The sequence below is a fragment of the Prauserella shujinwangii genome (assembly GCF_003001955.1).
Taxonomy (GTDB): Bacteria; Actinomycetota; Actinomycetes; order Mycobacteriales; family Pseudonocardiaceae; genus Qaidamihabitans; species Qaidamihabitans shujinwangii.
The window spans coordinates 166,028-223,331 of record NZ_PVNH01000010.1; the positions used below are offsets into that span (position 1 = coordinate 166,028).

53 protein-coding genes (2 of these 53 cut by a window edge) are annotated in these 57,304 nt (G+C 73.8%); 25 read left to right on the plus strand and 28 right to left on the minus strand.

All coding sequences use genetic code 11. From position 1 onward, the window contains the following. Positions 1–630, minus strand: the 5' portion of a protein-coding gene (locus tag B0I33_RS23430; RefSeq protein ID WP_106181016.1) for a site-2 protease family protein. It extends 534 nt beyond the left edge of the window; only the first 630 of its 1,164 coding nucleotides appear in the window; its start codon is at positions 628–630; its stop codon lies beyond the left edge, outside the window. 159 nt (positions 631–789) lie between these two features. On the opposite strand from B0I33_RS23430, the gene B0I33_RS23435 reads away from it, so the two are divergent. The 3 genes from B0I33_RS23435 (at position 790) to B0I33_RS23445 (ending at position 3,594) form a co-directional block, all read left to right on the plus strand. Next, the gene (locus B0I33_RS23435; protein WP_106181017.1) at positions 790–1,722 is read left to right on the plus strand and encodes a RecB family exonuclease; all 933 of its coding nucleotides are present in this window, start codon (positions 790–792) and stop codon (positions 1,720–1,722) included. A 62-nt stretch (positions 1,723–1,784) separates the two neighbouring features. Continuing rightward, positions 1,785–2,561: a thioesterase family protein gene (locus B0I33_RS23440; RefSeq protein ID WP_106181018.1), complete on the plus strand. Its 777-nt coding sequence runs from the start codon at positions 1,785–1,787 to the stop codon at positions 2,559–2,561. A 106-nt stretch (positions 2,562–2,667) separates the two neighbouring features. Beyond that, entirely contained in the window at positions 2,668–3,594 is a 927-nt protein-coding gene (locus B0I33_RS23445; RefSeq protein ID WP_106181019.1) for a ParA family protein, read from the plus strand. A 6-nt stretch (positions 3,595–3,600) separates the two neighbouring features. Here B0I33_RS23445 and B0I33_RS23450 read toward each other — a convergent pair whose 3' ends face one another. The 3 genes from B0I33_RS23450 to B0I33_RS23460 are packed head-to-tail and all read right to left on the minus strand — an operon-like array spanning position 3,601 to position 5,680. Continuing rightward, positions 3,601–4,545, minus strand: coding sequence for an AEC family transporter (locus B0I33_RS23450; protein WP_106181020.1), 945 nt, complete (start codon positions 4,543–4,545; stop codon positions 3,601–3,603). Then, positions 4,542–5,387 carry an ATP phosphoribosyltransferase gene (gene hisG, locus B0I33_RS23455; RefSeq protein ID WP_106181021.1) on the minus strand — a complete coding sequence of 282 codons (846 nt, stop codon included), beginning with the start codon at positions 5,385–5,387 and terminating at the stop codon, positions 4,542–4,544. The genes B0I33_RS23450 and hisG overlap by 4 nt, the downstream gene beginning before the upstream one ends. A 29-nt stretch (positions 5,388–5,416) precedes the next feature. Further along, positions 5,417–5,680, minus strand: a complete 264-nt coding sequence (locus tag B0I33_RS23460) for a phosphoribosyl-ATP diphosphatase (RefSeq protein WP_106181161.1) — start codon at positions 5,678–5,680, stop codon at positions 5,417–5,419. A gap of 182 nt (positions 5,681–5,862) precedes the next feature. On the opposite strand from B0I33_RS23460, the gene B0I33_RS23465 reads away from it, so the two are divergent. Then, entirely contained in the window at positions 5,863–6,624 is a 762-nt protein-coding gene (locus tag B0I33_RS23465; protein ID WP_106181022.1) for a class I SAM-dependent DNA methyltransferase, read from the plus strand. 55 nt (positions 6,625–6,679) lie between these two features. Here B0I33_RS23465 and B0I33_RS23470 read toward each other — a convergent pair whose 3' ends face one another. Next, positions 6,680–7,354 (minus strand): TetR/AcrR family transcriptional regulator, encoded by a 675-nt coding sequence (locus tag B0I33_RS23470; RefSeq protein ID WP_245900967.1) that lies wholly within the window; start codon positions 7,352–7,354, stop codon positions 6,680–6,682. Positions 7,355–7,451: 97 nt separating this feature from the next. Between B0I33_RS23470 and B0I33_RS23475 the strand changes: the two genes are divergently transcribed. Beyond that, positions 7,452–8,186: an NAD(P)-dependent oxidoreductase gene (locus tag B0I33_RS23475; RefSeq protein WP_245900969.1), complete on the plus strand. Its 735-nt coding sequence runs from the start codon at positions 7,452–7,454 to the stop codon at positions 8,184–8,186. Further along, positions 8,183–8,911 (plus strand): DUF4386 domain-containing protein, encoded by a 729-nt coding sequence (locus B0I33_RS23480; protein ID WP_106181025.1) that lies wholly within the window; start codon positions 8,183–8,185, stop codon positions 8,909–8,911. The genes B0I33_RS23475 and B0I33_RS23480 overlap by 4 nt, the downstream gene beginning before the upstream one ends. Here the strand turns inward: B0I33_RS23480 and B0I33_RS23485 are convergent. Both B0I33_RS23485 and metH read right to left on the minus strand, forming a co-directional pair. Next, positions 8,908–9,576: an HAD family hydrolase gene (locus B0I33_RS23485; RefSeq protein ID WP_106181026.1), complete on the minus strand. Its 669-nt coding sequence runs from the start codon at positions 9,574–9,576 to the stop codon at positions 8,908–8,910. The genes B0I33_RS23480 and B0I33_RS23485 overlap by 4 nt on opposite strands. Before the next feature lie 38 nt (positions 9,577–9,614). Beyond that, positions 9,615–13,181 (minus strand): methionine synthase, encoded by a 3,567-nt coding sequence (gene metH, locus B0I33_RS23490; RefSeq protein WP_106181027.1) that lies wholly within the window; start codon positions 13,179–13,181, stop codon positions 9,615–9,617. Between the two features lie 119 nt (positions 13,182–13,300). On the opposite strand from metH, the gene B0I33_RS23495 reads away from it, so the two are divergent. Further along, positions 13,301–14,128 carry a PAC2 family protein gene (locus B0I33_RS23495; protein WP_245900996.1) on the plus strand — a complete coding sequence of 276 codons (828 nt, stop codon included), beginning with the start codon at positions 13,301–13,303 and terminating at the stop codon, positions 14,126–14,128. Between the two features lie 6 nt (positions 14,129–14,134). Then, positions 14,135–15,265 (plus strand): MFS transporter, encoded by a 1,131-nt coding sequence (locus B0I33_RS23500; protein ID WP_245900971.1) that lies wholly within the window; start codon positions 14,135–14,137, stop codon positions 15,263–15,265. 33 nt (positions 15,266–15,298) lie between these two features. Here the strand turns inward: B0I33_RS23500 and B0I33_RS23505 are convergent, their stop codons facing one another. Then, positions 15,299–16,123, minus strand: coding sequence for a metallophosphoesterase family protein (locus B0I33_RS23505; RefSeq protein WP_106181163.1), 825 nt, complete (start codon positions 16,121–16,123; stop codon positions 15,299–15,301). A gap of 241 nt (positions 16,124–16,364) precedes the next feature. Between B0I33_RS23505 and B0I33_RS23510 the strand changes: the two genes are divergently transcribed. Then, positions 16,365–17,504, plus strand: a complete 1,140-nt coding sequence (locus tag B0I33_RS23510) for an FAD-dependent oxidoreductase (RefSeq protein WP_181193424.1) — start codon at positions 16,365–16,367, stop codon at positions 17,502–17,504. Positions 17,505–17,645: 141 nt separating this feature from the next. Continuing rightward, on the plus strand, positions 17,646–19,256 hold the full coding sequence (locus tag B0I33_RS23515) for an ABC-F family ATP-binding cassette domain-containing protein (protein ID WP_106181030.1): 1,611 nt from the start codon (positions 17,646–17,648) through the stop codon (positions 19,254–19,256). Between the two features lie 34 nt (positions 19,257–19,290). Here the strand turns inward: B0I33_RS23515 and mshC are convergent, their stop codons facing one another. Beyond that, positions 19,291–20,526 carry a cysteine--1-D-myo-inosityl 2-amino-2-deoxy-alpha-D-glucopyranoside ligase gene (mshC, locus tag B0I33_RS23520; RefSeq protein WP_106181031.1) on the minus strand — a complete coding sequence of 412 codons (1,236 nt, stop codon included), beginning with the start codon at positions 20,524–20,526 and terminating at the stop codon, positions 19,291–19,293. Between the two features lie 9 nt (positions 20,527–20,535). Continuing rightward, entirely contained in the window at positions 20,536–21,147 is a 612-nt protein-coding gene (locus B0I33_RS23525; RefSeq protein ID WP_106181032.1) for a TetR/AcrR family transcriptional regulator, read from the minus strand. A gap of 80 nt (positions 21,148–21,227) precedes the next feature. Here B0I33_RS23525 and B0I33_RS23530 point away from each other — a divergent pair, with 80 nt between their 5' ends. The 3 genes from B0I33_RS23530 to B0I33_RS23540 all read left to right on the plus strand — a co-directional run bounded on the left by B0I33_RS23530 (position 21,228) and on the right by B0I33_RS23540 (position 24,097). After that, positions 21,228–22,577 (plus strand): cytochrome P450, encoded by a 1,350-nt coding sequence (locus B0I33_RS23530; protein WP_106181033.1) that lies wholly within the window; start codon positions 21,228–21,230, stop codon positions 22,575–22,577. 92 nt (positions 22,578–22,669) lie between these two features. Next, positions 22,670–23,851, plus strand: a complete 1,182-nt coding sequence (locus B0I33_RS23535) for a S8 family serine peptidase (protein ID WP_106181034.1) — start codon at positions 22,670–22,672, stop codon at positions 23,849–23,851. An 18-nt stretch (positions 23,852–23,869) separates the two neighbouring features. Then, on the plus strand, positions 23,870–24,097 hold the full coding sequence (locus B0I33_RS23540) for a hypothetical protein (protein ID WP_146147551.1): 228 nt from the start codon (positions 23,870–23,872) through the stop codon (positions 24,095–24,097). A gap of 3 nt (positions 24,098–24,100) precedes the next feature. Here the strand turns inward: B0I33_RS23540 and B0I33_RS23545 are convergent, their stop codons facing one another. After that, the gene (locus B0I33_RS23545; RefSeq protein WP_106181036.1) at positions 24,101–26,062 is read right to left on the minus strand and encodes a vWA domain-containing protein; all 1,962 of its coding nucleotides are present in this window, start codon (positions 26,060–26,062) and stop codon (positions 24,101–24,103) included. Then, complete coding sequence (locus B0I33_RS23550; RefSeq protein ID WP_181193425.1) at positions 26,059–27,471, minus strand: ATP-binding protein; 1,413 nt, start codon at positions 27,469–27,471, stop codon at positions 26,059–26,061. The genes B0I33_RS23545 and B0I33_RS23550 overlap by 4 nt, the downstream gene beginning before the upstream one ends. Before the next feature lie 108 nt (positions 27,472–27,579). Between B0I33_RS23550 and B0I33_RS23555 the strand changes: the two genes are divergently transcribed. Beyond that, positions 27,580–28,374 (plus strand): hypothetical protein, encoded by a 795-nt coding sequence (locus B0I33_RS23555; protein WP_106181038.1) that lies wholly within the window; start codon positions 27,580–27,582, stop codon positions 28,372–28,374. A gap of 60 nt (positions 28,375–28,434) precedes the next feature. Here the strand turns inward: B0I33_RS23555 and B0I33_RS23560 are convergent, their stop codons facing one another. From B0I33_RS23560 to fabG, 3 genes are all read right to left on the minus strand, one after another. Beyond that, positions 28,435–29,475, minus strand: a complete 1,041-nt coding sequence (locus tag B0I33_RS23560) for a ferrochelatase (protein ID WP_106181039.1) — start codon at positions 29,473–29,475, stop codon at positions 28,435–28,437. Positions 29,476–29,534: 59 nt separating this feature from the next. After that, the gene (fabI, locus tag B0I33_RS23565) at positions 29,535–30,299 is read right to left on the minus strand and encodes an enoyl-ACP reductase FabI (protein ID WP_106181040.1); all 765 of its coding nucleotides are present in this window, start codon (positions 30,297–30,299) and stop codon (positions 29,535–29,537) included. 72 nt (positions 30,300–30,371) lie between these two features. Beyond that, a complete protein-coding gene (fabG, locus tag B0I33_RS23570; RefSeq protein ID WP_106181041.1) occupies positions 30,372–31,076 on the minus strand; it encodes a beta-ketoacyl-ACP reductase in 705 nt (234 codons plus the stop codon). Positions 31,077–31,224: 148 nt separating this feature from the next. On the opposite strand from fabG, the gene B0I33_RS23575 reads away from it, so the two are divergent. The 5 genes from B0I33_RS23575 to B0I33_RS23595 all read left to right on the plus strand — a co-directional run bounded on the left by B0I33_RS23575 (position 31,225) and on the right by B0I33_RS23595 (position 35,268). Further along, complete coding sequence (locus B0I33_RS23575) at positions 31,225–31,884, plus strand: response regulator transcription factor (protein ID WP_106181042.1); 660 nt, start codon at positions 31,225–31,227, stop codon at positions 31,882–31,884. A gap of 3 nt (positions 31,885–31,887) precedes the next feature. Continuing rightward, positions 31,888–33,279 carry a sensor histidine kinase gene (locus B0I33_RS23580; RefSeq protein WP_106181043.1) on the plus strand — a complete coding sequence of 464 codons (1,392 nt, stop codon included), beginning with the start codon at positions 31,888–31,890 and terminating at the stop codon, positions 33,277–33,279. Positions 33,280–33,370: 91 nt separating this feature from the next. Next, positions 33,371–34,312, plus strand: coding sequence for a TAXI family TRAP transporter solute-binding subunit (locus B0I33_RS23585; protein WP_106181044.1), 942 nt, complete (start codon positions 33,371–33,373; stop codon positions 34,310–34,312). Between the two features lie 39 nt (positions 34,313–34,351). Further along, on the plus strand, positions 34,352–34,753 hold the full coding sequence (locus B0I33_RS23590) for an acyl-CoA thioesterase (RefSeq protein WP_106181164.1): 402 nt from the start codon (positions 34,352–34,354) through the stop codon (positions 34,751–34,753). Between the two features lie 50 nt (positions 34,754–34,803). Then, a complete protein-coding gene (locus tag B0I33_RS23595; RefSeq protein WP_106181045.1) occupies positions 34,804–35,268 on the plus strand; it encodes a tRNA (cytidine(34)-2'-O)-methyltransferase in 465 nt (154 codons plus the stop codon). A 67-nt stretch (positions 35,269–35,335) separates the two neighbouring features. Here the strand turns inward: B0I33_RS23595 and B0I33_RS23600 are convergent, their stop codons facing one another. From B0I33_RS23600 to B0I33_RS23620, 5 genes are all read right to left on the minus strand, one after another. After that, entirely contained in the window at positions 35,336–36,316 is a 981-nt protein-coding gene (locus B0I33_RS23600) for a VWA domain-containing protein (protein WP_106181046.1), read from the minus strand. Beyond that, entirely contained in the window at positions 36,313–37,254 is a 942-nt protein-coding gene (locus B0I33_RS23605) for a DUF58 domain-containing protein (protein ID WP_106181165.1), read from the minus strand. Before B0I33_RS23605 ends, B0I33_RS23600 begins: the two co-directional genes overlap by 4 nt. A 19-nt stretch (positions 37,255–37,273) precedes the next feature. Next, positions 37,274–38,356 carry an AAA family ATPase gene (locus tag B0I33_RS23610; protein ID WP_106181047.1) on the minus strand — a complete coding sequence of 361 codons (1,083 nt, stop codon included), beginning with the start codon at positions 38,354–38,356 and terminating at the stop codon, positions 37,274–37,276. Positions 38,357–38,455: 99 nt separating this feature from the next. Beyond that, positions 38,456–39,028 (minus strand): molybdenum cofactor guanylyltransferase, encoded by a 573-nt coding sequence (mobA, locus tag B0I33_RS23615; protein WP_106181048.1) that lies wholly within the window; start codon positions 39,026–39,028, stop codon positions 38,456–38,458. A 36-nt stretch (positions 39,029–39,064) separates the two neighbouring features. Next, positions 39,065–40,402, minus strand: a complete 1,338-nt coding sequence (locus tag B0I33_RS23620; RefSeq protein ID WP_106181049.1) for an NlpC/P60 family protein — start codon at positions 40,400–40,402, stop codon at positions 39,065–39,067. Between the two features lie 213 nt (positions 40,403–40,615). Here B0I33_RS23620 and B0I33_RS23625 point away from each other — a divergent pair, with 213 nt between their 5' ends. The 4 genes from B0I33_RS23625 to B0I33_RS23640 all read left to right on the plus strand — a co-directional run bounded on the left by B0I33_RS23625 (position 40,616) and on the right by B0I33_RS23640 (position 46,434). Further along, positions 40,616–41,098, plus strand: coding sequence for a hypothetical protein (locus B0I33_RS23625; protein WP_181193426.1), 483 nt, complete (start codon positions 40,616–40,618; stop codon positions 41,096–41,098). Beyond that, positions 41,095–42,624, plus strand: a complete 1,530-nt coding sequence (locus B0I33_RS23630; protein ID WP_245900975.1) for a flagellar basal body protein FliL — start codon at positions 41,095–41,097, stop codon at positions 42,622–42,624. Before B0I33_RS23625 ends, B0I33_RS23630 begins: the two co-directional genes overlap by 4 nt. Positions 42,625–42,841: 217 nt before the next feature. Further along, positions 42,842–45,673, plus strand: a complete 2,832-nt coding sequence (locus tag B0I33_RS23635; protein WP_106181051.1) for an aconitate hydratase — start codon at positions 42,842–42,844, stop codon at positions 45,671–45,673. A 44-nt stretch (positions 45,674–45,717) separates the two neighbouring features. Then, positions 45,718–46,434: a TSUP family transporter gene (locus B0I33_RS23640; RefSeq protein WP_106181052.1), complete on the plus strand. Its 717-nt coding sequence runs from the start codon at positions 45,718–45,720 to the stop codon at positions 46,432–46,434. Here the strand turns inward: B0I33_RS23640 and B0I33_RS23645 are convergent. After that, entirely contained in the window at positions 46,431–47,045 is a 615-nt protein-coding gene (locus tag B0I33_RS23645) for a TetR/AcrR family transcriptional regulator (RefSeq protein ID WP_245900976.1), read from the minus strand. The genes B0I33_RS23640 and B0I33_RS23645 overlap by 4 nt on opposite strands. A gap of 133 nt (positions 47,046–47,178) precedes the next feature. On the opposite strand from B0I33_RS23645, the gene B0I33_RS23650 reads away from it, so the two are divergent. Further along, positions 47,179–49,392 (plus strand): MMPL family transporter, encoded by a 2,214-nt coding sequence (locus B0I33_RS23650; RefSeq protein WP_106181053.1) that lies wholly within the window; start codon positions 47,179–47,181, stop codon positions 49,390–49,392. Between the two features lie 13 nt (positions 49,393–49,405). On the opposite strand, the gene B0I33_RS23655 is transcribed toward B0I33_RS23650, so the two are convergent. The 7 genes from B0I33_RS23655 to B0I33_RS23685 form a co-directional block, all read right to left on the minus strand. Continuing rightward, positions 49,406–50,977: an alpha/beta hydrolase gene (locus tag B0I33_RS23655; protein WP_106181167.1), complete on the minus strand. Its 1,572-nt coding sequence runs from the start codon at positions 50,975–50,977 to the stop codon at positions 49,406–49,408. Positions 50,978–51,099: 122 nt separating this feature from the next. After that, positions 51,100–51,582: a nitroreductase/quinone reductase family protein gene (locus tag B0I33_RS23660; protein ID WP_106181054.1), complete on the minus strand. Its 483-nt coding sequence runs from the start codon at positions 51,580–51,582 to the stop codon at positions 51,100–51,102. 25 nt (positions 51,583–51,607) lie between these two features. Further along, the gene (gene egtD / locus B0I33_RS23665) at positions 51,608–52,582 is read right to left on the minus strand and encodes an L-histidine N(alpha)-methyltransferase (RefSeq protein WP_106181055.1); all 975 of its coding nucleotides are present in this window, start codon (positions 52,580–52,582) and stop codon (positions 51,608–51,610) included. Further along, positions 52,579–53,346, minus strand: a complete 768-nt coding sequence (egtC, locus tag B0I33_RS23670) for an ergothioneine biosynthesis protein EgtC (protein WP_106181056.1) — start codon at positions 53,344–53,346, stop codon at positions 52,579–52,581. The genes egtD and egtC overlap by 4 nt, the downstream gene beginning before the upstream one ends. Before the next feature lie 3 nt (positions 53,347–53,349). Next, positions 53,350–54,717: an ergothioneine biosynthesis protein EgtB gene (egtB, locus tag B0I33_RS23675; protein ID WP_106181057.1), complete on the minus strand. Its 1,368-nt coding sequence runs from the start codon at positions 54,715–54,717 to the stop codon at positions 53,350–53,352. A 1-nt stretch (position 54,718) separates the two neighbouring features. Next, on the minus strand, positions 54,719–55,996 hold the full coding sequence (locus B0I33_RS23680) for a glutamate-cysteine ligase family protein (protein WP_106181058.1): 1,278 nt from the start codon (positions 55,994–55,996) through the stop codon (positions 54,719–54,721). Between the two features lie 113 nt (positions 55,997–56,109). Continuing rightward, positions 56,110–57,036: a LysR family transcriptional regulator gene (locus B0I33_RS23685; protein WP_106181059.1), complete on the minus strand. Its 927-nt coding sequence runs from the start codon at positions 57,034–57,036 to the stop codon at positions 56,110–56,112. A 176-nt stretch (positions 57,037–57,212) separates the two neighbouring features. Between B0I33_RS23685 and B0I33_RS23690 the strand changes: the two genes are divergently transcribed. After that, a protein-coding gene (locus B0I33_RS23690; RefSeq protein WP_106181060.1) for a Glu/Leu/Phe/Val dehydrogenase dimerization domain-containing protein crosses the window boundary here: on the plus strand, positions 57,213–57,304 show its 5' portion. Its footprint extends 1,093 nt past the window's final position; only the first 92 of its 1,185 coding nucleotides appear in the window; the start codon lies at positions 57,213–57,215; the stop codon falls past the right edge of the window.

Below are 57,304 nucleotides of genomic sequence, written 5' to 3' on the forward strand. Positions count from 1 at the left end.
GGAGACGGCGCCGCCACCGAACACCGCCGCCCTGGTGCCCCTGGTCCGCGTGCCGGTCAGCGCCCACACCCCGGCGCGCAGCAGCCTGCCGCCGTCCAGCGGCAGCCCCGGCAGCAGGTTGAACAGGCCGACGGCGAGGTTGGCGACCGCGCACTGCGCCACCAGCAGCCACGCCGGGCCCCCGGGCGGCACCGCCAGCAGCAACAGCCCGCAGAACGCGGCGAGCAGCAGCGACACGACCGGGCCCGCGACCGCCACCAGACCCTCCTGCCCCGGTTTGCGCGGGGTGCGGGCGACCTCGGACAGGCCGCCGAGCAGGAACAGCCGGAGCCTGCGCACCGGGATGCCGAGCCGGAGCGCGACCACGCAGTGCCCCAGCTCGTGCGCCAGCACGGACAGGCCGAGCAGCACCGCGAACGCGGCCGCCAGCGACCACGACAGGGCGGCGCTCGCCCCGGGCAGGAGCCGCCCGACCAGCGGCGCGTACAGCACGACGACGATCAGTGAGCCGATCCACCACGACGGGGCGAGCAGCACCGGCACCCCGTCCACCCGGAACAGCAGCAGGCCGCCGTCCGGTCCGCCGCCGCGGCCGGACCCACGTCGCCCCGTCGCACTGGTCGCGTCCATCAGCAGCAGCGTAGTTCCTCCCGTGTGGGAGGACAGTGACCTGACCGCCGAGTCCTCCAAGTCCGCCGAGTCCGCCGCGCCGGAGGTCTCGGCGGCCGTCCCACGCCACCCGTCCGGGGTTACCGGGAGTTGTCGGACCGTCCCGTTACGCTCCCGGGCATGGCACAGGGCACGACCGGCACGACGAGCGGCACAACGACGACCACAGCGAGCACGGCCACCGTGGACGACCAGCCGCCCGCCGCGGAGCCGCCGCGCAGGCCCGCGCTCTCGCCGTCGCGGGCGAGCGACTTCAAGCAGTGCCCGCTGCTCTACCGGTTCCGCGCGGTCGACCGGCTGCCCGAGGTGCCGACCAGGGAGCAGGTGCGCGGGACGCTGGTGCACTCGGTGCTGGAGCGGCTGTTCTCGCTGCCGCAGGCGGAACGCGTCCCCGGCCGGGCGAAGGAACTGTTGCGTCCGGTGTGGACGGAGTTGTCCTCCGGCCGTCCGGAGTGGACGGATTTGTTTCCCGGCGACGACCCCGGGGAGCTCCACGGCTGGCTGGAGTCCGCCGAGCGGCTCGTCGACGCGTACTTCCAGCTGGAGGACCCTCGGCGGCTCGACCCGGAGGCGTGCGAGCTGCACGTCGAGACCGAGCTCGGCTCCGGGGTGCTGCTGCGCGGTTACATCGACCGGCTCGACGTCGCGCCCACCGGTGAGATCCGCGTCGTGGACTACAAGACCGGCGCCGCACCCCGCCAGATCGGCGAGGCCAAGGCGATGTTCCAGATGAAGTTCTACGCCGTGGTGCTGTGGCGGCTGCGCGGGGTGGTGCCGAAGCAGCTGAAGCTCATGTACCTCACCGACGGGCAGGCGCTGGCGTACACACCGGACGAGGCCGAGCTGGTCCGGTTCGAACGCACGCTGGAGGCCATCTGGCAGGCGATCCTGCGGGCGGGCCGCACCGGGGACTTCCGGCCGAGCCCCAGCAAGCTGTGCGACTGGTGCAGTCACCAGTCGCGGTGCCCGTCGTTCGGTGGCACGCCGCCCGAGTACCCCGGCTGGCCCGAGCCCGACCCCGGGGACGAGTCCATCCTGGACCGGGCCGACTGAGACGGCGTGGTGCTCCGGGGCCCGCCCTGAGTAGGGTGCCCGGGGACAGCGGGAGGAACAGCGTGGCCGATGCCTTCTACCTGCCTCTCGGCGAGGGGCGGTTCCAGCCGACCGGGCACACGGCGGGCCCTTGGACCCCGGAGGCACAGCACTTCGGGCCGCCGTCGGCGCTGCTCGTGCGGGCGCTCGAGCAGGTTCCCGCCGAGCGTGCGGCGCTGCTGGGCAGGGTGACCGTCGAGATCCTCGGCCCCGCGCCGCTCACCGAGCTCACCGTCCGGGCCGGCCTGGAGCGTCCCGGCAGGTCCGTGGAGCTGCTCACCGCCGAGCTGGTGGCCGGCGGCCGGCCGGTGGCCAGGGCCTCGGCGTGGCGGCTCGCCACGTCCGACACCAGCGCGATCGTCACGGGCGCGGCCGAACCGCCGCCGTCGCCGGAGAGCTGTCCGGCCGCGGAGTGGCCCGCCGACTGGACCGGCGGCTACCTGCACGCGATGGACTGGCGGCTCGCCGCCGGCTCGGTGCTGGCGGCGGGCCCGGCGACCGTGTGGGCGCGGCAGCGGGTGGCCCTCGTCGACGGCGAGAAGCCGAGCCCCCTGCAGCGGTTGTGCACCGTCGCCGACTCCGGCAACGGCGTGTCCCACCGGCTCGACCCGCGTTCCTGGTGGTTCATCAACGCCGAGCTCACCGTGCACACCCACCGGGAACCGGTGGGCGAGTGGATCGGGCTGGACGCGGTGACGCTCGTCGGTCCGCAGGGGGTCGGCACGGCGACCAGCACCCTGCACGACACCGGCGGGCAGGTCGGCACCGGGACGCAGGCCCTGCTGGTGCGGCCCCGGTGACCGGCGGCACGGACCGCGGCCGAACACACGCGGCGAGCTACCGGCGCACCCGGCGCTGATCTACTAGCCTGCTTGCCAAACCACGAGACTCGGGAGCTGGCGCAGAGTGCAGATCACCTCGGTGGTCAACCAGAAAGGCGGGGTCGGCAAGACCTCGCTCAGTGTCGGCGCCGCGGCCGCGCTCGCCGAGCGCGGCCGCCGGGTGCTGCTCATCGACCTCGACCCGCAGGGCCACGCCACCACCGAGCTGCTCGGGATGGCGGAGGCGCCGCCGGAGGCGCCGAGCCTGGCCAAGGCGCTGACGAAGACGTGGAAGGGACCGGTCGAGGACCTCATCGTGCCGCACCGGCGCAGCAACGTCGGCGCGGGCGGAGCCTTCGACGTCATCCCGACCTCGCCCGGCATGTTCGACCTGATCCGCAGGCTCGACCAGTTCCGGGTACCCGGCTGGCAGCTGGCCCGGGTGATCCAGTTCGCCAACTACGACCACGTGATCATCGACTGCCCGCCCGCACTCGACGTGCTCACCAACAACGCGCTGATGGCCACCGACGGCATCCTGATCCCGGTGCAGCCGGACCGGACCAGCATCCGCGCGCTGCGGCTCATGCGGGAACAGATCTCCTACCTCGAGGCGGCGGTGAACCGCCCGCCGATCACCTACTACGGGCTGGTTCCCGGGCTCTACCGCAGGCCCATCTCCGCGTACGCGGCCGCGGCGCTGCGGGAGCTGCAGGACTTCGGCATCCCCGTACTGGCGCATCTCCCCCTCGGCGTGGTGATGAACGAGGCGGCCGCGCGGGGGATGCCGGTCACCACGTTCGCGCCGGAGACCGTGCACGCCGTGGCGTTCCGGCAGATCGCCGACGTCCTCGACGCCGCGGGCGGGCAGCGCGCCGATCCCCCGCCGCCGGAGCAGGACTTCGTGTTCGAGGACTTCATCGCCGACGTCTCCGACGCCCGGTCGGCCAACGACAACGGCGCCCGCCGCAAGCTGTACGACCTGATGCCGAAACGTCCCCGGTCCCGCTGACCCGCCTCACGAGCCGAGCACTGCGGCGATCAGCGACAGCATGCCCATCGACACCAGCGTCGAGAGCAGCACGCAGTCGCGGACGAAACGCACGTCGACCCCGTAGCGGCTGGCCGCGATGAACACGTTCTGCGCGGTGGGCAGCGCGGAGCACAGCACCGCGGCCAGCAGCGCGGGCCGGGGCAGGTCCACGAGCGACCCGATCCCGAACGCCACGGCGGGCTGCACCACGGACTTCAGCGTCACCACGAGCGCCCGCTCGGCGCGGCGCGGCTCGCCGGTGTCGCCGGGCAGGCCGAGCTGCCTGCCGCCCGCGGCCAGCGACATCCCGAGCACCAGCAGCGCCACCGCCACGCCCGCGTCACCGAGCGTGTGGATCGGGCGCAACACCACCTCGGGCGGGCGCAGGCCGGTCGTGCCGACGAGCACGCCGAGCACGGACGCCGCGATGATCGGGTTGCGCACCGGCAGCAGGAGCAGGGTCCGCCAGCGTCCGGCACCGTCGCGCGGCCTGCCGGTCTCCAGCAGCGCGAGCATGGCGGGCATCATCACCAGCGTCTGCAGCAGCAGGACGGCGACGATGAACGACGCGTCACCCAGCACGGTCAGCACCACGGGAATGCCGAGGTTGGCCGCGTTGATGTAGCAGGCGGCCATACCGGACACGGTGCGCTCGGCGAGGCCCCGCCGGAACACCGCCCACGACGCCGCGAGCCCGATCAGCCCGGTGACGGCGGTGGCGCAGGCGAACGCGATCAGGCCGGGGTTGAGCAGCGCCGAGAAGGGGGTGTCGATCAGGGTGCTGAACAGCACCGCGGGCATCGCCACGGTGAAGGCGAACCTGGTCAGCACCGTGTCGGCTCGCTCACCGAGCACGGCGAACCGGCTGAGCAGGTAGCCGAGTCCGGTGAGCGACCAGATGGGAGCGAAGGCGACGAGCGCCCCGGTCACAGCCGGCAGGAGCGGATGTCCGAGGCCAGCACGGCGCGGGCACCCGCCGCGGCGAGCTCGTCCATGATGGAGTTCGCCTCCTTGCGCGGCACCATGGCGCGCACCGCCACCCAGTCCGGGTCGGCGAGCGGGGCGACGGTCGGGGACTCCAGGCCCGGGGTGATGGCGATGGCCTTGTCCAGCAGCTCCCGCGGGCAGTCGTAGTCCAGCATGAGGTACTGCTGCGCGAACACGACGCCCTGCAGGCGGGCCGCGAGCTGCGCCCGGCCCCGGTCGTCGCCTGAGCCCGCCCGGTGCACCAGCACGGCCTCGGAGACGCAGATCGGGTCACCGAACGCGACCAGGTCGTGCTGGCGCAGCGTGCGCCCGGAACCGACCACGTCGGCGATGGCGTCCGCGACACCCAGCTGCACCGAGATCTCCACCGCCCCGTCGAGGCGGATCACCTCCGCGTCGACGCCGTGCCGGTCGAGGTCGTCGCGCACCAGCCTCGGGTAGGACGTCGCGAGCCGCCTGCCGCGCAGGTCGGCGACCGTCCACTCCCGCCCGGCGGGCGCGGCATAGCGGAAGGTGGATCCGCCGAAGCCCAGCGACAGCGTCTCCTCGACGGGGGCGCCGGAGTCGATCGCGAGGTCACGGCCGGTGATGCCGAGGTCCAGCTCCCCCGAGCCGACGTAGATGGGGATGTCCTTGGGCCGCAGGAAGAAGAACTCGACCTCGTTGACGGGGTCGAGCACCGTTAGGTCGCGCTGCTCGTGCCGCTGCCGGTAGCCCGCCTCGCTGAGCATCTCCGAAGCCGGGCCCGCCAGCGCGCCCTTGTTCGGCACCGCGACTCGCAGCATCTCCACTCCTCCCTCACGCGGCCCCGTGGTCACAGGTACCGGTACACGTCCTCGATCGACACTCCCCTGCCCAGCATCAGCACCTGGATGCGGTAGAGCAGCTGCGAGATCTCCTCGGCGAGCCGCTCGTCGGACTCGTGCTCGGCCGCGATCCACACCTCGCCCGCCTCCTCGAGCACCTTCTTGCCCTGGGCGTGCACCCCCGCGTCGAGGGCGGCGACCGTGCCGGACTCCGGCGGGCGGGTACGGGCGCGTTCGGCGAGCTCGGCGTACAGCTCATCGAAGGTCTTCACGGCGCTGAATCCTTCCATCCGCCCTCGGCCCCCCGCAGGTCGGCCTCCCCCGCTGCGCCCTGGGTCACGCCCGCCCCCGCCACGGGACGATCTTTCGGCGGTTGACTTGCCCCCGCGATTCCATTTGGCTTCGTTCAGCCACCGGTGTGGCCGTGCCGGTGGGAGAACCGGAAGGTGGTGACATGGCGAGCCGGAAGCTGGAGATCGCCCTGCCGCGGCACAAGGCGGAGTTCGACCAGGACTCCGAGTACTGCTCGGTGCTGCTCGACGGAACGTGGCAGACGATTCGCTTCCACGACTACGACCGGATCTTCGCGGTACCCGGCCTCTACGAGCAGCTGTTCCACGACATCCTCGACTGCCGGTCACCCGACGTGATCGGCAAGCTGTTGAAGGAGGAGACCCAGCGGGCCGGCGTGGCCACGTCCGCCCTGCGCGTGCTCGACCTCGGCGCGGGCAACGGTCTCGTCGGCGAACAGCTCCGCGCGGTGGGCGTGGGTCACCTGGTGGGCGCCGACATCCTGCCGCGGGCGCGGGAGGCGGCGCTGCGGGACCGGCCCGAGGTGTACGACGCCTACCACGTGCTCGACCTGACCGGCCTCACCCCGGAACAGGAGCGCACGCTCACCGCGAGCAGCTTCAACGCGCTGGCCTGCGTGGCCGCGCTCGGCTACGGCGACATCCCGCCCGCGGCGTTCCGCGCGGCGTTCAACGTCGTCGCCGACGGCGGGTGGATCGCGTTCACGATCAAGGACCGCTTCCTGTCCGCCGAGGACACCTCGGGTTTCGCCGAGCTCGTGCGGCGCTGCCGCGAGACGGGCGTGCTGGAGGTCCGGGCGTCCGAGCGCTACCGGCACCGGCTGGCCGTGACCGGCGACCCGCTGCACTACGTCGCGCTGGTCGGCACCAAACGAGCCGACATCCCGCCGGACCTACTGCCCTAGCCGCACGCTCGCGCGGCACCGGCCGGGCCGGGCGGCCCGGTTCCGGCCCGGCCGCTCAGCGCCAGTGCTCGCGCTGCCGCCGCAGTCCGTCGAGGATCAGGCCGAGTCCGATGTCGAACTCCTCCGGATAGGCGTAACCGGGGTCCAGCGCGAGACCGCTGATCATCTCGGTCAGGTGCGGGAACTCGTCGCGGGGCAGCTGCTCCAGGATGGAACCCGCCACGTCCCCGAGTCCGGCGGAGGAGCCGAAGGGCAGGCTGAGTTCCTGGAGGGTGAACCCGTAGACGTAGCTGTCCAGCACCGCGATCGCGTGTGCCGCACCCGCGATCGAGAACCCCGCCGACCGCAGGCAGCCGAGGACCGCGTCGTGGTGGCGGAGGGTGGCATGCCCGGGGTTCTTCCGTGAGTCCAGCAGGCTGATCGCCCAGGGATGGCGGGTCAGCGCGCCACGCATCGAGACGGCCCGCCGCCGCATCGCGGCCTGCCAGTCGAGGCCACCCGCCGGAAGCTCGATCTCGCCGAACACGAGGTCGACCATGCCGTCGAGGATCACGTCCTTGTTCCGGAAGTGGTGGTACAGCGACATGGCCTCGACGCCGAGCCGCGTGGCGAGCCTGCGCATGCTCAGCGCTCCGGTGCCGGCCTCGTCCGCCAGCGCGACCGCCGCGCGCAGGACCTTCTCCCTGCTGAGCGGCTCACGACGGGGCGGTCCGGTCGGTTCCGGGGGCACGGAAATCCTCCTGTCCGGGGTGGGCGGGACTTGACAACCTTACATCGCAAGGCTGTACCTTACAGCATAAGAGAGCGGTGCGTCCGGAGGAGTGGGTGTGGAACCAAGCGGCGTGGACGGAACGGGGCTGCCCGGTGCGGGCAAGCGGGTGTGTGTCGTCGGTGCGTCCGGGAAGCTCGGGCAGTACCTGGTGCGGCACGCCCTGGACCGCGGGTACGAGGTCGTGGGCGTCTGCCGGGAGCGGAGCGTGCCCAAGCTCGCCGGGTTCGAGGGGCGGATCACGGTGATTCCCGGAGCGACCGACGACCCTGCGGTGATCGCGCGGGCGGTGCGCGGCTGCGACGCCGTGCTCACGGTGCTGGTGCCGTGGGGACGGAACCACTACTCCTCCGGAACGGCGCAGGCCGTGCTCGACCACGCCCGCCCGGGCGCCCGGCTGGTGTTCTCCTGCGGCTGGCACATCACCCGCGACGGGAAGGACGAGTACACCCGCCGGTTCCGGCTGTACGCGGCCGTGTTCGGGCGGCTGGCGAAGCTCGCCCGGGTGGTGGACGTCGACGACCAGGTGGAGGCGTGCCGGAGGGTCTTCGCCAGCGACACCCGGTGGACGGTCGTGCGGGGCAGCGACCTGGAGGAGGGCGACAGCGAGGGCCTGCCGGTGTGGAGCCGGCACGTGGGCGATCCCGTCCTCGCGAGCAACCGGACCCGGCGGGTGGACTACGCCCTGTTCATGGTCGAGGCGGTGGAGAACGACGCCCTCGTGCACGAGGCCCCGGCCATCGTCGGCAGGCTCACCCCCTCGGCCCGCGCGCACGCGGGCGGCGCGGCGTGACCGCGCCCGCCGGTGTCCCCGGCGGCCGGACCGGCCCCGCACCGAGGACCCTGGCGAGGATCGCGGGCGTCCTGTACCTGGCCGTCGCCGTGCTCACCGTGTTCGCCGGGCTGGTGAACCGGCACCTCGCCGAGGCGGGCGGCGCCGGCGCGCCGCTCACCCTGTTCCGTCTCGGTTTCGTCAGCGAACTGGGGGGAGCCATCGCTTTCCTCGCGACGGGGATGGCCCTCTACCTGCTGTTCGAGCACGTCGACCGAAGGGTGGCCGCCGTCATGGTCACCTTCGTCGCGGTCAGCGTCGCGATGCAGAGCCTGAACCTGCTCAACCACTACGCGGTGCTGACGGTCGCCGGCGGGCAGGGCCCCGCCGGGGCCTTCGGCCCGGCAGCTGCCGACCGGCTGACGGCGCTGTTCGCGGACCTGTACCACCACGGGTACCTCATCGCCCAGACGTACTTCGGCCTGTGGCTGCTGCCGCTGGCCTACCTCGTCGTCCGGTCGGGCTACCTTCCCCGGGTGCTGGGTGTCCTGCTGGTGATCGGCTGCACCGGCCACCTGACGGACGTGTGCACACGCTTCCTCGCCCCCGCCCTCGGCGCGACGATCTCGCCGTTCGCCATGACCCCCGCCGCGATCGCGGAGCTGGCCTTCATCGGGTGGCTGCTGATCAAGGCCGTGCGAGTCGCCGAACCCGGCATCCCGACGAGGTACGGCGCCCCGGCCTAGCCGGTGCCCAGCAGCTCGGCCAGCGTGCGCCCGTCCACGCCGACCAGCGACGAGCGGAACGCGCGCCGCTCGCCGGGTTCGACCGGCACCTCGCCCGGCACGACGAGCACGGTGCAGCCCGCCGCGACGGCGGACTCGGCACCGGGCGGGGAGTCCTCGACGGCGACACAGCGCTCGGGGTCGGCACCGAGCAGCCGGGCCGCCCGCAGGTACGGCTCGGGGTGCGGTTTGTTCAGCCCGTCCACCTCGTCGCCGCACACGGTGATGTCGAAGAACTCGCGGCCGATCGTGTCGAGCGCCAGTTCGGTCAGCGACCGCTCGGTGGAGGTGACGAGTGCCGACGTGATGCCCGCCGAGCGCACGGCGGTGAGGGCCTCGCGGGCACCGGGCCGCCAGGGCAGCTCGTCGGTGAACAGCGCGGCCGTGCGGTCCCTGATCCACTGCCCCACCTCGCGCACGGCGGCCGCCGTGACGGCCCGGTCCGTGACGGCGAGCAGGTACCGGGCGGTGCTGTCCATGTTGGACCCCACCAGGGTGCCCCGCTGCTCCTCGGTCAGCTCGCCGCCCAGCCACGTCGCGGCCTCGTAGAGGGCGATGTCCCAGAGCTTCTCGCTGTCGACGAGCGTGCCGTCCATGTCCCACAGAACGGCGGCCAGTCCGTCCACACCGGACGCTCGTGTCACGTGTCTCTCCTCGCGGGTGCTCAGGTGTTGAAGTACTTGGCCTCGGGGTGGTGGGCGACGATCGCGTCGGTGGACTGCTCCGGGTGGAGCTGGAACTCCTCGGACAGCTTGACCCCGATCCGGTCCGGGCGGAGCAGGTCGACGATCTTCGCCCTGTCCTCCAGGTTCGGGCAGGCACCGTAGCCGAGCGAGAAGCGGGCCCCCCGGTATCCGAGCCGGAAGAACTCCGCCACGTCGTCCGGGTCCTCCGCCGCCACCGGCGTGCCACCGGCGAACCGCAGCTCCTGACGGACCCGGCGGTGCCAGTACTCGGCGAGCGCCTCGGTGAGCTGGACGCCGAGCCCGTGCACCTCGAGGTAGTCCCGGTAGGCGTTCGCCGCGAACAGCCCGCCCGCGTAGTCGGCGATCGGCTGGCCCATGGTCACCAGGGTCAGCGGCAGCACGTCCACCTCGCCGTTCGCCACCGCGCGGTCGCGGGGCCGGTAGAAGTCGGCGAGGCAGAGGTGCCGGTCGCGCTTCTGCCGGGGGAAGCGGAACCGGGTCACCTCGGCGTCGTCGGCCCGGGGCCCGGCCAGCACCACGACGTCGTCGCCCTCGGCGACGCACGGGAAGTAGCCGTAGACCACGGCCGCGTGCGCGAGGACGCCGTCCGTGGCCAGCCGGTCCAGCCAGTACCGCAGGCGGGGCCTGCCCTCGGTCTCCACCAGCTCCTCGTAGCTGGGGCCGGTGCCGCCGCGGGCGCCCTTGAGTCCCCACTGCCCGAGAAACGTCGCCCGCTCATCGAGCAGCGCCGCGTACTCGGCCACCGGGATGCCCTTGACCACGCGGGTGCCCCAGAACGGCGGTGTCGGCAGCGGCACGTCGGTGGCCACGTCCGACCGGGCGGGCGGCTCGCCGGCCCCCTCCGCGCCGCCCTCGGCACGGGCCCGGCGGGCCTCGGCGATCCGCAGCGACCGCTCCCGCCGGGCCCTGCGCTCGGCCCGCCGGGCCTCCTGCTCCGGGTCGGCCGCGGGCGCCGCACCGCGCTTGACCGCCATGATCGTGTCCATCAGGCGCAGGCCCTCGAACGCGTCCCGCGCGTAGTGCACCTCGCCCTCGTACAGCCCGGCCAGGTCGTTCTCGACGTAGGACCGGGTCAGGGCCGCCCCGCCCAGCAGCACCGGCCATCGCGCCGCGACTCCCCTGGAGTTCATCTCCTCCAGGTTCTCCTTCATGATCACGGTCGACTTCACCAGCAGGCCGGACATGCCGATGGCGTCGGCCCGCCGCTCGCTGGCCGCGTCCAGGATCGTGGTGATCGGCTGCTTGATGCCGAGGTTCACCACCTCGTAGCCGTTGTTGGACAGGATGATGTCGACCAGGTTCTTGCCGATGTCGTGCACGTCGCCCTTCACCGTGGCCAGCACGATCCTGCCCTTGCCACCGTCGTCCGACTTCTCCATGTGCGGCTCGAGGTGCGCCACGGCCGCCTTCATCACCTCGGCCGACTGCAACACGAACGGCAGCTGCATCTGCCCGGACCCGAACAGCTCCCCCACCGTCTTCATGCCGGCCAGCAGGGTGTCGTTGATGATCTCCAGCGGAGGCGTCTCCGCCATCGCCGCGTCGAGGTCGGCCTCCAGGCCCTTGCGCTCGCCGTCGACGATGCGCCGCTCCAGCCGCTCGAACAGCGGCAGCCGCGCCAGTTCCGCCGCCCTGGACTCGCGGCTCGACGCCGCGGTCTTGCCCTCGAACAGGGCCATCAGCTTCTGCAGCGGGTCGTAGCCCTCGGCGCGGCGGTCGTGGATCAGGTCGAGCGCCACCTGGCGCTGTTCCTCCGGGATGCGCGCCATCGGCAGGATCTTCGAGGCGTGCACGATCGCGGTGTCCAGGCCCGCCTCGACGCACTCGTGCAGGAACACCGAGTTGAGCACCTGCCGCGCCGCCGGGTTCAGGCCGAACGACACGTTCGACACCCCGAGCGTGGTGCGCACGCCCGGGTACCGGCGCTTGAGCTCGCGGATGGCCTCGATGGTCTCGATGGCGTCGCGCCGCACCTCCTCCTGGCCGGTGGAGACGGGGAAGGTCAGGCAGTCGACGATGATGTCGCCGACCGCCATCCCCCAGTTGCCGGTGAGGTCCTCGATCAGCCGCGACGCCACCCGTACCTTCCACTCCGCGGTGCGGGCCTGCCCCTCCTCGTCGATGCACAGCGCCACCACGGCGGCGCCGTGCTCGCGGACGAGCTCCATCACCCTGCGGTAGCGGGAGCCGGGACCGTCGCCGTCCTCGTAGTTGACCGAGTTCACCGCGCACCGGCCACCGAGGTGCTCCAGGCCCGCCCTGAGCACCTCGGGTTCGGTGGAGTCGAGCATGATCGGCAGCGTCGAGGCGGTCGCCAGCCGCCCGGCGAGCTCGGTCATGTCCGCGACGCCGTCGCGCCCCACGTAGTCGACGCACAGGTCGAGCACGTGCGCGCCGTCGCGGGTCTGCGCCCGCGCGATCTCCACGCACTCGTCGTAGCGGCCCTCCACCATGGCCTCGCGGAACGCCTTCGACCCGTTGGCGTTGGTGCGCTCGCCGATCACGAGCACGCTGGCGTCCTGCTCGAACGGCACGGCCTGGTACAGCGACGAAAGGCCCGGCTCGGGCCGCGGGTCACGGGGCGCCGCCGCCACGTCCGCGACCGCCTCGGCGAGCTGCCGGATGTGCTCGGGCGTGGTGCCGCAGCAGCCGCCCACGAGGCCGACGCCGAACTCCCGCACGAACCCGCTCAGCGCCGCCGCCAGGCCCTCCGGCCCGAGCGGGTACACGGCCCCGTCCGGGCCGAGCTCGGGCAGTCCCGCGTTCGGCATCACCGACAGCGGCAGCCGGGCCTGCCGGGACAGCATGCGCAGGTGCTCGCTCATCTCGTCGGGGCCGGTGGCGCAGTTCAGCCCGATCACGTCGATGCCGAGCGGCTCCAGCGCGGTGAGCGCGGCGGCCACCTCGGTGCCGAGCAACATCGTTCCGGTGGTCTCCACCGTGATCGACGCGATGACCGGCACCCGGCGCCCCTCGAGGCCCATGGCGCGGTGGGCCGCGACGATCGACGCCTTGGTCTGCAGGATGTCCTGCGTGGTCTCGACGATCACCGCGTCGACGCCGCCGGCCAGCAGACCGCGCACCTCCTCGACGTAGGCGTCCCGGAGCACGCCGAACGGCGCGTGCCCCAGCGTCGGCAGCTTCGTCCCCGGCCCCACCGAGCCGAGGACGAACCGGGGCCGTTCGCGCGTGGCGAACTCGTCGGCGACCTCCCGCGCCAGCCGCGCCCCCGCCTCGGCCAGCTCCCGGATCCGGTCGGCGATGCCGTACTCCGCGAGGTTGGCGTGGTTGGCCCCGAACGTGTTGGTCTCGACCGCGTCCGCACCCGCCTCCAGGTAGCCGCGATGCACGCCGCGCACCACGTCCGGGCGCGTGACGTTGAGGATCTCGTTGCAGCCCTCGAGACCGGCGAAGTCGTCCAGCGACAGATCGTGCGCCTGCAAGGCGGTCCCCATCGCCCCGTCGGCGACCACGACCCGGGCCGCGAGCGCGTCGAGCAGCGGCGAGGAGAGACGGTCAGGCATGCCTTACAGACTACGGGTCTCCACGCGCCGGGTACGGGCCGTAGGCTGGCGGGGTGAGCAAGTCCCACGACGAAGCACGAGAAGAGCAGCCCCAGCCGGCCGACGGCACCAAGCCGGTCATGGTCGTCGCGTTCGAGGGCTGGAACGACGCGGGTGACGCCGCCAGCACGGCGCTGGAGCACCTGCAGCTCAACTGGGACGCCAAACCGCTCGCCGAACTGGATCCGGACGACTACTACGACTTCCAGGTGAGCAGGCCCACCGTCCGTCTCGTGGACGGGGTGACCCGGCGGGTCGAGTGGCCGACCACCCGGCTGGTGATCTGCCATCCCGAGCAGTCCGACCGTGACATCGTGCTGGTCCAGGGCCCGGAACCGAACATGCGGTGGCGCGCCTTCTGCGCCGAGCTGCTGGAGCACGTCGAGCAGCTGGAGGTCTCGACGGTCGTCACGCTGGGCGCGCTGCTCGCCGACACCGCGCACACCCGCCCGGTGCCGGTCACCGGCACCGCCTACGACGCCGAGGCCGCGGCCAGGTTCGGCCTGGAGCGCAGCCGCTACCAGGGGCCCACCGGCATCGTCGGGGTGCTGCAGGACGCGTGCGTGCAGGCGGGCATCCCCGCCGTCTCGGTGTGGGCGGCGGTGCCGCACTACGTGTCGCACCCGCCGTCGCCGAAGGCCACGCTCGCGCTGCTGCACAAGCTGGAGGACGTGCTCGACGTCGAGATCCCCCTCGGTGCCCTGCCCGAGCAGGCCGAGGAGTGGCAGCGGACCGTGTCGGAGATGGCGGACGAGGACGAGGAGATCAGCGAGTACGTCCGCTCGCTGGAGGAACGCGGCGACGCGGAGATCACCCTCGACGAGGCGAGCGGGGACAAGATCGCGGCGGAGTTCGAGCGGTACCTGCGGCGGCGCAGGCCGGACGGGCCCGGCTCCGCGGGCCGCTGACCGCGGTTGACCGGCGGGTCCGGGCGCACGCGGGCCGCGCTCTACGTCGGCGCGCTGCTCGGCCCGTTCGGCGGCGGGGTCGTCGCGGCGCTCCTGCCCGAGCTGGGCACGAGCTTCGCCGTGTCACCATCGGCGGCGGCGACGTCGCTCACGACGTACCTGCTGCCGTTCGCGGTGCTCATGCTGGTGTCGGGCACGTTCGGGGAGCGCTGGGGGCTGGCCCGGACGATCCGGCTGGCGTACGTGGTCTACGCGGTGGCGGCCGTCGCCTCCGCCGTCGCCCCGTGGTTCTGGCTGTTCCAGCTCGGTCGCGGCGTGCAGGGCTCGGCGAACGCGTTCACCATGCCGCTGCTGCTGGCCAAGCTCGCCGCGGGCACCCCGGTCGGCCGGATGGGCAGGGCGCTCGGCGTGTTCGGTGCGATGCAGGCGCTCGGCCAGACGTCGGCGCCGCTGGTCGGCGGGCTGGCGGCCGAGGCGTCGTGGCGGTGGGCGTTCGCCGGGATCGCCGCGGTCGCCGTCCTGCTCGCCGCCTGCCCGCTGCCGCCCGACCGGCCCCGGGACCACGCGGAGCCACCGCCCCGGCGGCCCGCGTGGCGGCGGGACGTGCTGCTCCCGGGCCTGGTCGCCCTGGTCGGCTGGGGCTGCCTCGCGGGCGCGTCGTTCCTGGTGGCGTTCCGGCTGCAGGACGCGTTCGGGCTCACCTCGTCGATCCGCGGGCTCGTGCTCACCGGCTACGGGGTGACCGGGTTCCTCACCGCGCGGCTCGTCGGGAGCGCCGCCGACCGGTTCGGCGCGCGCCCGGCCGCGGTCGCCGGGCTCGGCGCGGGCGGCGTGCTGCTCGCGGCGATCGGGAGCTTCGACGTGCTGCCGGTGGTGGCGGCGAGCTGGGCGCTGGCCGGGGTGTGCAGCCAGCTGGTGATGGTGGCGGTGAACGCGACCGTGCTCGCCGGGGGCGGTCCCGGCAGCGGCGGCGCGATCTCGGTGGTGCAGTCGCTGCGGTTCCTCGGGATGGCCGCCGCGCCCGCCGTGTTCACCGCGCCCTACCACCTCTCGGCCACCCTGGGCTTCCTGCTGCCCGCCGCGCTGCTCCTGCTCACCGTCCCCTTGGCCGTGGCACTGCGCCCGGCCAGGACGTGACCACCGGCAGAGCCGGCAGAGCCGGCAGGGGCGTCAGAGGATGCGGCGGAACGGCACCGCTCCCCTCGCCCGACCGCGCCACTCGCGGGGGTAGCCGAGCGAGACCTCCTCGAACCGCACGCCGTCCCGGTAGGTCGTGCGGGGGATGTGCAGATGACCGTAGACGGCGATCTCGGCGCGGAACCGGACGTGCCAGTCAGCGGTCGCCTCCGTGCCGCACCACAGGGCGAACTCCGGGTAGCGCAGCGGCTCGGTCGGGTGCCGGTGCAGCGGCCAGTGCGACACCAGGATCGTGCCGTGCCCTTCGGGGACCGCCGACAGCCGCTCCTCGCTCACCTTCAGCCGCTCCGCGCACCAGTCGGCCCGGCTGCCGTGCGGCTCGGGGTGCAGGAAGAACTCGTCGGTGCACACGACGCCCGCGTCGCGGGCCTGCTCGAGCGCCTCACCGAGGCTCCGGCCGCTGGCCGACGGCGTGCGCCAGCTGTAGTCGTAGAGCAGGAACAGCGGCGCGATCGTGAGCGGCCGCCCCGCGTGCTCCCACACCGGGAACTCGTCCTCCGGCGTCCGGACACCGATCGCGTGGCAGCGGCGCACGAGCTCGGCGTAGCGCTCCTGGCCGCGCGCCTGCACCGGGTCCTTCGGCGTGGTCCACAGCTCGTGGTTGCCGGGCACCCAGATCACCTCGGCGAACCGCTCCCGCAGCCGCGCCAGCGTGTCGATCACGGCGTCCACCCGCTCGCCGACGTCACCGGCGACGATCAGCCAATCCCGGTCCGTCCCGGGGCGGATGTCGTCGACGAGCGGAGCGTTGCCCCGGTGGGTCACATGGAGATCGCTCGTGGCGAACAGGCTCGGCACGCCGCCCACGGTAACCGCACGGCGAGGCGGCCCCGTGTCATGAGTGGCTCGTTACTGACGAATCCGGTCCGGAACGGGCCACTCATCACACTCCGCCGTTCGTCGCCGGAGAGCCAGCACGGCGACCAGGCCGCCTGCCCCGGCGGGACTCTTTGCCGGAATGCCGGAACTGCGGCAACCCCTCGCACCGCCTACGGTCGGCGGGAGACACCGAACGCCGACCGATCGCCGGAGAACCCCGATGCGGGTCCTGATCGTCGGGGCCGGGCTCGCCGGCCTCACCCTGTTCCGCCTCCTGCGCGACACCGGCCATGACGTCGCGCTGGTCGAGCGTGCGGAGCGGTTCGGGCGTTCCGGGTACGGCATCGGGCTCTGGCCCAACGCCTGGCGGCTGCTGGAACACGCCGGGGCGGCGGGCCGGGCCGAGCAGGCGGGGGTGCCGGTGCACCGCTGGGAGGTGCGCGACGCCCGCGGCCGCGTGCTGCGGGAGCTGCACCCTGGACGGCTGCCCGGCGGTGACCGGCCGTTCGCGGTCATCCACCGCGCGGACCTGCACGCCGCGCTGCGCCACGGCGTCCCCGACGACGCGATCCGGATGAGCACGGCGCCACGCGCCCTCGACCAGGACGCCTCCGGTGTCACCGTGACACTCTCCGACGGCAGCCGGGAGCGGGCCGACCTCCTCGTCGGAGCCGATGGCGTCGGCTCGGCCGTCCGGGAGCTGACCGGTGCAGACCTCGCCCGTGACCTGGGCACCGCGGCGTGGGCGTTCTGGGTCCCGCCTGCCGTCGAGCTGCCCGACGGGTTCGTGGAAGTGTGGGGCGAGGCCGGGAAGGCGGCGTTGATCGGCGGGGTCGCGGGCAGGCGGATGGCGACGGTGAGCATGCCGCTGCCCCCGGGACGCGTCCCGGCCGACCCGCTGGCGGATCTGCGCGAGGTCACGACCGAGTGGGTACTGCCCGACGTGCTGCGCGCGGTGGCGGACGCCGGCGAGCACGTCTTCTTCGACCGCAACCGCGCGGTCCGCCCGCCGGTGTTCGGGTCCGGCCGGGTGGCGCTCACCGGGGACGCCGCGCACGCCGTCCATCCCATCGTCGGCATGGGCGCGTCCCTGGCGATGGAGGACGCGTGGGTCCTCGCCGACGAGCTGCGCAACACCGGCCCGGACGCGGTGGAGACCGCGCTCACCGGCTACGCCCAGCGCAGGCGCGCCGCGGTCCGCGCCGTCCAGCGCGAAGCATGGCTCGCCCGGTCGCTGGTGTTCGGCCGCGGGCGGCTCGCGTCCCTGGCCCGCTCGGCGCTCGTGCGCACGCCCCTGCTCGAGCGGTTCTTCGCGCGGCAGAGCGCCGCCCTCGCCCGCGATCTCGACCGGCGGCTGTGACCCGCCAGGAAAACGAGTTGGCCCCAGCCGTGGCGAGCGCCTAGCCTGGGCTCATCATGAAGAGCTGACTCCGTGTCCGCACCCGCGCCCGAGGCCGCCCGCCCGGCGGGTGCTCCGCTCGTCCCGGACCGGAGTCTCCTCATGCCAGCAACCCCTCCCCTGCGCGCCCGCGACGTCACGTTCGGCTACGGCGACCGCGTCGTGTTCACCGGCCTCGACCTCACCGCCAGTCCCGGCCAGCGGCTGGGGCTCGTCGGCGAGAACGGCGCGGGCAAGTCCACCCTGCTGCGCCTGCTCGCCGGGCTGGAGTCACCCCGGAGCGGCACCGTCGACGGCGGCGGCGACATCGGCTTCCTCCGGCAGGAGCTGCCGTTTCCCGCCACGGCCCGGTTCGCCGACGTGCTCGAGGACGCCCTGGCCGCGTTCCGGGCGGCGGCCGCGCGGCTCGACGCGCTCGCCGATCACCTCGCCACCCGGCCGGAGGACACGGCGGCGCTGGACGAGTACGGCAGGCTGCTCGACTGGGCGCAGGCCCACGACCTGTGGGACGCCGACCGGCGGGCCAAGCTCGTCTGCGCGGGACTCGGGCTCGCCGGCATCGCGGACGACCGGCCCCTCGGCACGCTCTCCGGCGGGCAGCGTTCCCGGCTGGCGCTGGCGGCGTTGCTCGTCCGCCGCCCGGAGACGCTGCTGCTGGACGAGCCGACGAACCATCTCGACGACGACGCGATGGACTTCCTGGAACGGCACCTGACCGCGCTGCCCGGTGTGGTGGTGCTGTCCTCGCACGACCGGGTCTTCCTCGACGCCGTGTGCACCGACGTCGTGGACCTGGATCCCGCGCTCGGCGGGCCGCGCCGCTACGGCGGCCGGTACCGCGACTACCTCGCCGAGAAGCGTGCCGAGCGAACCCGGTGGGAGCAGCGGTTCGCCGAGGAACAGGCCGAGCTGCGGCGGCTGCGGCACGCGGTCGACGTCACGGCCCGCGAGGTCGGGCAGCACCGGGCACCGCCGGACAACGCGAAGATGGCCTTCGACTACCGGGGCGGGCGCGTGCAGCGGCAGGTGTCCCGGCGGGTGCGCGACGCCCGGCAGCGGCTGGCCGAGCTGGAGCGCCGCCAGGTGCGCAGGCCGCCCGAACCGGTGCGGTTCGCGGCACCGCCCACCGCGGGCCCGCCGGGCGACGGCCCGGTGCTCACCCTGCGCGACGTCGAGGTGCCGGGTCGGTTCCGCCTGGACCGGCTGGACCTCGACGGCACCGGGCGGTTGCTGGTCACCGGCGGCAATGGCGCGGGCAAGTCGACGCTGCTCGCGGTCCTGGCGGGACGGCTCACCCCGGTCAGCGGGAACGTCGGGCGGGCACCGGGGCTGCGGGTGGGCCTGCTGGAGCAGGACACCGCGTTCGCCGAACCGGAACGCACCGCGCGGGCGACCTACGCCGCCGCGGTGCCGGAGGCTGCTCCGGCGCTGACCGAGCTCGGCCTGCTGCCACCGCGCGACGTGGACCGTCCCGTCGGCAGCCTCTCCGCGGGGCAGCGGCGCAGGCTCGCGCTGGCGATCCTGCTCGCCGCCCCGCCGCACGTGCTGCTGCTCGACGAGCCGACCAACCACATCTCGCTCACGCTGGCCGAGGAGCTGTCGGAGGCGCTGGAGTCCGCACCGGGTGCCGTGGTCGTGGCCTCCCACGACCGCTGGCTGCGGCGGCGCTGGCCCGGAGCCCACCTACCGCTCGTGAGTGAGAACCGTGGTTAGAACCACGGAAAACACTCACGAGTGGTGACCAGGTTCAGAGGTCGACGCCGAGCAGGGAGTCCACCGCGTCGCGGACCACGGCGGGCGCGGCGGCGTCGGTGCCACGCCGGTCCAGTGCCTCGTCCGCCCACGCGTCCACGGCCGCCAGCGCCTTCGGCGTGTCCAGGTCGTCGGCCAGGTGGTCGCGCAGTCGCGCGATCGTGGCATCCGCGCCGGGACCCGCGGGCAGGGCGGTGGCCTCCCGCCAGCGCGCGAGCCGGGCCCGTGCGCGGTCGAGCAGGTCCTGCGTCCACCCGCGGTCGCTGCGGTAGTGGCCCGCGAACAGCGCGAGCCGGATCGCCGCCGGTTCCACCCCGTCGGCGCGCAACCGCGAGACGAACACGAGGTTGCCCTTCGACTTGGACATCTTCGCGCCGTCGAGGCCGATCATCCCGGCGTGCACGTAGTGCCGCGCGAACGGGTGCTCCCCCACGAGCGCCTCGGCGTGCGCGGCGCTGAACTCGTGGTGCGGGAACGCCAGGTCGGAACCGCCGCCCTGGACGTCGAACCCGATGCCCAGCCGGTTCACGGCGATGGCGCTGCACTCGATGTGCCAGCCGGGCCTTCCGGTGCCCAGCTCCGACTCCCACGACGGCTCCCCCGGCCGTGCCGCGCGCCACAGCAGGGCGTCCAGCGGGTGCCGTTTGCCCGGCCGGTCGGGGTCGCCCCCGCGCTCGGGGAACAGCGCCGCCATCGTGTCGGCGTCGTAGTTGGACTCGTAGCCGAACCGCCCGGTGGCGTTGTGGTCGAAGTAGATGTCGGGGTACTCGTCGTCGACGCGGTAGGCGGCACCGCCCGCGAGCAGTTTCGCGATCACCTCGACGATCTCCGGGATGGTCTCCACCGCGCCCACGAACTCGCGGGGAGGCAGCACCCGCAGCGCCTCCATGTCCTCCCGGAACAGCGCGGTCTCGCGCATGCCGAGGACGATCCAGTCGTCCTGGTCGCGTTCGGCCCGTTCCAGCAGCGGGTCGTCGATGTCGGTGACGTTCTGCACGTAGTGCACCTCGTGGCCCGCGTCCAGCCACTGCCGGTAGACCAGGTCGAACGCCAGGTAGGTGGCCGCGTGGCCGAGGTGCGTGGCGTCGTACGGGGTGATGCCGCAGACGTACATCCTGGCGAGCCTGCCGGGGGCGGTCGGTCGCAGCTGTCCCGTCGCGGTGTCGTGCAACCGCAGGGGGCGCGGTGTTCCGGGGACTCTGGGCACGGCGACCGGGGACCACGTCTGCATACCCCCAGCCTAAGTGGACGGCTCGCCCGCCTTCCCGGCCGGTGGGATCGACGCCGACCACAACGCGGCGAGCCCGGCGGTCAGCTCCTCGGCGGTGGGCGCGCCGTGCGGGTCGAGCAGCCACTGCACCGACAGCCCGTCGCAGATGGCGATGACGAAGCTGGCCACGGCGAGGCATCGCGGATCGTCGGGGCGGGTGCCGTCGCCGAGGGACTCGGCCACGAGCCCGGCCACCCGCGTGCGGCAGCGGCGGTACTGCTCCGCGAACTGCTCGCGGAGCGTGGGCATCCGCTCCGCCTGCGCCAGGGCCTCGACGTAGGACAGCAGCAGCGCCCGCTTGCCCGCCAGGCTGTTGAGCATGGCCGCCCACGTCACGGCGCCGCGCTCCAGCGGGGACGCGGTCGGGTCGGCCATGGCGATCTCGGCCAGCTGCTCGGTCCACTCCTCGAAGACCTCGCCGATCGCCTCGTTGAGCAGCCCGGCCTTCGACCCGAAGTGGTAACCGATCGACGCGAGGTTGGTACCCGACGCCGCGACCAGGTCGCGCGCGGTGATGTGCGCGTAGCCCCTGTCCTCCAGCAGCCGCCGCGCGGCCGCGAGCAGGTCTTCCCGATGGCCCACGCACCCAGCGTAACCCCCTGGACAGGCGATCTATACGGGCGTATAAAACGGACGTGTAGCCCCCGCGCCGAGGAGCCACGATGACGACCGACACGAGCCAGCCCGCCGCCGTCCGGACCGAGGACCTGGTCGCCACGGAACCACCGCCGGGCCCGCGCCTGCCGCTGGCGCTGCAGACCGTGCTGTTCGGATCCTTCCGGCACCGCTGGCTGCCCCGGCTGCGCCGTCGCTACGGCGACGTCGTCCGGTTGCGGATCTACCCGGAGCGCTCGGTCGTCTCGCTGTCCGACGTGGAGCACATCCGCGCGGTGTTCGCCGGTCCCGCCTCGGTGTTCCACGCGGGCGAGGGCAACATCATCCTCAAGCCGGCGATGGGCGAACATTCCGTGCTGCTCACCGACGAGGACGTGCATCTGCGTGCCCGCAAGCTGCTGATGCCCGCGTTCAACGGCGCGGCCCTGCGCGGCTACCGCGACCTCGTCACCGGGCTCGCCACGGCGGAGGTCGAGCGCTGGCCCGAGGGCAGGGCGTTCTCCTCGCACGCGCGCATGCAGTCGCTCACGCTCGAGGTGATCCTGCGCGTCGTGTTCGGCGTCGGCGAGGGTCCCCGGCTGGACGAGCTGCGCACCCTGCTGTCCCGGATCGTCGACGTCGGCCCGGTCGACCTCATCGGCTGGCACAACCCCGGACTGCAGCGCTACGGGCCGTGGCGGCGCTACGCGCTCGCGCAGCGCCGCGTCGACGAGCTGCTGTACGCCGAGATCGCCGACCGCCGCCGCGCGACCGACCTGGACTCCCGGCAGGACGTGCTGTCCCGCCTGCTCACGGTGCCCGGCGAGGACGACCGGCTCTCCGACGCCGAGCTGCGCGACCAGCTGGTCACGCTGCTGCTGGCCGGGCACGAGACCACCGCGACGGCACTGGCGTGGGCGTTCCACGAGCTGGCCCGCGATCCCGCGGTGCTCACCGCCGCCACCCGGGCCGCCGACGAGGGCGACGAAAAGTACCTGGAGGCGGTGGCGAAGGAGGCCATGCGGCTGCACCCGGTGATCTCCGAGGTGGCCCGCAAGCTCACCCGCGACGTCGAGATCGGCGGATACCGGATTCCCGCCGGGCACACCGTCATGCCCTCGATCGCCCTCGTGCACGCCGATCCCGGCCACCACGGGGACCCGGCGCGGTTCCGGCCGGAACGGTTCCTCGACGGCGGGCCGCCGGCCGGAACCTGGCTGCCCTTCGGCGGCGGCGTGCGCCGCTGTCTCGGCGCGGGCTTCTCGCTGCTGGAGTCGACGATCGTGCTGCGGGCCGTGCTGTCCCGCTTCCACCTCGCGCCGGACCGGCCCCGGCCCGAACCGGTCCGCGCGCGCAACATCACGATGGTGCCCGGCCGCGGAGCCCGCCTCGTCGTCACCGCGCGCCACCAACCGTAATCCGATAGCAATGTGATCTGGGTTACATCCGACCGCCGTCGCGCGATCGTGGACGTGGGTCCCACTCCGCTCGACGAAGGAAGGTGGCGGTCATGACCACGCCGACGGACGGCACGACCGGACGGTATCTGGTACTGCTCGACGAGGACTCGGCGGCAGCCGGGGTCCGCACGATGCAGCGCGTCGCCGGGCTGCACACGGCGAGCACCGCGGACCTCATCGGGCCGGGCGCGGCAGGCCTGCTCGGCCATTCGGCGGGCATCGTGCTGCACGAGCTCGGCGTCGCCGTGGTGACGGCGGCCCCCGACCAGGCGGACGCGCTGGGCCGCGCCTGCGCCGAACCCGGCCCGGTCACGATGGTCGAGCCGGAGCGCACCGTGCACGCCTACGCCGCACCCACCGTGCAGCCCGGCGAGACCGCGGACGAGACGGCGTTCACCTGGGGGCTGCGCGCCGTCGGCGCGGACACGAGCACCGCGACCGGAATCGGCGTCCGGGTCGCCGTGCTCGACACCGGGATGACCCTCGACCATCCCGACTTCGCCGACCGCACACTCGTCACCGCCTCGTTTGTCGACGGCGAGGAGGTCGACGACGGCCACGGGCACGGCACGCACTGCATCGGCACCGCGTGCGGGCCGCGCGCGCCCGAGTCCGGTCCGGGGTACGGCGTGGCGCCCGAGGCCGAGATCTTCGCGGGCAAGGTGCTCAGCGACGCGGGATCGGGCACCGACGGCGGCATCCTCTCCGGGATCTCGTGGGCGGTGAGCAACCACTGCGCCGTGGTCTCGATGTCGCTGGGCGCGGCCACCCGGGCCGGCGATCCGCACTCGCGGATCTTCGAGGAGATCGCACGCCGGGCCCTGCGCCGCGGCACGCTCGTCATCGCGGCGGCGGGCAACGAGAGCAGGCGCTCGGCCGGGCACGTCGCGCCGGTCGGGCACCCCGCGAACTGCCCGTCGATCATGGCCGTCGGCGCGATCGACGAGCACCGCGCGATCGCGGACTTCTCCTGCGGCTCCGTCGACCCGGACGGTGCGGTGGACATCGCGGGCCCCGGGGTCGGGGTGTACTCCAGCTGGCCGCTGCCCGAGCGTTACCACACCATCAGCGGCACCAGCATGGCCACGCCCCACGTCGCCGGGGTGGCCGCGCTGCTCGCCCAGCACCACGGGGCACGGGCGTGGGAGCTGTGGGCCCGGCTCGGCCAGTCCGCGCTGCGCCTGCCTTTGCCGTCGGCCGATGTGGGGGCAGGATTGGTGCGAGCGCCCTGACCCGGACGGGAGGCTGCCGTGGATCGCGCTGCGGATCGCAAGGTGGTGGTGCTGATCTCCGAGCCCGCCCTGCACGATGTCGAGGACGTCGTGTCCCGCCTCAAGCAGGCCGGGATGGCGGTGGACGCGGTCCAGGCGGTCCTCGGCACGGTCACCGGTTCCGCGCCCGCCGACGTGGTCGCCGGCCTGCGCGCGGTGCCGGGCGTGCTCGACGTCGAGCTGCAGCGCGACCTCGGCACCCGCTGAGCGTCACGCCCGGCGGGTCCGCAGGTAGTCGCCCACCACGGCGGCACCGAGCCCGTCGGGATCCGGTGCCAGCACCCGGCCGCCCGACCGCCGCGCCAGCAGGTCGACGAACGCGGTGAGCCGCGGGTCGTCACCGAGCCGGAACACGGTCGTCGCCGCGCCGAGCCGCGCCAGACGGTCCACTTCGGACAGCGTCTTGAGCAGCGTGCGGGGGCTGGGCGGATAGTCGAACTCGGCGGTGCCGTCCGGCTCCAGGTGTGCGGTCGGTTCGCCGTCGGTGACCAGCAGGACCACCGGCTGCGCGTCGGGATGCCTGCGCAGGTGCCTGCCGGCGAGCAGCAGCGCGTGGTGGGCGTTGGTGCCCTGCTCCCAGGTCCCCTCCATGCCCACCAGCTCGCCCAGCTCGAGGGGGGCCGCGTAGCGGCCGAACGTGATGAGCTGCAGCGCGTCGTTGCGGAACCGGGTGGAGATCAGCTGGTGCAGCGCCAGCGCGGTGCGCTTCATCGGCAGCCACCTGCCCTCGGCCACCATGGACCACGACGTGTCGACGCACAGCGCCACCGCCGCGCGCGACCGGTGCTCGGTCTCGGCCACCTCGACGTCGGACACGTCGAGCCGGACGGCCCCGCCACCGCGGGACGCCGTCCGCAGCACCGCGTTGCGCACCGTCCGGGACACCGCCCACGGCTGGGTGTCGCCGAACCGCCACGGCCGGGTCGACCCGCTCGGCTCCCCCGCCGCGCCCGCGGCGGCCGTGTCCCGCTCCCCCGCCCTGCCGCGCAGCGTCCGCACGACGTCGGCGAGCGCGGTCTCGCCCAGCCTGCGCAGCGCCTTGGGCGACAGCCGCAGCGAACCGTCGGGCGCGCGTTCGAACACGCCCTGCGCCCGCAGCTCCCGCTCCAGCTCCGCGAGCCTGCGCGCGTCGACCCCCGCGTCGGGGCCCAGCTGCCGCTCCAGCGCCTCCAGGTCGATGTCCTCCAACCGCGCCCCGGGGTAGGCCTGCGACAGCTGCTCGGCGAGCGCGTCCAGCTCGGCGAGGTCCGTCATCGCCTGGACGCCCTCGCCGAGGCCGAGCGGGTCGTCCCCGCGGAACCGGCCCGAGGACGTCCAGTCCTCCCCCGGGCGCAGCGAGCGCAACTGTGCGTCCAGTGTGGACAGTTGCTGGGCGAGCCGGGGATCGCCGAACGCCTGCTGGGACAGCTCGGCGAGTTCCGCGCGCTGCTCGGCGGTCATCGAGTTGAGCATGCGCTGCGCGGCAGCCGAACGGGCGGCGAGCGCGTCGATCAGCTCGTCGACGTTCCGCGGGTTCTCCGGGAAGAACTCGCCGTGCCCGCGCATGAACGCGGCGAAGCGCTCGTCGACGTCGTCGGCGCCGCGCGCGTGGGCCGCCAGCAGCTCGTTGAGGTCGGCGAGCATCCGGTTGACCCGCTCGACGTCCTCGGGTGTGGTGGAGCGCAGCGCGTCCTTCATCCCCTCGAACCGGGACTCCAGCAGCTCCTGCCCGAGCAGCTCGCGGATCCGTTCGTAGTTCTCCCTGCCCTGCTCGGAGACCCACGGGTACTCGGCCAGCTCCCGCACTGCGGCCGCGGTCCCCGGCGGGAGCGCGTCGAGCCTCGCCTCGGCGAACCGGGCGTCGTCGGACGGGTCGGGGAACAGCGCCGAGCGTTCCGCGGCGAGCGCCTCGTCGAGCAGCCGCCGCACCTCCCCGAGCGTGCCGTCGAGCCGGTGCCGCCGCTGGATCTCCGAGCGGCGCTGCCACAGCCGCCGGGTCAGCTCGTCCAGGCCCGCGGTGCGCGGGGTGCCGCGGCGCAGCAGCTCCTCCAGTGCCGAGCGCGGCGACGAGCCGGACATGACGTCCCGGCCGATCTCGTCCAGCGCGTCCCGCAGGTCCGCCGGCGGCGCGAGCGGGTCGGGACCCTCGTGCCACGGGCCGTAGGAGTACCGGTCCGCCGGTCCGCCGGTCATGGTCCGTACACCGTGGTGTTGTCGTCGGCGTCCTTGGCGAGCTGCCGCGACAGGTACAGCGACTCGAGGGCGAGCTCGACCGCCGAGGCGATGCGGGCGGGCGGGTCGTCGGCGGACGCGCCCGCCCGCTGCGCCACCTCGTGCAGGACGGGCAGCTCCGGCAGCGCGGCCAGTACCTCCGTGCCGGGCACCCGCTCGCCGGTGGCGACGAGGTGCCCGTCGGCGACGGCGGTCGACAGCGGTCTGAGGTCGAGCCCGGCGAACCGCTCGCGGGCGGTCTCCGCGACGGCCCGGCGCAGCAGGTGCACCAGGTGCTCGGTCTCGCGGCCCTCCTCGCCCGGCTCGAACTCGACCTTGCCGCGCAGCACGGCGGGCACCGCGTCCAGGTCCACCGGCCGCGCCACCGCCGGTTTCTCACCGGTCAGGGCGGCCCGGCGCAGCGCCGCGGCCGCCACGGTCTCCGCGGCGGCGACGGCGAACCGGGCCGAGATGCCCGAGCGCTGGTCGACGACGGCCGACTCGCGCAGGTTGCGGACGAACCGCGCGAGGATCTCCAGCAGCGGCTCGCCGACCTCGGCCACCAGGTCCGCCTCCTGCCGGACGACGTCCACCTCGGCGGCGACGTCCAGCGGATAGTGGGTGCGGATCTCGGCGCCGAACCGGTCCTTCAGCGGGGTGATGATCCGGCCGCGGTTGGTGTAGTCCTCCGGGTTCGCCGTGGCGACGAGCAGGACGTCCAGCGGCAGCCGCAGGGTGTAACCGCGGACCTGGATGTCGCGCTCCTCCATGACGTTGAGCAGCGCCACCTGGATGCGCTCAGCGAGGTCCGGCAGCTCGTTGATGGCGACGATGCCGCGGTGCGCGCGGGGCACCAGGCCGAAGTGGATCGTCTCCGGGTCGCCGAGGCTGCGGCCCTCCGCGACCTTCACCGGGTCGACGTCCCCGATCAGGTCGCCCACCGAGGTGTCCGGGGTGGCGAGCTTCTCGGTGTACCGCTGGTCGCGGTGCAGCCACGCGACCGGGAGGTCGTCGCCGAGCTCGGCGGCGCGGCGCCGGGACACCGGCGTGACCGGCGCGAGCGGGTGCTCCGCCAGCTCGGAGCCCTCGATCACGGGGGTCCACTCGTCGAGCAGCCCGCCGAGCGTGCGCAGCAGGCGGGTCTTGCCCTGGCCGCGCTCACCGAGCAGGACGACGTCGTGCCCGGCGAGCAGGGCGCGTTCGAGCTGGGGCAGCACGGTGCGGGAGAAGCCCACGATGCCGGGCCACGGCTCGCGCCCCGCACGCAGGGCGGCGAGCAGGTTGTCGTGGATCTCGGCCTTCACGCCGCGCGGCCGGTGTCCCGCGGCGCGCAGCGCGCCCGCGGTGCGGGGAAGATCGGCGGGCGGGGCCGGGGGTACGGACACTGTCACCGTTCCGACGCTACTTGCGGTTCCGGCCGCCGTCGACGTGGAGCGACTCCAGCCGCCGGGGATCGAGGGTGGCCGGGGCGGGGAGGGCGCACGGTACGCTGGAGCGCCGTGTGCTGTCCGAGTGCGACCCTGGCCGTCTGGTGCTCGGCGTGGCTGCACGGTGCCGCCGCGTCGGACGACGCCCTCGACGCGCTGCGCGCGTGGGGCGAGGCCCATGAGGTGGTGGCCGCCGACACCGGCACCGCCGAGGCGTTCGACATCCCGGTGACCGGTGCCGTCCCGGCGACGCCGGGCCAGCTGCTGCCCGCCCTGCGCAGGCTCGGTGTGTCCACCGCACGGCTGCTGCTCCCGGTGCCCGGGGACGTGCGCGGGCTCGGCGGGGCCGGCCCGTTCGGCAAGGCCGCGCTGCGGTCCGGGGAGGCGGTCCTGCTGCCCGAGACCGGCTACGGCCTCGTGCCGCAGGCGATCGCCGAGGGGCTGGTGCGGTGGACGGTGTTCGGCGTGCCCGGAGGGCCCGAGCCGGAGTACGTCGGCCTGGCCGAGGCCGAGCACGGGCTCACCGACGCGATCCGGGACAGCGCGGGCGCGCTGCAGGCACTCGACGTGGCCAGCGACCGGCCGGGCGTGCGGGCCGAACTGTCCGCCACGCTGCGGGCGCGACCCCGCCCGGATTGGCCCTCCGGGATGCCCGGGCGTGCCCTGCGCGTACTGCAGCGGGCGGAGGAGGTCGGCGCGATCCTGGCGCTCGCCAGCGCCGACGAGCCCGGCGGCGCGCTGTCGGCGTCGGCGGCCACCCGCAGGGCCGACGCGCTGCGGCCGCTGGCCGACGCCGTGCGGACGGCCCGCCGCGCCGCCGTCGACGAGGCGGTCCGGGCCTTCGCGGACCAGGCCGCCCCGTCCTGAGCCTCGTTTCCCCGGCACCGGCCGGGAGCGCGGACCGTGGGCCCCACCACGGTCCGGCGCTCACGAGCGGCGCCGCACCGGTTCGCAACAGCCGGGCGCGCACGGGGCGCCGTTGGCGGTCCCGCCCGCCGCGGGGAAGTCCGACAGCTTGCGCGCGGGCGCACCCTGCGTGTGCTCGCGGACCAGCTCCACGACGAGCTGCGCGAACCGGGGATCGGCGTTCGGCGTCGCGGCCCTGGCGAAGCCCATCCCCAGCTCCGCGGCGCGCTCGGCGGCCTCGTTGTCGAGGTCCCAGATCACCTCGAGGTGGTCGGAGACGAACCCGACCGGGCACACCGCGACCGCGCGCACCCCCTCGGCGTGCAGCGTGCCGAGGTGGTCGACGATGTCCGGTTCCAGCCACGGCACCTGCGGCGGGCCGGATCGCGACTGCCAGACCACGTCGTGGCCGCCGAGTCCCACCTCGGCGGCCACGAGCCGGGCGGCCTCCGCGATCTGCCGGGAGTACCGGTGCCCGCCCGACCCCGGCGGGCCGGCCGCGGCGTCCGCGCCGACGGGCACCGAGTGCGCGACGAACACGGTGCGCGTCCCCTCGTCCGCGCCGAGCTCGGCGCGGGCGGCCCGCAGCGCGTCGGCGAACGCGCCGACGAACAGCGGGTGGTCGAAGAACTGCCGCAGCTTCACCAGGTGCGGAGCGCCCTCGCCGACGGCGGCCCTGGCCCGCTCGATGTCCTCGTCGTACTGCCTGCAGGCCGAGTAGCCGCCGTAGGCGCTGGTCGGGAAGACGAGCGCGCGGCGCACCCCGTCGGCGGCCATCGTGGCGACGGTGTCCTCCACCATGGGCCGCCAGTTCCGGTTCCCGAAGTAGACGGGCAGGTCGATGCCCTGCGCGGCCAGTTCCTTCTCCACCGCGGCGATGGCCTCACGGTTGAGCCGGTTGATGGGCGACACCCCACCGAAGTGGTGGTAGTGCTCGGCGACCTCCTCGAGCCGTTCCCTCGGCACCCCCCTGCCCCGGGTCACGTTCTCCAGGAACGGCATCACCTCGTCCGGTCCCTCGGGCCCACCGAAGGACAGCCACAGCAGCGCGTCGTAGTTCACGGGGACATCCTCGCGCTGTGACCACGCGCACGCAGCACCGGGCCGGTGCGCCGCGCAGGTCAGCCCATCGCGTGCACGCCGCCGTCGACCCAGATCATCGAGCCGGTCGTGGCGGGCAGCCAGTCGGACAGCACCGCGCAGATCGTCCTGGCCACCGGCGTCGGGTCCTCGGTGTCCCAGCCGAGCGGGGCACGGTCGCCCCAGGAGTTCTCCAGCTCCTCGAACCCGGGGATCGACTTGGCCGCCATGGTCTTCACCGGGCCGGCGGCGACCAGGTTCACCCGGATCCCGCGCGGGCCGAGGTCGCGGGCGAGGTAGCGGTTGACCGACTCCAGCGCGGCCTTCGCCACGCCCATCCAGTTGTAGGCGGGCCACGCCACGCGGGCGTCGAAGTCCATCCCGACGATCGAGGAGCCCTGCCCCAGCAGCGGCAGCGTCGCGACCGCGAGCGACTTGAAGGAGTACGCCGACACCTCCAGCGCCTTCGCGACGTCCTCGGCGGGCGCGTCGAGGAACGGCGCGCCCAGGCAGCTCTGCGGCGCGAAGCCGATCGAGTGCAGCACCCCGTCCAGCCCGTCGACGTGCTCGCGCACCCGGTCGGCGAGCGTGTCGAGGTGCTCGGGGTTCTGGACGTCGAGCTCCAGCACGGGCGCGGGTTCGGGCAGCCGCTTGGCGATGCGCTCGACGAGCGAGAGCCGGCCGAAGCCGGTCAGCACCACCTGCGCGCCCTGCTCCTGCGCGACCCGGGCCGCGTGGAACGCGATCGACGCGTCGGTGATCACGCCCGTGATCAGCAGCCGCTTGCCTGCGAGCAGTCCGGACACCAGTCCTCCAAGTCGGGAGAGAGTCGGCAGAGATATCGAGGATGTTGAAGGGCAGGGAGATCGGCGACGGGCTCAGTGGCCCATGCCGAGGCCGCCGTCGACGGGCAGCACGGCGCCGTTGACGTAGGCGGCCTCGTCGGACGCGAGGAACCGCACCGCCGCGGCCACGTCGTCCGCCTCGCCGTAGCGGCCGGCCGGGATCTGCGCGAGCGCGGCCGCCCGCTGGTCCTCGGTGAGCGCGTCGGTCATGTCGGTGACGACGAAGCCGGGAGCGACCACGTTGGCGGTGATGTTGCGGGAGCCGAGCTCGCGGGTGAGCGAACGCGCCAGGCCGACCAGGCCCGCCTTGCTCGCCGCGTAGTTGACCTGCCCGGCGCCGCCGGAGAGGCCCACGACCGACGAGATGAACACGAACCGGCCCCATTTGGCGCGCAGCATGCCGCGCGAGGCGCGCTTGGCGACGCGGTAGGCGCCGGTGAGGTTGGCGTCGAGCACCCGGGTGAACTGCTCCTCGCCCATCCGCATCAGCAGCGTGTCGTCGGTGATCCCGGCGTTGGACACGAGCACCTCCACCGCGCCCTGGTGCTCCTCGACCTGCTTGAACGCCGCGTCGATCTGCTCGGAGTCGGTCACGTCGGCCTGGACGCCGAACAGGCCCTCCGGCGCTCCGGAGCCGCGGTGGGTCACCGCGACGTCGTGCCCGGCCGCCGCGAGGCCGCGCGCGATGGCGAGCCCGATGCCGCGGTTGCCGCCGGTGACCAGTACGGACCGTCCCACGTGATACTCCTCGAAGCGTGTCGTCGCTGCTGACGCGGTGAGGTTATCGGCTCGGGGCGGGCGAGTCTCGGGGGCGGCGCCGCTACGCTCCAGTAACCCCGCATGGCGTTGGACACAGCGGGACGGTGACCGGAAAGGGTGCGACACGGTGCGGGTACTGCTCGTCGAGGACGACGACGGTGTGGCCGGTGCGCTCACCGAGAGCCTGCGCGCTCGCGGGCACGCCGTGCACCACGTGGCCCGCGGCGCCGACGCGCTCACCCGGCACCGCGACGCCGAGCTGGTGCTGCTGGACCTCGGCCTGCCCGACATCGACGGCCTGGACGTGCTGCGCAAGATCCGGCAGGTGTCGCCGGTGCCGGTGGTCGTGCTCACCGCGCGGGGCGACGAGCGTTCCGTGGTCCGCGGGCTGCGGCTGGGCGCCGACGACTACCTCGCCAAGCCGGTCCGGCTCGCCGAGCTGCTGGCCCGGATGGACGCGGTGCTGCGCCGCGCCGCGGGTGGCGGGACGCGCGGCGGCGACGTCGTGCTGGTGGGCGACGTCGAGATCGACCTCGCCGCGCGACGGGTCCACGTCGGCGGCCGCGAGGTGCCGCTGACCACCAAGGAGTTCGACGTGCTCGCGGTGCTGGCGGCGCGCCCGGGCACGGCGGTGAGCCGCCAGCAGGTGCTGGACGAGGTGTGGGGGGACGCCTACCTCGCGGTGTCCCGTTCGCTGGACGTGCACGTGACCCAGCTGCGCGCCAAGCTCGACCGGCCGGGCCTGCTGTCCACCATCCGCGGTTTCGGCTACCGGCTGGGTGCGTGAGCGGTGCGCACCCGGCTGCTGCTCGTCCTCGTGGTGTTCGCGCTCGCCGCGGTCGCCGGGTTCGCCGCCCCGCTGCTGCGCACCACCGCCGAGCAGCGGACACAGCAGCTGGTGATCGGCCGGGACGCGGACATCGACCGGTTCGTCGTGCTCGCCCAGCAGGCCGTCGACTCCGGCGACACGGGCACGCTCGCCGCGGAGGCCCGCCGCTACGCCGAGCTGTACGGCGAGGGGGTGGTGGTCGTGGACGCCCGCCGCGAACCGCTGGCGCAGGCGGGCCTCTCGCTGGCCGACCCCGGTGTGCGCGCGGTGGTCGAGGGGGCGCTGCGGAACGAGCCGGGACCGCAGCCGCCGACGCTCGGCCCCTGGTCGGCGGAGCCCGTGCTGTTCGCGCGGCCGGTGGGCACCGGCACCCGTGTGGCGGGCGCGGTGGTGCTGCGGGCCTCGGTGGACGCGGCCGCGGCGGACGTCGCCGCCCGGTGGACGGCCGTCGGGCTGGGCGCGCTGCTCGCCGCCGCCGTGTTCGTGCTGGTGGCCGTGTGGCTCGCGCGGTGGGTGGTCCGCCCGCTGCACGCGCTGGACAGCGGGGTGCGCGCGGTGACCGCGGGCCGCCGCGCCCAGGTGCCCGCCGGGGACGGGCCGAAGGAGCTGCGCGCGCTGGCGGCGTCGTTCAACCGGATGTCGGACGCGGTGGTCTCGTCGGCCGAGCAGCAGCGCAGGCTCGTCGCCGACGCCTCGCACCAGCTGCGCAACCCGCTCGCCGCGCTGCGCCTGCGCGTCGACTCGCTGGCCCCGGCGATCGGCTCGGAGGGCCGCCGCACCTACGAGGCGACCGTGGCCGAGGTCGACCGGCTGGAGTCCCTCGCCGAGGGCCTGCTCGCGCTCGCGCTGGCGGAGAGCACCGCGACCCGGCTGGCGGCCGGACCGGAACGCGGCGAGCCGTGCGACGTCGCCGCCGTGGCGGCCGACCGCGTGGACGCCTGGCGGGCGGCCGCCGGGCGGGCCCGCGTCGAGCTGGTCCTCGCCGGGGCGGGCCGGGTACTGGCCGCCTGCCCCGAGTCGGAGCTGGCGCAGGTGCTCGACGTGCTGCTGGACAACGCGATCCACTACGCGGGCAGCGGCGCCCGGGTGGAGGTGAGCTGGCGGTTCGAGCCCGCCGGGGGGCTCGCCCGCGTGGTCATCGCCGATGACGGACCCGGGCTCGGCGCCGAGGGTCTGGCCAGGGCCACCGAGCGGTTCTGGCGCGGCGGCGGCGCGGGCGCCCCGCGGGGCAGCGGGCTCGGCCTGGCGATCGCGGACCGGCAGATCACGGCCCGCGGCGGGCGGCTGGAGCTGCACCGGGCCGAACCGCACGGCCTCGCCGTGCACGTCACGCTGCCGGTGGGCACGGCATGACATCCAACCAGGCGACCATCCCGGCTCCCGCCGGGGTCCCTGCACCGAGCCCCATCGTGATGCCAAGGCCCGCAGGGAGGATGGTGCTCTCGTGACCGTGTCCCGCCGCGCCGTCCTGCTGGGCACGCTCGCCGCCGCGGCCGGCTGCGCGGCTCCCGGCTACCGGGGGCCGGAACGATTGCTGACCATCGCCGCGGGCGAGTCCGGCGGGTTCTACCTCGCGTTCGCCCGGCTGCTGGCCGCCGAGCTGCACCGGGCCGAGCCGCGGTTGCGCTGCGTGGCCATGCCGACCCAGGCGAGCGTGGTGAACGTGAGCCTGGTGCGGTCGGGCCGGGCGGACCTCGGGCTCGCCCTGGCCGACACCGCGGAGGCCGCGGTCGCGGGCACCGGGCCGTTCGCGGATCCGGTGCCGCTGCGCGCGATCGGCCGGGTCTACGAGAACTACGTGCAGCTGGTCGCGCGCGCCACCGGTCCGGTGCGGTCCGTCGAGGACCTCGCGGGCCGCCGGGTGTCGCTCGGCGCGGCGGGCTCGGGTGCCGCGCTGACCGGGCAGCGGCTGCTCGCCTCCGCCGGGCTGACGGCCCGCGTGCGGCACCTGCGGCTCGCCGACGCGGTGTCCGCGCTGCGGTCCGGGCAGATCGACGCGCTGCTGTGGTCGGGCGGGGTGCCCACCCCCGCGCTCGGCGAGCTGAGCAGGGCCACGGGTATCCGCCTCGTCCCGCTGGACGGGCTGCTGCCCGCGCTGCGCGCGGCGCACGGTCCGGTGTACCGGGAGGTCCGGGTCCCGGCGGGCGCCTACACCGGGGTGCCCTCGGTGCCGACCGTCGGGGTGGCCAACCTGCTCGTGTGCGCCCCGGGGCTGCCGGACGACGTCGCGGCCGCCGTCACCCGGGTACTGGTGACGCGGGCCGGCCACCTGGTGCCCGAGCAGGCGGTGGGTACCCAGTACCTCGACGTGCGGACGCTCATCGGCACCCGCACGGTGCCGCTGCATCCCGGCGCCGCGGCCGCGTACCGTGCACTCCACGGCTGAGCGAGGGAAGGAGCGGACGCGGTGGGCGACTGGGAGCCGATGGTGCGGATGCCGTTGCGGGTGCGCTACCACGAGTGCGATCCGCAGGGCATCGTCTTCCACGCGAACTACCTGGCCTATGTGGACATGGCCTCGTTCGAGCTGTGCGCGGCGCTGTTCGGTTCGCACGCGGCGATGCTGGAACGCGGTGTCGACCTGGTGGTCGCCGAGGCCGGCCTGCGGTACCTGGCGCCGTGCCGGTTCGACGACGAGCTGGTGGTCAGCCTGGGGGTCGAGCGGGTCGGCACCACGTCGATGGTGATCGGGATCCGGATCCACCGGGGTGAGCAGCTGGTGGCGGAGGGCGCCAACCGGTACGTGTGGGTGCGCACCGTCGACTACCGGCCCGCGCCGCCGCCCGAGGACGCCCGGGAGCTCCTGCTGCGCGCCCAGCCTTCGTGAGCGGGCACCGCGGTGCCCGCTCACGAAGGCTGACCTGCGAGAATGCGCGCGTGTTCCGGATCGTGTTCTACCAGCCCGAGATCCCGCCCAACACCGGCAACGCGATCCGGCTGGCCGCCAACACCGGCTGCGAGCTGCACCTGGTCGAGCCGCTCGGGTTCTCGCTGGAGTCGAAGTACGTCCGCAGGGCGGGACTCGACTACCACGACCTGGCGCACCTGCGCGTGCACCCGGACCTGGAGACCGCGCTGCGCGCGCTCGCGCCGGAGCGCGTCTACGCGTTCACCACGTCGGCCACCCGCCGCTACACCGACGTCGCCTACGAGAAGGGTGACGTGCTGCTCTTCGGCCCCGAGTCGGTGGGCCTGCCCGAGCACGTGCAGCGCCACCCGGCCGTCACCGACCGGCTCCGCCTGCCCATGCTGCCCGCGTCACGGTCGATCAACCTCACCAACACGGCGTCGATCGCGGTGTACGAGGCCTGGCGGCAGCACGGCTTCGCGGGCGCCCGCTGACCGGCGCCGACGAGCTCGTGCGGGAGAACCGTGGTGCTCACCACGGAAACACTGCCGCGGCGTCCGGCTACGGGAGTCGCTGACCCACCAGCAGGGACGTCCCGGCCGCCGAGATGAGCACGAGGGTGGCCAGCACGACCCACGGCTTGCTGGCGTCGACATCCTTGGTCTCGTAACCGATCTGCTCGCCGAGGCTCGCGTACACCTGCTTGAGCTCCTCGGCGGTGGCCGCCTTGTAGAAGTCGCCGCCGGAGAGCCGGGCAATCTCCTTCATGGAGGCGTCGTCGACCTCGACGGGAACCTCCTTGCCCTCGATCTCCACCGTGCCGTGCGAGGTGCCGAACGAGATCGCCGTGACCGGGATGTCCTTCTGCTTGGCCACGCCGGCGGCGGTGAACGCTCCCCTCGGCGCGTACTCGTCCTGCGGCACGGTCTGCTTGCCGTCGGTCATCAGGACGATCCGCGCGGGTGGCGGGCCCTCCGCGCCGCCGACCACCGCGGAGAAGCTCTCGATCGACTGCAGCGCCGCGAAGATCCCCTCGCCGGTCGCCGTCGACTGGGCGAGCTTGAGATTGTCGATCGCCCGGACCACGCCCTCCCGCTCGGTGGTGGGCGCGACCAGCACGGTGGCGGTGCCCGCGAACGAGATCAGCCCGAGGTTGACGCCCGGTGTGAGTCCCTTCGCGAACTGCCGGGCGGCGTCCTGCGCCGCCTTGAGCCGCGACGGCTGCACGTCGGTGGCCTCCATCGACAGGGACACGTCGATCACGAGCATCACCGTCGCGCGGTTGCGTGGCACCTTCTGCTCGGCGGTCGGCCCGGCCAGGGCGAACGTGAGCAGCAGCAGCGACACCACCAGCAGCGCGGCGGGCACGTGCCGCGTCCAGCCCTCGGCGCGCGGGGCGACCCGCTCCAGCAACGCCAGGTTGGAGAACCGCATGGTGCGCTTGCGGCGCGCCCGGACGGCGAGCACGTAGCCCGCCACCACGGCGGCCACGACCACCAGCAGCAGGAACCACCACGGCGAGCGGAATCCGGTGAGACTCACGAGGCGGCTCCCGACCAGCCGCGCTTGCGCGCCACGACGAACCGGACGGTGTCGGCGATCCAGTCGGAGTCGGTGCGCAGGACGAGGTGTCCCGCGCCCGCCTGCCGCAGCGCCCTGGCCACCTCGGCGCGATGCGCCCGCGCCGCGGCCGCGAACTCCTTGCGCAGCAGGGCCGAGGCGTTGACCTCACGCTGCCGTCCGGTCTCCGGGTCGGCCAGCACCACGGAGCCGATGTCGGGCAGGTCGACGTCTCTCGGGTCGAGCACCTCCACGCCGATCAGCTCGTGCCGCGCCGACAGCGCGCGCAACGGCCGCTCCCACGACGTGTCCCCGAGGAAGTCGGAGACCACGACGGCGAGCCCGCGCCGGCGCGGCGGCCTGCGCAGCTGCTCGACGGCGGCGGTCAGGTCGCCGCGCGTGCCCTCCTCGGCGCGGGGCATCCGCGCCACCTGGCGCACGAGGTTGCGGGAGTGCGCCAGCCCGCCGCGCGCGGGCAGCCGCACGGTCCGCGCGCCGTTGGAGATGAGCGCGCCGATCCGGTTGCCACCGCCCGCCGTCAGGTAGGCGATGGCGGCGACCGCGCACACCACGAGGTCGCGCTTCTCGCAGAACGCGGTGCCGAAGTCGAGGCTGGCGGAGAGGTCGGCCACGACCCACGTCTCCAGCTCACGGTCGGCGACGGTCTCGCGGATGTGCGGCTCGGTGGTCCGCGCGGTGACCGCCCAGTCCATCCGGCGCACGTCGTCGCCGGGCTGGTAGGGCCGGGCCTCCCCCGGCTCGGACCCCGGGCCCGGCACCAGCCCGAGGTGGTTGCCCTGCAGGAGCCCGTCCAGCCTGCGGCGCACGTCCAGCTCCAGGGTGCGCAGCCCGGCCTCGAGCCGCTCCCCGCGGAGTACGGGCGGCGCCCAGTCCGGCCTGGTTCCGGTCTCGTCCCTCATGGCGTACTCGCCCCGTTCGTCACCGGCCGGGCACGCCCGCCCCGACCGGCTGGCCGGAGCCACCCTGCGGGCGCGCGGACACCTGCGGCAGCGGCACCGTCTGCAGCACCCGGGTGATGATGTGGTCGAGCGGGACGCCGTCGGCCAGCGCGTCGTAGGACAGCACCAGCCGGTGCCGCAGCACGTCCGGCACCACGTCCACCACGTCCTGCGGCAGCACGTAGTCGCGGCCGCGGATGAGCGCCAGCGCGCGGGCGGCGGCGATGATGCCGAGGCTCGCCCTCGGCGACGCGCCGTAGGACACCCACCCCGCCACGTCGGACAGGCCGTGCTCACCGGGCGTGCGGGTGGCGAGCACGAGCCGCACCACGTAGTCGACGAGGGCGTGGTGCACGAAGACCCGCGCGGCCACGTCCTGCAGGCGCACCAGTTCCGCGGGACTGAGCACCTCGTGCGGCTCCGGCGGGGTCACGCCCATCCGGTACACGATCTCCCGCTCCTCCTCCGCGGTCGGGTACTCGACGATGATCTTGAACAGGAAGCGGTCGCGCTGCGCCTCGGGCAGCGGGTACACGCCCTCGTTCTCGATCGGGTTCTGGGTGGCCAGCACGAGGAACGGGTCGGGCATCGGGAAGGTCTCGCCGCCGATCGACACGTGCCGCTCGGCCATGATCTCCAGCATCGCCGACTGCACCTTGGCCGGCGCGCGGTTGATCTCGTCGGCGAGCACGAAGTTGGCCACCACCGGCCCGAGCTCGACGTCGAACTTCTCGCTGCCCTGCCGGTAGATACGGGTGCCCACGATGTCGGCCGGCACGAGGTCGGGGGTGAACTGCACGCGGGAGAACGAGCCGCCGACCACGCGGGCGAACGTCTCCACCGCGAGGGTCTTCGCCACGCCGGGCACGCCCTCGATCAGCAGGTGGCCCTTGGCCAGCAGGCCGACCAGCATGCGCTCCACGAGCCGGTCCTGCCCGACGATGATGCGCTTGACCTCGAACACGGTGCGCTCGAGCAGCTGCGCGTCCCGGGCCGGGGTACCGGGTTGCGCGCCGCCCCCGTGCGCCGCGTTCGCGCCGTCGGGATAGCCGGGCTCGGTCACGCCTTACCTCCTCGCTGGGTCGGTGCGCCTACGTTCCGTGACCGTACCCGCTGGGCCGGACACGGTTGCTCGCGACCGTAGGGACCTCCAGCAAACCGGTCACCCGGTATGACCGCTGTGAAGGCCCCCGCCGAGGTCCTCGGGGGTGTCCACGTCGGCGGCCTCGCCCGCGCGGGCAGGTACGTCCACGATGGACAGTCCGCCGAGGGTGGCGCGGAGGGCTGCGCCCTCGGGCCGTCCGGGCAGCGCGGCCCGCAGCGCGGTCGCTCGCCACACGCCGATCAGCCACTGCCGGTGCCCGTCCGCGTCGACGAGCACGGCACCGTCGGCCGAGCCGAGGGCGTCGCGCAGCCTGCGGACCGTGTGCTCGGTGATGGCGGGCAGGTCGGCGGCGAGCACGGCGACCGGCGCGGGGCTCTCGGCGGGCAGCAGGCGCAGCCCGGCGGCCAGCGCGGCCACCGGGCCGGAGCCGGGCGGGTCCTCCCGCGTCCACCGGACACCGGGGAGGCCGGGCCGCTCGGGGCCGACCACGACCACCGGCTCGGCGCCGCGCAGCGCGCCGACCGCGCGGTGCAGCAGCGGCATGCCACCGACCTCGAGCATCGGCTTGTCCACGCCGGAGAGCCTGCGGGCGGCCCCGCCGGCGAGCACGATCCCGGCGAGCCCGCTCATCGGGCGAACACTCGCGGGGCAGGCGGGGGCACGGGGTCAGCCGATCAGGCGGGTGGCGTAGGGCATGATGCCGTCGTAGCGTACCGGCGCGATCCGCACGCGGCCGCCCGAGTACGGCGCCTCGATCATCTGCCCGTTGCCCAGGTAGAGCGCGACGTGGTGGATCCGGCCGGGGCCCCAGAAGAGCATGTCGCCCCGGCGGGCCTGCGACAGCGGGACGTGCCGCCCCTCGTAGTACTGGTAGCCGCTGTAGTGCGGCAGCGACTTGACCCCGGCGAAGGCGTAGATCATCAGGCCCGAGCAGTCGAAGCCGATCTTGTTGTAGTCGCCGTAGGAGTCGGCGACGCCGCCGTCCCGGATGCCGCGGGTGGGTCCGCTCGCGTTGCCGCCGCCCCACGCGTAGGTGACGCCGAGCTGCGACATCGCCCTCGCGATCACGGACTCCACGGACGCGCTCGACGGGCCCGCGGGGGCCGGGCCACCGCTCGGTGCGGAGCTGCCCGCCGACGACGACGCGGCCTGCTGGGCCTGCGCCGCCTCCTCCCGCCGCTTCTGCGCCAGCCACTCCTGGTACCGCTGGCGCTGGTCCTCCAGCCCGTCGACGCGGGACTGGGCGGCGTAGAGCTGCCGCTCGACGCTGTTCTTCTCCGCCTCCAGCTGGTCGGCCCTGGCGGCCTGGGCGCGCCGGGCCTGGATCGCGGCGGCCTGCGCGGCGTCGGCGGCCGCCTTGGCGTCCTCGGCCTCCTCCCTGCGCTGCTCGGCGAGCTCGAGCGCCTTGCGCGCGGCGGCGTCCTTGTTGGCCTTCTCGACCCGGGCCTGCCGCATCGACGCGAGCGCGTCGAGCTGGCTGCCGCTGACGGCGTCGAGCAGCTGCGCCCTGGCGAGCAGGTCCCTCGGGCTGTCCGAGCCGAGGTAGGCGCCGACCGAGCCGATCGTGCTGCCCTGCTGGTAGCTGCCGGCCACGAACCGGTCGAGGGCGGCGCGTTTGCGCTCGATCGCGGCGGCGGCCGCGTCGGCCTGGGCCCGCGCGGCGACGGCCTCGCGCTCGGCGGTGCGGGCGGCGTCCTGGGCGGCCCGCAGGTCGACGAGGGCCTTGTTGGCCTCCTCCATCTTGAGGGCGACCTCGTCGCGCAGCTCCGCCAGCCGCGATTCCGCCCGGGCGAGCCGGTTGGCGAGCTGGCCGACCTCGCTGGCGCGCGCGTTGGCGGCGCGCCTGCTCTGGGCCAGTTCCGAGTCACTCGGGTTGGGCGGCGGCGGTGGCACGGCGACCGCGGTCCCGCCCGCGCCGAGCAGCGCGACCAGGGCGAGTGCGCCGGCCGCGGCGGCGCTGCGGAGTCCAGCCGATAAGCCTGGTCCGTGCGGCACAGTCTCCACCTCCCCGAATGGACTACGGAAGGGACTGTGCCACCGGCGTCACATTCGCACCAGTTGTCACACTGAAAACTCCGGCCCCTCCGGGCACATTTCCCCAATCCGGGGGATGGGCGGCGTCACCGAATCGAGATCGGCGAACTTCGCGGCGGGCCGAACCCGCGCGCCGCCCGCCGCGTCGCACTACCGGACCGTCCGTGAACAGGAAGGACCGTGATGCCGGACACCGTCACGAGCCAGCCGCGGATATTCGCGTACCCGGCCGCGGCCGGAATGGTGATCGCCGTCACCGGAACATTCCTGCCGTGGTTCCGCTCCGGGGAGGTACTGCGCGACAGCTATGCGGCCGCCGCGCTGGCGCACCGTTTCGGAATCGCGGGCGAGCCGATTTCCGGCGCGCTGGCACGCGCCTGGATCGGGGTGCCGATGCTCGGCGCGCTGTGCGCCGGGCTCCTCGTGCTGGGCGTGTTCCGCACCGCCGCGGCGGCGACCGCGACGCTCGCGGTGATCGTCGGAACCGTGGCGGTGGCCGCGCTCGTCGAAGCGGGCGGCGGGGTCACCGGGACGACCGTGTCCGGTCCCCTCGTCACCACGACAGGCATGACCCTCGCACTGCTCGGCGCCCTCGGCGTGCTCGGCACGATCCGGCGGGGCGGCCGTGCGGTGCGGCGAACCGGAAGAGCAGGTGTGCGACCGTGACCCATCCAGGCCCCGGCGGCCACTGGCAGCCCCCGCAGGGCACCCCTCGGCACCACGGCGGCTTCCCGCCTCCGGGGCCCGCGGACGGCTCGCCCCCGCCCAGCTCCCAGTACCCGCAGTCCCCTCAATACCCGCAGCACCCTCAGCAACCTCAGCACCCGCCGAACGCCCAGTACCCGGCGGGCGGACCGCAGCAGGCGTACCCGGCACAGCAGTACCCGCCGCCGTTCCCGCCCCCGCAGCAGCCCGGCGTGGCCTACGCCGGGCCCGCCGCGCCCGAGCCACCGAGGCGGGGTCGGCGCGGCCTGGTGATCGCGCTGGTGGCCGTCCTGGTGGCCGTGCTCGGCGGCGGGGCCACGTGGTTCGCGCTGTCCCGCGGTGACTCGGTCGCCGCCGGGGCGGACACGCCGGACGAGGCGGCGGCCCGGCTGGCCACGGCGCTCGGCGACGGCGACGTCGTCGGCCTGCTGAGCGCGCTGGCCCCGGCCGAGGCGGCCGTGCTCGTCGACCCGGTCTCCGACACCACCGCCGAGCTCAAGCGGCTCGGCGTGCTCGACGAGAGCGCCGACCCCGAGTCGCTGTCCGGGCTGCGGATCAGCACGGAGGGGCTGCGGTTCGACGAGGCGCAGGCCGAGCAGGTCAACGACCACCTCACGATCACCAAGCTGACCGGCGGCACGCTGACGATCGATGTCGACCTCGCGCGGCTGCCGCTCGCCGGGGACTTCCTGGACGCGGTCCTCTCGGCGGACGAGCGGCGCGCCCTCGAGGGAGCACGGCGGAGCAGGACCGTCGACGTGGCCGACCTGGTGCGCGAGGCGGGCGAGCCGATCCGCATCGCGACCGTGCGCGTGGACGGCGAGTGGTACCCGAGCCTGTTCTACACGGTGGCCGACTACGCGCTGCGCGACGCGGGCGAGCCGTGGCCGCAGCAGTCCATCCCGGCGGTGGGGGCGGACTCGCCCAACGACGCCGTGCGCGCACTCGTGCAGGCGGCCCTGGACGCCGACCCGCGCCGGGTGATCGAGCTGCTGCCGCCGGACGAGATGGCCGTGCTGCACGACGCCGGACCCGCGCTGGTCGCCGCGGCGGGCCAGGACCTGGAGCCCGCGGGGGCCGAGATCGTCCGGCTGGAGACCGAGACGAGCGAGGTGACCGGCGGCACCAGGGCCACGCTGACGGAGCTGGAGCTGCGCCAGGCCGGTGGTCCGGGCACGTTCTCCCTGGTGCGGGACGGTGACTGCTACCGCGTGACGGTGGACGGCGACAGCCAGCAGGTGTGCGCGGACCAGTTCGGCGTCCTGGTCGCCAGGGAGTCCGACACGCCGTTCCCGCCCGAGGCGCGGCAGGCGCTGCAGAGCTTCGGGACGGGGCTGGTGCGGCAGGGTCTCGGCGTCGTCACCACCGAGGTGGACGGCAAGCACTACGTCAGCCCGCTGCGCACGCTCAACGAGGTGGGCCTCACCGTGCTGCGCAGCTTCGACCGCGAGGACCTGCTGACGCTGCTGCGCGCGGCCGCCGGCTGACGCGTCGCGCACCGCGCGGGGCCCGGTACCACACGATGGCGCCGGGCCCCGCGCACACCTCCCCTTGAAGTCAAAAAAGGACACGCGTACTGTTTAGGTCAGCAGGGCGGCGTCGACCAGCCCACCTCTGCGGACACGTCGGGGGTGCGCAAGACTCGGCCTTGCCCCCGGACGACCAGAGCCGCAAGACACCACCGAACTGACCCGGAGTTGAGACGTGACTGCACCCGCCAGCAAGGACAGCTTCGGCGCTCGCGACACGCTGAAGGTCGGCGACGCCTCCTACGAGGTGTTCCGGCTGAACAAGGTCGAGGGCGCCGAGCGCCTTCCCTACAGCCTGAAGATCCTGCTCGAGAACCTGCTGCGGACCGAGGACGGCGCCAACATCACCGCCGACCACATCCGCGCGCTCGGCGGCTGGGACCCCTCGGCCGAGCCGTCGACCGAGATCCAGTTCACCCCCGCCCGGGTGATCATGCAGGACTTCACCGGCGTGCCGTGCGTCGTCGACCTCGCCACCATGCGGGAGGCGGTGACCGAACTCGGTGGTGACCCCGACCGGGTCAACCCGCTCGCCCCCGCCGAACTGGTCATCGACCACTCGGTCATCATCGACGTCTTCGGCCGCGCCGACGCCTTCGAGCGCAACGTCGAGATCGAGTACGAGCGCAACCGCGAGCGCTACCAGTTCCTGCGCTGGGGGCAGAACGCGTTCGAGGAGTTCAAGGTGGTGCCCCCGGGCACGGGCATCGTGCACCAGGTCAACATCGAGTACCTGGCCCGCACCGTGATGGCCCGCAACGGGCAGGCCTACCCGGACACCTGCGTGGGCACCGACTCGCACACCACCATGGTCAACGGCCTCGGCGTGCTGGGCTGGGGCGTCGGCGGCATCGAGGCCGAGGCCGCGATGCTCGGCCAGCCGGTCTCGATGCTCATTCCCCGGGTGGTGGGCTTCAAGCTCACCGGGGAGATCCCGCCGGGCGCCACCGCCACCGACGTGGTGCTGACGATCACGGAAATGCTGCGGGAGCACGGCGTCGTCGGCAAGTTCGTCGAGTTCTACGGCGACGGTGTCGGTGCCGTGCCGCTGGCCAACCGCGCCACGATCGGCAACATGAGCCCGGAGTTCGGCTCCACCGCGGCGATCTTCCCGATCGACGACGAGACGATCCGCTACCTCAAGCTCACCGGCCGCGACCCCGAGCACATCGCGCTGGTCGAGACCTACGCCAAGGAGCAGGGTCTCTGGCACGATCCCGGCCACGAGCCCGCCTACTCCGAGTACCTCGAACTCGACCTGTCCACTGTGGTCCCGTCCATCGCGGGCCCCAAGCGGCCGCAGGACCGCATCGCGCTCTCCGACGCGAAGCCCGCCTTCCGCAACGCGCTGGGCGACTACGCCACCACGGAGGTGACGAGCGAGGGCGGCGTGGAGTCGCTGGTGGACGAGGCCTCCGCCGAGTCGTTCCCGGCCAGCGACTCGCCCGGCTACACCGGTGAGCACGCGGGTGGCAACGGATCCGGGCGCCCGGTGCACTACTCGGCCGCGGCCGGTGGCCAGGGCCGCCCGTCGAACCCGGTGCACGTCAGCTCCGCCGAGCGGGGCGAGTTCGAGCTCGACCACGGCGCCGTGGTGATCGCCTCGATCACGTCCTGCACGAACACCTCCAACCCGTCGGTGATGCTGGGTGCGGCGCTGCTCGCCCGCAACGCGGTGGAGAAGGGCCTGTCGGTCAAGCCGTGGGTGAAGACGTCGATGGCGCCCGGTTCGCAGGTCGTCACCGACTACTACGAGAAGGCCGGGCTGTGGCCGTACCTGGAGAAGCTCGGCTACCACCTCGTGGGCTACGGCTGCACCACCTGCATCGGCAACTCCGGCCCGCTGCCCGAGGAGGTCTCGGCCGCGGTGCAGGACAACGACCTCGCCGTGGTGTCGGTGCTGTCCGGCAACCGGAACTTCGAGGGCCGGATCAACCCCGACGTCAAGATGAACTACCTGGCGTCGCCGCCGCTGGTCATCGCCTACGCGCTGGCCGGCACGATGGACTTCGACTTCGAGTCCCAGCCGCTGGGCCGGGACGCCGACGGCAACGACGTGTACCTGCGGGACATCTGGCCCTCGCCGCAGGAGATCCAGAGCACGATCGAGTCGGCGATCAACCAGGAGATGTTCACCAAGGACTACGCCGACGTGTTCGACGGCGGCGAGCGGTGGAAGTCGCTGCCCACGCCCGAGGGCAAGACGTTCGCGTGGGACCCGCAGTCGACCTACGTGCGCAAGCCCCCGTACTTCGACGGCATGGGCGCCGAGCCGGAACCGGTCGAGGACATCACCGGCGCGCGGGTGCTGGCCAAGCTGGGCGACTCGGTTACCACCGACCACATCTCCCCCGCCGGCGCCATCAAGGCCGACTCCCCCGCGGGCCGGTACCTGCAGGAGCACGGCATCGAGCGCAAGGACTTCAACTCCTACGGTTCCCGGCGGGGCAACCACGAGGTCATGATCCGGGGCACGTTCGCCAACATCCGGCTGCGCAACCTGCTGCTGGACGGTGTGCAGGGTGGCTACACCCGCGACTTCACGCAGGAAGGCGGCCCGCAGGCGTTCATCTACGACGCGGCGCAGAACTACGCCGCCCGGAACATCCCGCTCGTGGTGCTCGGCGGCAAGGAGTACGGCTCCGGCTCGTCGCGGGACTGGGCGGCGAAGGGCACCCGACTGCTCGGCGTGCGCGCCGTGATCGCCGAGTCGTTCGAGCGGATCCACCGTTCCAACCTCATCGGCATGGGTGTCGTCCCGCTGCAGTTCCCGGAGGGCTCCTCGGCCGACTCGCTGGGGCTGGACGGCACGGAGACCTACGACATCTCCGGCATCACCAAACTCAACGAGGGTGAGACGCCGCGCACGGTCCACGTGACGGCGACCAAGGAGGACGGCGGCACGGTCGAGTTCGACGCGGTCGTCCGCATCGACACCCCGGGCGAGGCCGACTACTACCGCAACGGCGGCATCCTGCAGTACGTGCTGCGCAAGATGACCGCCTGACGATCCGGCGGCTCGCGCAGGGCCCCGGCGGGACGGGAGGACGAGTGACGGCGACACTGCTGATCGCCGGGCTCGCCGTACTCGCCGGGGCCCTCGTGCAGGGGACGGTCGGTTACGGCATGAACCTCGTGGCCGCCCCGCTGCTCGCGCTGCTCGAGCCCGCGCTGGTCCCGGTGCCGCTGCTTCTCGTCGGCAGCGGCCACGCGCTGCTGGCCGTCGGCAGGGAACTGCGGGACACCGACTGGCGTGGCGTGGGCTGGATCATGGCGGGCCGGGCGCCGGGTACGGCGCTCGGCGTGCTCGCGGTCGCCGTGCTCGCGCAGCGGCCGTTCGCCGCCGTGGTGGGCATCGCGGTGCTGGTCTGCGTGGTGCTGTCGGTGACGTCGTGGCGGCCGGTACCCGCCCCGGTCCCGCTGCTGGTCGCGGGAATCGCGAGCGGCACGTTCGGCACGGCCGCGTCGATCGGCGGGCCGCCGCTGGCCTTGCTGTACCAGCATTCCGCGGGACCGCGCATCCGGTCGACGATGGCGGCCTGCTTCGTGCTCGGCTCCGCGCTGTCCCTCGGCGGCCTGGGGCTCGCCGGGCAGATCGAGACCCGGCACCTGCTGCTCGCCGCGTGGCTGCTGCCGTTCCTCGTGGCGGGTTTCGTGCTGTCGGGACCGGCCCGGCGGTTGCTCGACGGCACGCATCTGCGGACCGCCGTGCTGGCCGTGGCCGCCGCCAGCGCCGTCGCCCTGCTCGTCCGCAGCGCGATCGGTTAGCTCCGCAGCGCGGGTTCCAGGTAGCCCAGCAGCGCCCGTTTCAGCTCGGTGAGCCAGGCCTCACGTTCCGCGGGCGGCGCCGACACCACGGTTCCCAGCAGCGCCCCGAAGATCTGCGTGGACACCACTGCGATCGTCCGCACTCGCGCGGCGGGCAGGTCCGGCACGCGCGCCGTCAGCACCTCCGCGATCTTGCCGACCACAGCCTGGTGCAACTGCCTCGTCGGCGCCGCGAGCCGTTCCGGCATGTCGGTCGCCGCGAAGAGCGCCTTGAAGCCGGGATTGGCGAGGTTGACCTCGATCATCGGCTGGACCATCCGGTCGACGAGCTCGGGAAGCGGCAGGGACGCGAAGCCGGGGTCGAACGCCTTGTCGTGAGCGTCCCGCAACGCCGCGCGGTATCGCTGCGCCAGCGCCTCGGCCAGCGCCTCCTTGTTCCGGAAGAACTGGTACAGGGTGCCCGGCGACACCCCCGCCCTCGCCGCGATGGCATTGGTGGTCGCCCTCGCGTAGCCCAGCTCCGCGAACACCTCCGCGGCGGCGTCCTCGAGCTGTCGCATGCGCCGCTCCCCGCGCGCCTGTCGCTTGCGCTCGGCGGGCTGCCGCGCCATCTCACCCTCCTCGGTTGACAAACACGAGCAATCGCTCTTAATTTGAAATACGAGCGATGACTCGTCTTCGACTCAGCGTAGCGCACCAGCCGGTCGCCGCGCGGTCCGTCCACCCGCACCGAGGAGCGCCCCCGTGCCCACGCCCGCCCCTGCCCGCCCACCCCTGCTCGAACGGCTCGGCCGGTTCACCGTCCGGCGCAGGTTCCTCCTGCTCGCCGTCGGTGCCCTGGCGACCGTGCTCACCGGCGTACTGGGAGCCGGAGCCCTGGACGCGCTGTCCCTGTCCCGGATCGACGCGCCGGGCTCGGAGTCCGACCGCGCGCGCACCCTCCTCGCCGAGCGGTTCCACACCGGGCCGCCGAACCTCGCCCTGCTCGTCACGGCGCACCACGGCACCGTCGACGACCCCGCCGTCCGGACGGCGGGCGAGCGGCTCGGCCGGGCGCTCGCGGCCGAGCCCGGGGTGTCCGAGGTCGTCTCCTACTGGCCCGACCGGAGCAACCCAGCCCTGCGGAGCACGGACGCCACCCGGGCACTGGTGCTCGCGCGGGTGCCCGGAGACGTCAACGAGTCCCGCGCGCGGGTCGGTGAGATCGCCCGCGAGTACACCGGCGACCGCGCGTCGGTGCGGGTGCAGGCGGGTGGGCAGGATGAGGTCTTCCGGGAGATCGGGGCACAGTCCCGGCGGGACTTCCTCCGCGCGGAGGCCGTCATCATCCCGCTCGTGCTCCTCCTGCTCGTGCTGTACTACCGTGGCATCGTCCTGGCGCTGGTCACGCTCGGTGTCGGGGTGTTCGCCATCGCCGGGAGCCTCACGGCACTGCGCGGTATCGCCGGGGTCACGAACGTCTCGACGTTCGCCGCCAACATCGCGCTCGTCATGGGCCTCGCGCTCGGCGTCGACTACTGCCTCTTCCTCGTCGGCCGGTTCCGGGAGGAACTGGCGGCGGGCCGCGACGTGGCCGGCGCGGTCGTCACCGCCGTCGGAACGGCAGGCCGCACGATCCTCTTCAGCGGCCTCACCGTCGCGGTGTCGTTGCTCGCGTTGCTGCTGTTCCCGCTGAGCTTCCTGCGTTCCTTCGGCTACGCGGGCGCCGCCGTGGTCGCGGCGGCGGTGCTCGGCGCGCTCGTCTTCCTGCCGGCGATCCTGGCCACGCTCGGCCACCGGGCCGCGGGCCGGGCACGTTCCCCGCGCACCGGTTCCGGTGGCTGGTTCCGGCTCGCCCGTCTCGTGATGCGCCGTCCCGCGCTCCTCGGCGGGTCGCTCCTGGTCGTCGTCCTCGTGCTCGCCGCGCCGGCACTCGGACTCCGGTTCGGCATGCCGGACGCCCGCATCCTGCCGGAGGGTTCCCCGAGCCGCGCGACCGCCGACGTGATCAGGGCGGAGTTCGCCCAGGAACAGTCCGACGCGGTGTACCTCGTCGCACCCCGGTCCGGTGGCACCGACGCCGTCGCGGCCTACGCGGCCGAGTTGTCCGCGGTGGACGGAATCACCCAGGTGGACTCGGCGGCGGGCTCGTTCACGTCGGGCATCCGTATCGCCGCGCCCCCACCCGCGGGTGCCTACACCGCGGACGGGGGCACCTTCCTCACCGCGATACCGTCCCAGCGCGCACTTGCGGGCGACCCGGCCGACCTGGTGGACCGGATCCGGGCCGTGCCCGCGCCGTTCCCCGTGCTCGTCGGCGGCGCTCCGGCGGAGACGGCCGACTGGCGGGCCGCGATGACCGAGCGCCTTCCCCTGGTACTGGCAGTGGTGCTGCTGCTCACCTTCGCCATCCTTTTCCTGATGACCGGCAGCCTGCTCCTCCCGGTCAAGGCCACCGTGCTCAACCTGCTGAGCATGGCGGTGATGTTCGGCGCCCTCGTCTGGATCTTCCAGGACGGCAACCTGTCCGGCGCGCTCGGCTTCTCCGCGACGGGAACGCTCGAATCGAGCGTTCCCGTCCTCATGTTCTGCATCGTCTACGGCCTGTCCATGGATTACGAGGTGTTCATCGTGTCCCGGATCCGCGAGGAGTACCTGCGCACGGGAGACGCGCGGCTCGCGGTCCCGGCCGGGCTGCAACGGGGCGCACCGCTGGTGACCACCGCGGCGGTGATCCTCGCCGCGTCCTTCGCGGTGTACGCGCTGGGCGGGGTGGTGTACCTGAAGATGATCGGGGTCGGCATGGCGGTGGCGGTGCTGGTGGACGCGCTGCTCATCCGTGGCGTCCTGCTGCCCGCGTTCATGCGGCTGGCCGGGTCGGCCAACTGGTGGGCACCGGCACCGCTGCGCCGGCTGCACGCCCGGTGGGGCATCACCGAGGCGGCCGTCCCGCCGCGGCTGACCGCACCCACCGCGTGAGCGGGGACAGCGCTCAGGCGGGGTCGGCGGCGAACGGCTGCTCGTCCGGCTCGTACACGACCCCCGGCTCCGGCACCGTCAGATTGACCAGGTAGTCGGCGACCGCTTTGTCCACTCCGGACGATGAACCGAGGATGCAGTGACCGAACGCGTCGACCGGCAGCAGGCGCGCGTGGCCGAGCTGGTCGGCCATCCGCTCGGCGAACGCGTACTGGGTCGCCGGGTCGTGGTAGTTCCCGATCACCAGGACGGGGTGCTCCGTCTCCGCGTTCCACGGCCCCCGGTAGGCGCCGGTGCCGGACGGCCACGCCGGGCATCCGGCCGGATCCGCGAACGCCTGGTACCGGCCGAACACCGGGGACTCGCCCTCCCACTGCCCGGCCAGCTCCGGCACGCTGTCCTGGCCGTTGCGGAACGGCTTGTCGGCGCAGTTCACGGCGAAGTACGCGTCGTCGGCCCGGTACGCGCTGTCCGGCCGGACGTCGTGCCGCGGGTCCACCGCGGGTTCGAGGAGCGTGCCGAGGTCCCGCCCGGTCACCGCCTTCAGCTTCGGCTTCTCCGGCGGGTACGCCACCTCGTACAGCTGCTGCAGGTCCTCGGCCAGCCCGGTGAAGGCGGCGGGCGAGTACAGCGCGCCGCCGACGCCGCCGACGAAGCTGCTGAAGTTCACCACGGTGCCGTCCGGCAGGTTGACCGGTCGCTCGCGCAGCCGCTCCAGCAGCTGCCGGAACTTGCGCGCCGGGTTGCCTTCGCTGAACGCGCAGCGATCCCGCGCCCGTTCACAGGCCTCGAGGTACTCGTCCAGCGCGTGCTGGAAGCCGTCCGCCCGCTCGCGGTCGTAGCGCAGCCCGTCCCCGGTGCGCAGCGCCGGGTCGACATTGCCGTCCAGGACGAGCGCCCGCGCCCGGTCCGGGAACAGGTTGGCGTACGTGGCGCCGAGCAGGGTGCCGTAGGAGAAGCCGACGTAGCTGAGCCGGTCGTCCCCGACCGCCGCCCGCAGCCGGTCGAGGTCCCTGGCGACGTCCGCCGTGGACATGTGCCGCAGCAGCGCCCCGCCGTTGCGCTCGCAGAAGCTGCCGTAGTCGCGGTACGCGGCGAGGGTGTCGGTGATCTGCCGGAGGGACCGGGGTGCGGGCACGGCGCGGGAGAACAGCTCGTCGGCGTCCTCGGCGGTGGTGAAGCACCGCATCGGCGTGCTGGCCCCCACCCCGCGCGGGTCGAACCCGATGACGTCGAACCGGTCGAGCACCGTGGGCTCGAGGAACTCGTCCGCCGCCAGCGGCAGCGTGCGGCCCGGTCCGCCGGGGCCGCCGGGGTTGAGGAACAGCGACCCGATCCTCTGGTCCGGCTTGTTCGCGGCGCGGCGCATCAGCGCGAGGTCGAGGGTGCCCAGCGCGGCGTTGTCGTGGTCGACGGGAACGCGGTAGGTGGCGCAGCTGTACTTGCCGCGCTGCTCGGCGGGCACGCCGCCGACGATGTCCTGTGTGCACGGTCCCCAGGAGACGGACGGCGCCTGCGCGGCGCCGGGGAACGCGGCGGCCGCGCTCCCGGGAACGGCGACCGGCGCCGCGCCCACGATCAGCATCCCGACGAGTACGACAGTTCGCTTCACCGTGAGCACCGGTTTCCTCCCCTGAGCCGTTGCCGGTCCGCACGTCGAAGAATCGCACATCGGCGGGGTGACCGGAGATCATCCGATCGGCTGGTTCAGACCTCCGCTCCAGCCGGGCGGAGGACGAAGACCGCGAGGTCGCGGCCCGCCTCGGCGCGTTCCATGGCGTAGCCCGGCCAGAACCGCACCAGTTCCGCCCACAACCGGTCGTACTCGTCGCCCTTGGCCTCGTGCGCGCGCACCGCCACGGCGCGGCCCCGGACGAGCACGACGGCGTCGGGATGGGACCGCAGGTTGTGGGCCCATCCCGGCTCCCGGCGGCGGCCCCAGTTCGACGCCGTGAGCACGTAGTCGCCGTCCCCGGGCAGGTACAGCAGGTTGTGTTCGCGGAGCAGGCCGGTCCGCCTGCCCACGGTGCGCAACCGCAGCGAGGGCAGCCCGGCGATGCCGACCAGGCTGACCCTTCCCCGCGACAGGGTGAACAGCCTGGCGTCCACCCACACGACGACCGGCGCGAGCCGCATCAACCAGGGCCGGGTGCCGAGCGCCCTGGCGAGCGCCGGAAGAGGGTTTCTCATGCGCTCATTCGATCACCATGTCCGCTCAGGCGATCGCGCGGGACAGCGAGACGCCGAACAGGCCGTCCGGATCGGTCCACCACCGCTCCAGCGTGAACCCGGCCGCGGACAGCTCGGCGCGGACACCCTCCGGCCGGAACTTGGCCGAGATCTCGGTGCGGATGTGCTCTCCCGCCGCGAACGACACCTCCAGGTCCGCGCCCGGGATCGCCACGCGCAGATCCGTGCGGGCTCGCAGCCGCATCTCGATCCACTCCGCCTCGGCGTCCCAGTAGGACTCGTGCGCGAAGGCGGCCGGGTCGAAGTCGGCGCCCAGCCGTTCGTTGATCACCCGCAGCACGTTGCGGTTGAACTCCGCCGTGACCCCGGCCGCGTCGTCGTAGGCCCGTTCCAGGGTGTCCCGCTCCTTCACGAGATCGGTGCCGAGCAGCAGCCACTCCCCCTCGGACAGCACGTCGCGCACGGAGCGGAGGAACTTGGCCCGGTCGGCGGGCAGGAAGTTGCCGATGGTCCCGCCAAGGAACGCCACCAGCCTCGGCCGGTCCCCCGGCAGCAGGCCGAGGTGCTCGGTGAAGTCGCCCACCACCCCGTGCACCGCCAGCGACGGGTAGTCGGCGGCGATGGCGTTGCTGGCCTCGGCCAGCGCCGACTCCGACACGTCCAGGGGCACGAACGAGCGCAGGGTGCCGTGCTCGCGGAGCGCGTCGAGCAGGAGCCGGGTCTTCTCGCTGGACCCGGAACCGAGCTCGACGAGCGTGTGCGCGCCACTGATCTTCGCGATCTCGGCGGCCTGCCGGTCCAGCACCGCCCGTTCCGCCCTGGTCGGGTAGTACTCCGGCAGCTCGGTGATCCGCTCGAACAGCTCGCTGCCGCGCGCGTCGTAGAACCACTTCGACGGCAGCCACTTCCGCCCGGCCGTCAGCCCCTCCCGCACGTCCGCGCGCAGGGCCGCGGCGATGTCCTCGGCACTGTGGTGCACCTCGAGATCCACGTCGGTCACGCCAGGCTCCGATCTGAGTCGATGGCGGCGAGGTCCACCCGGCACGGTGTCCCTCGCCGGGCCACGAGGAGGTGGCCGTCGGGCACCGGGCGCCAGCCCGGGTCGTCGTCCGGCGGCTCCGAGGCGATCAGCACGGAGTCCGCGTCGCCGCGCCAGGACAGGGCGTGGGTCCACGCCGTGGCGACCAGCACGTCCGGCCCCGCCAGCAGCAGGTTCAGGCGCGAACCGGGTGCGGCCCGTGCCACCGTCGTCACCAGTTCGGCGACCGCCGAGGCCGGATCCGCCCCGGACCGCAGGCGGTCCCGCAGCAGCGCCCAGAGCAGCGCGGAGTCGGTGGGCGCGGCCAGCCGGAGCAGGTCGGCGGCGGGCAGCTTCTCCGCCAGCCCCGCGACCGCGTCGGGCCAGCCGCGGACCACGCCGTTGTGGCTGAACAGCCAGCCGTCACCGGCGAACGGGGCGCACGCCGCCTCCGTCACCGGCATCCCCGGGGTGCCCGAGCGCACGGCACCGAGGTACGAACCCGACCGCACCGTCGCCGAGAGCCGCGGCAGCGACTCGTCCGTCCACAGTGGAGCGGGCCTGCGGTACCACACCGGCTCGCCGTCGTCGGCGAACCAGCCGAGGCCGAAACCGTCCGCGTTCACCGTGCCGCCCGCGCGCATGTCCGCGGGCGCGTAGGACTGGACGAGCAGTGAGTGAGGCGCGCTGAACATCGGGCCCTCCGGCGAGCGCGGAGGCCCGAGGTACGCGAGGTGCCTGCACACGGCTCACCGCTCCGGGCGGACGTCGCGCGCGCAGCGGAAGCCCGCGAAGATCTGCCGCCGGATCGGGTAGTCCCAGTTCCGGAACGTGCCGCGGATCGCCACCGGGTCGGTGCCGAACGAGCCGCCCCGCAGTACCTTGTACTCCGGCCCGAAGAACACCTCCGAGTACTCCCGGTACGGAAACGCGGTGAAGCCCGGGTATCCGGTGAAGTCGCTGCTCGTCCACTCCCACACGTCGCCGATCAGCTGGTGCACGCCCAGCGGCGACGCGCCCCCCGGATAGGCACCGGCGACCGCGGGCCGCAGGTGCCGCTGCCCGAGGTTGGCGTGCTCGGGACCGGGCTCGTCGTCGCCCCACGGGTACCGGCGGGACCGGCCGGTGGCGGGGTCGTACCGGGCGGCCTTCTCCCACTCGGCCTCGGTGGGCAGGCGCTTGCCCGCCCACGCCGCGTAGGCCTCCGCCTCGTGGAAGGACACGTGCACCACGGGCTCGTCGGGCGGCACGGCCTCGTCGACCCCGAACCGGGTGCGGCGCCAGCCGTCCGCCTCGCGCCGCCAGAAGCGCGGCGCGCCGATGTCGTGCCTGCTTCGGTAGTCCCAGCCCGCATCACTCCACCAGCGCCGCTGCCGGTAGCCGCCCGCCTCGATGAACTCGGCGTACTGGGCGTTGGTCACCGGGAACGTGTCGATGGCGAAGGCGTCCACGTGCACCTCGTGGGCGGGACGCTCGTTGTCGAGCGCCCACGGTTCCACCGAGGTGCCCATGAGGAACGACCCGGCGGGGACCACGACCTCGGCGGGCACGGGTCCGGTCCGCCGCGGCGGTGGCGCGGGGGCGTGCAGCACCGGCTCGCCCTTGCGCAGCTGGTGGGTCGCGAGCATCGTCTCGTCGTGCTGCTGCTCGTGCTGGGCGATCATGCCGAACGCGAACGCCGCGTGGGTGAGCCGCGTGCCCGCCAGCGGTGCCTTCTCCAGCACGTCGAACGCCTTCTCGCGCACCTCTCCCACGTACCGCCGCGCCTCGGCGGGGCCGAGCAGCGGCAGGGACGGCCGCTCGGCGCGCGGGTGCTGGAAGGCATCGTAGAGGTCGTCGATGTCGGGTCGCAGCGGTTCCCGGCCGCCCACGTCGCGCACCAGCCACAGTTCCTCCTGGCTGCCGATGTGGGCGAGATCCCACACCAGCGGGGACATGAGCTTGGAGTGCTGGCGGACCAGGTCTCCGTCGTCCACGGCGTCCGTGAGGAGCGTGCTGCGGTCCCGCGCCCGCGACAGCGTCTCGGCGGCGTGGGCGCGCAGCTCCTCCGGCGCGAGCTCGAGCAGCGGGTGGGACGTTTCCGGCGGGATCGCCGGAGTCGTTCTCGACGCGGTCATGTCACTCCCTCCCTCGGCGTCGTGCCCGACGCTGGACGGTCTCCGTGATGTCGGCGACGGTGCGCGCGGGCAGTCCCGTCGCGGGCAGCTCCGCGCACCCGAGATCCGCGACGGCCCGCGCCGCGGCGGCGAGGCCCGGGTCGGAGAGACCGCGCCGGGCTGCGGTCTCCCAGTGGCCCGCGACCGGGGCGCAGACGTCGAGCACGCGGTCGGCGCTGCCCGGACGGCCCAGCAGCGCGGTGAGCAGCGCCACCGGGTGCAGCCACCGGTCCGGCGGCTGCGCGTCGAGGTAGCGCACCTCGAGGTAGCCGTGCGGCCGGACCGGCGTGAACAGGGTGGTCAGGTGGTAGTCGAGATCGGCCGTGGTCGGCGGGTCGAGCACGCGCGCGGCGCCGCGCCCGGCGATCCAGTCGGCGAACGTCACGCCCACGGGGGCGTCCCACGGGCCGTCGCGCCGGGGGACCACCATGAGCGGCGTGTCCATGACCCGGGCTCCCCACGCGGCCGCCGGGTCCGCCGCGGGGCCCGCCGCGACGGTGCGAGCGGCCTCGGTCTGCATCACCGCGAGCCACCGGGCCGAAGCCAGCCCGGTGTCCCGGCCCGCGTGCCGCGTGGAGTTGGCGAACAGCGCGAGCAGGACCGGCCCCAGTGCGTGCACGGCGGCCCACCGCCGGGGCAGGTCGGCCTTCTCGCCCGCGTCGAGGCAGACCTGCAGGGCCGCGGTGCTGCACATCATGGTGACGCCGCCGGGGCCGAGAGGGGCGAACCGGCGCTCCATGGCGGCGTAGCGCTCGGTGGCGAGCAGCCGCCGCGGCGGGCGGAAGGTGTCGATGCCGTGGGTGCCGAACCGCATGCCTGCCCGGCGCAGCAGCGCGGTGACGTAGGAGAGGTCGGCGTCGGCGACGGCGGCCAGTTCGGCCAGTGAGGGCCGGGGTGGGGTGGACACCTCCACCTGGCAGCCGGGTTCGAGGGTCAGCGCGGAACCGCCGGGAAGGGGCTCGGCGGGACTGTCGGGACACAGCGTGCGCGGGGCGTGCGGGCCGAGGGCGGCGGCGAGCCGGCCGGGGTCGACGGGAAGGCGGGGATCCTCGGCGTCGTGCACGGTGTACTCGAGTTCGACGCCGAGCAGCCGCGGCGGGCCGTGCTTGAAGCACACCGACGCGACGTAGGCCTCCCCCTCCGCCCGGCTCGACACGACGCGCGCCGCGAGATCGGCTGCCGCCGCGCTGCCCTCCCCCGATCGGTTGACATGGGGAGGGAAGTCGTGCACCGCGGTCATGACACCACCCGCCATCCGTCTGGCCGTCGCCGGTCTCACCCAGCCTCGATTCGGACGCTACACGCGGGGTACGACAATCGCAGGTCTCGCGAACCGGGGCGGGCCCGGCGGCCTCATCCGGACGCGCTCTCCGACGCGCCGAGGCCGAGCTCCGCGGCGGCCATGCGCACGGCCTGGATGACCAGCTGCAGTGAGGGCCGCCGGGCGGCGGCCCTGCGGTAGGCGATGGAGACCGTCCGCATGACCGGTGTGGTGAGCGCCACGATGTCGACGCCCTGCGGCTTGAGCGTGAGTCCGAGATCGGACACGAGGGTGATCCCGAGGCCCGCGGCGACCATCGCCATCGCGGTGGCCTGCTCCTCCACCTCGTGCTCGATCCTCGGCTCGAACCCGGCCCGCTGGCACGCGACCCGGACCGCGCGGCCGAAGTGGCTGCGCGGGCTGGCCAGGATCCACGGATGCTCGGCCAGGTCGAGCAGCGGGACGCTGCTCGCCGGCACCGCCCCCGCGGGCACCGCGGCGTGCAGCCGCTCCACGGCGATCACGGCGCGTTCCAGGTTCGGGTCCCACGGGGTGGGCGCGTCCGTGTAGTCGATGACGAACGAGAAGTCCAGCGATCCGTCGCGGACCGCGTCGGCCGTCTCCTCGGGCGCGAGCTCGCGGGTGCGCACCTCGATCCCCGGGTGCTCGGCGGCCAGCGACGCGAGCGCCGAGGGCAGCAGCCCGGACGCGACCGAGGCCCAGACGCCCGCGGTCAGCCGGGCCGACACCGCCTCCTGGGCCTCCTCCAGCGCCAGCGTGGCCCGCTCCACGGCGGCGAGGATCTCCTCGGCGTGCTCGGTGAGCAGCATGCCGAGCTCGGTCAGCTGCACCCGGCGGCCGAGACGCTCGAACAGCTTCGCTCCCACGTCCCGTTCGAGCAGGGCCAGTTGCTGGGACACGGCCGACGCCGTGTAATGCAGCGAGGCGGCCGCCGCCGTGACGGTCCCGCGCCGGTGCAACTCACGGAGCATCCGCAACCGGTGCAGCGAAAGCTCCATGCATCAACCCTAAACGTAACCGTGCATGATCCTTAACTGGACGCGCGCGCGAGTCTGGCCGCACTCTGGTGCTGTCGGAGGAGAAGGAAGCCCGCACCTCCGAGTTCTGCTGAGGCATCCCACAGGTTCCGGGCCCGCGAGGGCCCCTAGTCCCGCGCGTACAGGAGGTCGGTCGAGTGAGCATCCAGAGCACTTCGGAACCGTTGCTGCGGCTGACGTGGACCGACCCGGTGACGGGCGCACACGGCTATCTCGTCATGCACACCCT

Bases quoted from the DNA above. Each gene is read 5' to 3' on its own strand.
- B0I33_RS23660 (WP_106181054.1), bottom strand. From the start codon at position 51,582: ATGAGAAACCCTCTTCCGGCGCTCGCCAGGGCGCTCGGCACCCGGCCC.
- B0I33_RS23625 (WP_181193426.1), top strand. From the start codon at position 40,616: ATGCCGGACACCGTCACGAGCCAGCCGCGGATATTCGCGTACCCGGCC.
- mshC (WP_106181031.1), bottom strand. From the start codon at position 20,526: ATGCAGACGTGGTCCCCGGTCGCCGTGCCCAGAGTCCCCGGAACACCG.
- B0I33_RS23645 (WP_245900976.1), bottom strand. From the start codon at position 47,045: ATGGCGCGGCAGCCCGCCGAGCGCAAGCGACAGGCGCGCGGGGAGCGG.
- B0I33_RS23655 (WP_106181167.1), bottom strand. From the start codon at position 50,977: ATGCTGATCGTGGGCGCGGCGCCGGTCGCCGTTCCCGGGAGCGCGGCC.
- metH (WP_106181027.1), bottom strand. From the start codon at position 13,181: ATGCCTGACCGTCTCTCCTCGCCGCTGCTCGACGCGCTCGCGGCCCGG.
- B0I33_RS23515 (WP_106181030.1), top strand. From the start codon at position 17,646: ATGCCAGCAACCCCTCCCCTGCGCGCCCGCGACGTCACGTTCGGCTAC.
- B0I33_RS23435 (WP_106181017.1), top strand. From the start codon at position 790: ATGGCACAGGGCACGACCGGCACGACGAGCGGCACAACGACGACCACA.
- hisG (WP_106181021.1), bottom strand. From the start codon at position 5,387: ATGCTGCGAGTCGCGGTGCCGAACAAGGGCGCGCTGGCGGGCCCGGCT.
- B0I33_RS23530 (WP_106181033.1), top strand. From the start codon at position 21,228: ATGACGACCGACACGAGCCAGCCCGCCGCCGTCCGGACCGAGGACCTG.
- B0I33_RS23465 (WP_106181022.1), top strand. From the start codon at position 5,863: ATGGCGAGCCGGAAGCTGGAGATCGCCCTGCCGCGGCACAAGGCGGAG.
- B0I33_RS23680 (WP_106181058.1), bottom strand. From the start codon at position 55,996: ATGACCGCGGTGCACGACTTCCCTCCCCATGTCAACCGATCGGGGGAG.
- B0I33_RS23545 (WP_106181036.1), bottom strand. From the start codon at position 26,062: ATGACCGGCGGACCGGCGGACCGGTACTCCTACGGCCCGTGGCACGAG.
- B0I33_RS23510 (WP_181193424.1), top strand. From the start codon at position 16,365: ATGCGGGTCCTGATCGTCGGGGCCGGGCTCGCCGGCCTCACCCTGTTC.
- B0I33_RS23605 (WP_106181165.1), bottom strand. From the start codon at position 37,254: ATGAGGGACGAGACCGGAACCAGGCCGGACTGGGCGCCGCCCGTACTC.
- mobA (WP_106181048.1), bottom strand. From the start codon at position 39,028: ATGAGCGGGCTCGCCGGGATCGTGCTCGCCGGCGGGGCCGCCCGCAGG.
- egtB (WP_106181057.1), bottom strand. From the start codon at position 54,717: ATGACCGCGTCGAGAACGACTCCGGCGATCCCGCCGGAAACGTCCCAC.
- B0I33_RS23535 (WP_106181034.1), top strand. From the start codon at position 22,670: ATGACCACGCCGACGGACGGCACGACCGGACGGTATCTGGTACTGCTC.
- B0I33_RS23590 (WP_106181164.1), top strand. From the start codon at position 34,352: ATGGTGCGGATGCCGTTGCGGGTGCGCTACCACGAGTGCGATCCGCAG.
- B0I33_RS23685 (WP_106181059.1), bottom strand. From the start codon at position 57,036: ATGGAGCTTTCGCTGCACCGGTTGCGGATGCTCCGTGAGTTGCACCGG.
- B0I33_RS23495 (WP_245900996.1), top strand. From the start codon at position 13,301: ATGGTCGTCGCGTTCGAGGGCTGGAACGACGCGGGTGACGCCGCCAGC.